Annotated in this window: 34 protein-coding genes and 2 pseudogenes (1 of these 36 running past the window's edge); 28 read left to right on the top strand and 8 right to left on the bottom strand. The window is 70.5% G+C overall.

Annotation, left to right across the window (positions count from 1 at the left end; all coding sequences use genetic code 11):
- The 9 genes from CHC02_RS25495 to CHC02_RS25455 form a co-directional block, all read left to right on the top strand.
- A protein-coding gene (locus CHC02_RS25495; protein ID WP_089394187.1) for a VCBS domain-containing protein crosses the window boundary here: on the top strand, positions 1–7,619 show its 3' portion. The gene continues 3,727 nt to the left of window position 1, outside the view; only the last 7,619 of its 11,346 coding nucleotides appear in the window; its start codon lies beyond the left edge, outside the window; its stop codon occupies positions 7,617–7,619.
- Positions 7,620–7,663: 44 nt separating this feature from the next.
- Positions 7,664–9,235, top strand: a complete 1,572-nt coding sequence (locus tag CHC02_RS25490) for a TolC family protein (protein WP_089394186.1) — start codon at positions 7,664–7,666, stop codon at positions 9,233–9,235.
- Positions 9,219–10,004: an efflux RND transporter periplasmic adaptor subunit gene (locus CHC02_RS25485; RefSeq protein ID WP_089394185.1), complete on the top strand. Its 786-nt coding sequence runs from the start codon at positions 9,219–9,221 to the stop codon at positions 10,002–10,004. The genes CHC02_RS25490 and CHC02_RS25485 overlap by 17 nt, the downstream gene beginning before the upstream one ends.
- A 6-nt stretch (positions 10,005–10,010) precedes the next feature.
- On the top strand, positions 10,011–11,351 hold the full coding sequence (locus CHC02_RS25480) for an efflux RND transporter periplasmic adaptor subunit (RefSeq protein WP_089394184.1): 1,341 nt from the start codon (positions 10,011–10,013) through the stop codon (positions 11,349–11,351).
- Positions 11,351–13,450 carry a site-2 protease family protein gene (locus CHC02_RS25475; RefSeq protein ID WP_244160994.1) on the top strand — a complete coding sequence of 700 codons (2,100 nt, stop codon included), beginning with the start codon at positions 11,351–11,353 and terminating at the stop codon, positions 13,448–13,450. Before CHC02_RS25480 ends, CHC02_RS25475 begins: the two co-directional genes overlap by 1 nt.
- A gap of 795 nt (positions 13,451–14,245) precedes the next feature.
- Positions 14,246–14,779 carry a cytochrome b gene (locus CHC02_RS25470; protein ID WP_089394189.1) on the top strand — a complete coding sequence of 178 codons (534 nt, stop codon included), beginning with the start codon at positions 14,246–14,248 and terminating at the stop codon, positions 14,777–14,779.
- A 195-nt stretch (positions 14,780–14,974) separates the two neighbouring features.
- Positions 14,975–15,742 (top strand): SDR family oxidoreductase, encoded by a 768-nt coding sequence (locus tag CHC02_RS25465; RefSeq protein ID WP_089394182.1) that lies wholly within the window; start codon positions 14,975–14,977, stop codon positions 15,740–15,742.
- Positions 15,743–16,019: 277 nt separating this feature from the next.
- The gene (locus CHC02_RS25460) at positions 16,020–17,837 is read left to right on the top strand and encodes a DUF1302 domain-containing protein (RefSeq protein ID WP_089394181.1); all 1,818 of its coding nucleotides are present in this window, start codon (positions 16,020–16,022) and stop codon (positions 17,835–17,837) included.
- Positions 17,838–17,854: 17 nt separating this feature from the next.
- On the top strand, positions 17,855–19,219 hold the full coding sequence (locus CHC02_RS25455) for a DUF1329 domain-containing protein (RefSeq protein ID WP_089394180.1): 1,365 nt from the start codon (positions 17,855–17,857) through the stop codon (positions 19,217–19,219).
- Between the two features lie 772 nt (positions 19,220–19,991).
- On the opposite strand, the gene CHC02_RS25450 is transcribed toward CHC02_RS25455, so the two are convergent.
- The 7 genes from CHC02_RS25450 to CHC02_RS25420 form a co-directional block, all read right to left on the bottom strand.
- On the bottom strand, positions 19,992–21,419 hold the full coding sequence (locus CHC02_RS25450) for a DUF1254 domain-containing protein (RefSeq protein WP_089394179.1): 1,428 nt from the start codon (positions 21,417–21,419) through the stop codon (positions 19,992–19,994).
- 59 nt (positions 21,420–21,478) lie between these two features.
- On the bottom strand, positions 21,479–22,429 hold the full coding sequence (locus CHC02_RS25445) for a SphA family protein (RefSeq protein WP_089394178.1): 951 nt from the start codon (positions 22,427–22,429) through the stop codon (positions 21,479–21,481).
- Entirely contained in the window at positions 22,426–23,958 is a 1,533-nt protein-coding gene (locus CHC02_RS25440) for a DUF1254 domain-containing protein (protein WP_089394177.1), read from the bottom strand. The genes CHC02_RS25445 and CHC02_RS25440 overlap by 4 nt, the downstream gene beginning before the upstream one ends.
- A 65-nt stretch (positions 23,959–24,023) precedes the next feature.
- Positions 24,024–24,848: an SDR family NAD(P)-dependent oxidoreductase gene (locus CHC02_RS25435; RefSeq protein WP_089394176.1), complete on the bottom strand. Its 825-nt coding sequence runs from the start codon at positions 24,846–24,848 to the stop codon at positions 24,024–24,026.
- The gene (locus tag CHC02_RS25430) at positions 24,845–25,885 is read right to left on the bottom strand and encodes an NAD-dependent epimerase/dehydratase family protein (RefSeq protein ID WP_089394175.1); all 1,041 of its coding nucleotides are present in this window, start codon (positions 25,883–25,885) and stop codon (positions 24,845–24,847) included. The genes CHC02_RS25435 and CHC02_RS25430 overlap by 4 nt, the downstream gene beginning before the upstream one ends.
- 1 nt (position 25,886) lies before the next feature.
- Positions 25,887–26,420, bottom strand: a complete 534-nt coding sequence (locus tag CHC02_RS25425; protein ID WP_089394174.1) for a 2,4'-dihydroxyacetophenone dioxygenase family protein — start codon at positions 26,418–26,420, stop codon at positions 25,887–25,889.
- Positions 26,421–26,500: 80 nt separating this feature from the next.
- The gene (locus tag CHC02_RS25420; RefSeq protein WP_244160995.1) at positions 26,501–28,144 is read right to left on the bottom strand and encodes an arylsulfatase; all 1,644 of its coding nucleotides are present in this window, start codon (positions 28,142–28,144) and stop codon (positions 26,501–26,503) included.
- A gap of 126 nt (positions 28,145–28,270) precedes the next feature.
- Here CHC02_RS25420 and CHC02_RS30810 point away from each other — a divergent pair, with 126 nt between their 5' ends.
- From CHC02_RS30810 to CHC02_RS25390, 6 genes are all read left to right on the top strand, one after another.
- The gene (locus CHC02_RS30810) at positions 28,271–29,203 is read left to right on the top strand and encodes an AraC family transcriptional regulator ligand-binding domain-containing protein (protein ID WP_167364845.1); all 933 of its coding nucleotides are present in this window, start codon (positions 28,271–28,273) and stop codon (positions 29,201–29,203) included.
- A 291-nt stretch (positions 29,204–29,494) separates the two neighbouring features.
- Positions 29,495–33,004: an indolepyruvate ferredoxin oxidoreductase family protein gene (locus CHC02_RS25410; protein WP_089394172.1), complete on the top strand. Its 3,510-nt coding sequence runs from the start codon at positions 29,495–29,497 to the stop codon at positions 33,002–33,004.
- Positions 33,005–33,017: 13 nt separating this feature from the next.
- Positions 33,018–34,412: an FAD-binding oxidoreductase gene (locus CHC02_RS25405; RefSeq protein ID WP_176450347.1), complete on the top strand. Its 1,395-nt coding sequence runs from the start codon at positions 33,018–33,020 to the stop codon at positions 34,410–34,412.
- Positions 34,409–35,632, top strand: coding sequence for an alpha-hydroxy acid oxidase (locus tag CHC02_RS25400; protein ID WP_089394170.1), 1,224 nt, complete (start codon positions 34,409–34,411; stop codon positions 35,630–35,632). Before CHC02_RS25405 ends, CHC02_RS25400 begins: the two co-directional genes overlap by 4 nt.
- Positions 35,629–37,077 carry an aldehyde dehydrogenase family protein gene (locus CHC02_RS25395; protein ID WP_089394169.1) on the top strand — a complete coding sequence of 483 codons (1,449 nt, stop codon included), beginning with the start codon at positions 35,629–35,631 and terminating at the stop codon, positions 37,075–37,077. Before CHC02_RS25400 ends, CHC02_RS25395 begins: the two co-directional genes overlap by 4 nt.
- Positions 37,078–37,198: 121 nt before the next feature.
- Positions 37,199–39,322, top strand: coding sequence for a PQQ-dependent dehydrogenase, methanol/ethanol family (locus tag CHC02_RS25390; RefSeq protein WP_089394168.1), 2,124 nt, complete (start codon positions 37,199–37,201; stop codon positions 39,320–39,322).
- Positions 39,323–39,332: 10 nt separating this feature from the next.
- On the opposite strand, the gene CHC02_RS25385 is transcribed toward CHC02_RS25390, so the two are convergent.
- Complete coding sequence (locus tag CHC02_RS25385; protein WP_089394167.1) at positions 39,333–40,052, bottom strand: Crp/Fnr family transcriptional regulator; 720 nt, start codon at positions 40,050–40,052, stop codon at positions 39,333–39,335.
- 206 nt (positions 40,053–40,258) lie between these two features.
- Here CHC02_RS25385 and CHC02_RS25380 point away from each other — a divergent pair, with 206 nt between their 5' ends.
- The 13 genes and pseudogenes from CHC02_RS25380 (at position 40,259) to CHC02_RS31040 (ending at position 56,970) form a co-directional block, all read left to right on the top strand.
- Positions 40,259–41,026: a class II aldolase/adducin family protein gene (locus tag CHC02_RS25380; RefSeq protein WP_089394166.1), complete on the top strand. Its 768-nt coding sequence runs from the start codon at positions 40,259–40,261 to the stop codon at positions 41,024–41,026.
- Between the two features lie 11 nt (positions 41,027–41,037).
- The gene (locus tag CHC02_RS25375; RefSeq protein WP_089394165.1) at positions 41,038–42,015 is read left to right on the top strand and encodes an NAD(P)-dependent oxidoreductase; all 978 of its coding nucleotides are present in this window, start codon (positions 41,038–41,040) and stop codon (positions 42,013–42,015) included.
- Positions 42,012–42,314: a Dabb family protein gene (locus CHC02_RS25370; protein ID WP_089394164.1), complete on the top strand. Its 303-nt coding sequence runs from the start codon at positions 42,012–42,014 to the stop codon at positions 42,312–42,314. Before CHC02_RS25375 ends, CHC02_RS25370 begins: the two co-directional genes overlap by 4 nt.
- Positions 42,315–42,868: 554 nt before the next feature.
- Positions 42,869–44,569 carry a long-chain-fatty-acid--CoA ligase gene (locus CHC02_RS25365; RefSeq protein ID WP_208604365.1) on the top strand — a complete coding sequence of 567 codons (1,701 nt, stop codon included), beginning with the start codon at positions 42,869–42,871 and terminating at the stop codon, positions 44,567–44,569.
- Between the two features lie 27 nt (positions 44,570–44,596).
- Positions 44,597–45,400: a lipase family alpha/beta hydrolase gene (locus CHC02_RS25360; protein WP_089394162.1), complete on the top strand. Its 804-nt coding sequence runs from the start codon at positions 44,597–44,599 to the stop codon at positions 45,398–45,400.
- Between the two features lie 128 nt (positions 45,401–45,528).
- On the top strand, positions 45,529–47,145 hold the full coding sequence (locus CHC02_RS25355) for a wax ester/triacylglycerol synthase family O-acyltransferase (protein WP_244160996.1): 1,617 nt from the start codon (positions 45,529–45,531) through the stop codon (positions 47,143–47,145).
- Positions 47,146–47,233: 88 nt separating this feature from the next.
- A complete protein-coding gene (locus CHC02_RS25350) occupies positions 47,234–48,589 on the top strand; it encodes an MFS transporter (protein ID WP_089394160.1) in 1,356 nt (451 codons plus the stop codon).
- Positions 48,590–48,606: 17 nt separating this feature from the next.
- Positions 48,607–49,710, top strand: a complete 1,104-nt coding sequence (locus CHC02_RS25345; RefSeq protein WP_089394159.1) for a M14 family metallopeptidase — start codon at positions 48,607–48,609, stop codon at positions 49,708–49,710.
- Positions 49,707–51,143 carry an amidase gene (locus CHC02_RS25340; protein ID WP_089394158.1) on the top strand — a complete coding sequence of 479 codons (1,437 nt, stop codon included), beginning with the start codon at positions 49,707–49,709 and terminating at the stop codon, positions 51,141–51,143. The genes CHC02_RS25345 and CHC02_RS25340 overlap by 4 nt, the downstream gene beginning before the upstream one ends.
- A gap of 58 nt (positions 51,144–51,201) precedes the next feature.
- A pseudogene (locus CHC02_RS30805) lies at positions 51,202–53,433 on the top strand (winged helix-turn-helix domain-containing protein); the annotation flags it as partial.
- Between the two features lie 165 nt (positions 53,434–53,598).
- Positions 53,599–53,793 (top strand): annotated as a pseudogene (locus tag CHC02_RS31005) (response regulator transcription factor); the annotation flags it as partial.
- A 410-nt stretch (positions 53,794–54,203) separates the two neighbouring features.
- Entirely contained in the window at positions 54,204–55,151 is a 948-nt protein-coding gene (locus tag CHC02_RS25330; RefSeq protein WP_089394156.1) for an alpha/beta hydrolase family protein, read from the top strand.
- Positions 55,152–55,302: 151 nt separating this feature from the next.
- Positions 55,303–56,970, top strand: a complete 1,668-nt coding sequence (locus CHC02_RS31040; RefSeq protein WP_089394155.1) for a methyl-accepting chemotaxis protein — start codon at positions 55,303–55,305, stop codon at positions 56,968–56,970.
- Positions 56,971–57,671 lie beyond the last annotated feature (701 nt).

Raw genomic sequence — 57,671 nt, 5'->3', positions numbered from 1 at the left:
TCGCCGGCGTCGGCGGCACCCTGGGCGCCGACGGCGTCGACGCGCGCTTCAGCTTCAGCGCCTTCGCCACCAGCGCGGACAACAACACCGGCAACAACACTTTCGTCATCCGCGTGCAACTGGTGGCCAGCAACGTCATCGGCAACCAGGCCAACAAGTCGCTGCAGAACAGCGCCAACCTGCACTACCAGGACCCCGACGGCGACACGCCCAACGGCACCACGCCGCTGGACCGCCAGGTCGACCTCAGCGGCGGCGCGCCGACCGTCACCCTGCGCGAGCCCACCCTGCAGGTCACCCAGACCGTCGACACCACGCCCGACTTCGGCGGCTTCGACGAAGGCGACGTGGTGGACTTCACCATCACCATCCGCAACGGCAGTGGCGCCAACGACTATGCCGCCTTCGACATCAGCCTGCTGGACACCCTGCCCGGCGAGCTGGACGGCGTGACCATCACCGGTGTCATTTACTCGGGCGCCACCAACAACGGCGGCGTCGACTTCGTCATCCAGGGTGGCCAGCTGGTCACCGCCAGCGGCGCCAACATCGACATCGCCAAGGGCGGCAGCATCGTCCTGCACCTGCGCGGCACGGTGAACGCCAGCGCCGCCGGCCAGGCGGTGTTCAACAACGTCGCCCAGGTGCAGTGGACCAGCCTCGACGGCGCCAACGCCGGCGAACGCACCGGCGCCGACGGCCTGCTCGATGGCGGCAGCCTGAACGACTACCGGCTGAACTCCATCCTGCCCTTCCCGGTCAGCAACGGCATCCGCATCTCCCACGTCGGCGGCATGCAGGACACCCCGCCGCCCACCAACGGCAGCGGCGCCACCGACACCTCCGGGATCACCGAGACGGTGGCCGTGGGCGAGGTGATCCGCTACCGCGTGGCGGTGCTGGTGCCCACCGGCGACAACCCCAACTACCAGATCCGCATCGAACTGGCCGCCGGGCTGGAGTTCATCCCGGCCGACCTGAACAACATCCTCATCGCCCTGGTGTCGAGCAACCTCAACGGGCTGTCCAGCGACGCCACCCTGGTCACCGGCGGCAGCATCTGGATGCAGGGCAACCAGAACAGCGCCGTGGCCCAGCCGCTCAACGCCGACCTCAGCGGCGTGGTGCCCAGCGGCCTGTTCGACGGCAGCCGCGTGACCATCGTGACCAACCCCGACGGCAGCCAGACGGCGACCTTCAACCTGGGCAACCTGACCAACACCGAGACCAACGACGCCGACATCGAAGGCGTGGTGCTGGAGTTCAACGTGCGCGTCACCAACGTGGCCAGCAACCGGAGCACCGCCAGCCTCGGGGTGCAGGCCTTCGAGCACGTCGGCCTGCCCGGCGAGGACGTCGACCGCGGCAAGAGCGACATCCTCTTCGAGCGCGTGGTGGAGCCGGGCTTCACCGGCCTGGAAAAGCAGGTCATCGACATCCTGCCGGGCGTCGGCACCACGACCACCACGGTCTCGGTGAGCTTCACCCAGAACGGCGAGATACCGGCCTACAACGTGCACCTGCAGGACCAGTTCCCCAACGGCAGCAACTACCAGGTGCAGAGCATCCTGATCAACGGCACGGCGCTGAACCTGGCCAACCTGCCGGCGGGGGTCAGCGTCAGCGCCAACGGCGCCATCGCCATCGACTTCGACCGCCTGGCGGTGGGCGACAAGGTGCAGCTGATCTACACCGTCACCGTGCCCAACACCGTGGTCCCGGACAACGCGGCCAGCGCCGCGGTGCTGACCTGGACCAGCCTGCCGACCGCCTTCGAGACCGGCGGCTGGGGCGGCTCGCTGCCCGGCACCGGCGGCAGCGCCGACGGCGAGCGCACCGGCCAGGACGGCACCGCCGGGCTGAACAACTACGTGCTCAGCGAAGGCGCCGGCCTGGGCCTGGTGCAGGGCACCCTGTGGGACGACACCCCGTCGGCGGACAACAGCACCACGCCCGACGGCACCGGCTTCGCCGGGCTGACCGTGCAGCTGACCTGGGCCGGCGCCGACGGCGTCTTCGGCAATGGCGACGACCGCGTGTTCAGCACCCTCACCGACGCCAACGGCCACTACGAGTTCGCCCTGCTGCCGGCCGGCAACTACCTGATCGTGGTGCCGCAGAACTTCCAGCTCAGCGCCAGCAACCGCTTCCACGTGCGCATCGATACCGACACCGGCACCAGCGCCAGCGGCCTGGGCAGCGTCAACGTCGCCCTGGGCGAAGGCGCCAGCGGCACCGCCGACGCCGGCTACGTGCACATCAACGAGGCACCGGTCAATACCATCGCCGGGCAGCACGGCCAGGAAGACACGGTGCTGCACCTGGGCGGCCTGGCCGTGGCCGACTCCGACGCCGGCAGCGGCATCCTCAGCATCACCCTCAGCGTGCAGCACGGCGTGCTCTGGCAGAGCGCCACGGCGCCGGCGCCGAACGCCACGCCGCCCGGGGGCGCCAGCAACACCCTGGTGCTCACCGGCACCCTGCAGCAGCTGAACGTGCTGCTGTCGCAGGTCTATTACAAGGGCAACCAGGACTTCAACACCTTCCGCGACGGCGAAACCCTGACCATGGTCACCAACGACCAGGGCAACTTCGGCGACGCGGACAACGACGGCATCCCCGGGCAGAACCCGCAGGACGCCCTGATCGACACCGACCAGGTGCAGATCATCGTCGACCCGGTCAACGACGCCCCCGTCGCCAACCCCGACACGGCCGACGCCGTCGAGGCCGGCGGCACCAACAACGGCACCCCCGGCAGCAACCCCAGCGGCAACGTGCTGACCAACGACACCGACGTCGACATCGCCACCAACAACGACGTGCTGCGGGTGATCAGCGCCGGGCCCCAGGGCGGCACCCAGCAGAGCGTGCCGGCCGACGCCTTCACCCTGGTCGGCGGCACCTACGGGACGCTGGTCATTTCCGCCGCCGGCGGCACCACCTACATCGTCGACAACAACAACCCGGCGGTGCAGGCGCTCAGGCTGTCCGGGCAGACGCTGACGGAAACCTTCACCTACACCATCAGCGACATCGCCGGCGCCACGGCCACCTCGACCATCACCGTCACCATCCACGGCGCCAACGACACCCCGGTGGGCGTCAACGACGAAGCCACCGCGGTGGAGGCCGGCGGGGTGAACAATGGCACCGCGGGCGTGAACCCCAGCGGCAACGTGCTGACCAACGACACCGACGTCGACAGCCTGGCCAACGGCGAGACCAAGGCCGTCACCGGCATCCGCAACCTGCGCGAATCGGCCTCCGGCGGCATCACCGACGTCGTCGACGGCACCCCGGCGGTCATCGCCGGCACCTACGGCACCCTGACCATCAACGCCGACGGCAGCTACACCTACGTGGTGGACAACGACAACACCGAGGTGCAGCGCCTGGTGCCAGGCGACCAGCTGTTCGAATACTTCACCTACCGCGTCACCGACGCCGGCGGCCTGAGCGACCTGGCCGAGCTGCGCATCACCCTCGACGGCGCCCACGACAACCCGGTGGCCAGCGACGACCAGGCCTCGGCCCAGGCCGCCGCCACCAACGACCCCACGCTGGAAAGCAACCCCAGCGGCAACGTCATCCTCTTCCCCAGCCGCCCGGGACCGGTCACCCAGCCCGGCGGCAACGGCGTGGACAATGACGTCGATCGCGTCGACCGGCCCAACACCAACCTGCACGTCACCGGCATCAGCTCGGCCACCGAGCTGTCCAACCCCGGCATGACACTGGTGGCGGCGGGCAGCACCTCCACCAGCAACGGCACCGTGATCCAGGCCACCTACGCCGAGCAGAACGGCGCCCAGGTCACCGACCCGGACTCCTTCGGCGCCCTCACCATAGGCGCCGACGGCTCCTTCACCTTCGACGTCAACAGCGACAACATCACCATCCGAAACCTGCCCGCCGGGCAGACCATCCAGGTCATCTACACCTACGAGATCACCGACACCGAGGGCCTCACCGACCGCGCCCAGCTGGTCATCACCATCCGCGGGGTGAACGACCCGCCGGTGGCCCAGGTGGTGGTGGCCACCGCGGTGGAAAAAGGCGGGGTGAACAACAGCTCCCCCGGCAGCGACCCCAGCGGCGACATCACCCTCAACGCCACCGACCCGGACGGCGAACCGATCAGCGTGGCCACGGTGAACGGCACGCCGCTGTCGAGCACCGGCCCCACCGTCATCGTCGGCACCTACGGCACCCTGACCATCAACGTCGACGGCACCTACAGCTACGCCCTGAACAACGCCAACCCCGATGTCGAGGCGCTGCGGCTGGACACCGACCGCCTGTTCGAGGGCTTCACCTACACCCTCACCGACGGTGTGGGCGGCGTCTCCGAGCCGTCCTTCCTGCTGATCGTCATCCACGGCCAGAACGACAACCCCGTGGCCCGCGACGACAGCGCCGCCGCGGTGGAGGCCGGCGGCATCAACAACAACCAGCCGGGCGTCGACCCCAGCGGCAACGTGCTGCTCACCGACCCGGCCGGGCCGGGCAACGACAGCGACGTCGACGCCCCGGCCAACGGCGAGACCACCAGCGTCAGCGCCGTGCGCACCGGCGCCGAGTCCGGCAGCGGCAGCGCCGGCAGCCTGGGCGTGGAGCTGCGCGGCCAGTACGGCTGGCTGACGCTCAACGCCGACGGCAGCTACCGCTACCGCCTGGACAACAGCGACCCGCGGGTGCAGGCCCTGCGCAGCAGCGCCGACCAGCTGGTCGACACCTTCACCTACACGGTGATCGACACCGCCCAGGCCACCGACCAGGCCACCCTCACCATCACCATCAGCGGCGCCAACGACACCCCGGTGGCGCAGAACGACAGCGCCACCGCCATCGAGGCCGGCGGCCTGAACAACGGCACGCCCGGCAGCAACCCCAGCGGCAACGTGCTGGGCAACGACAGCGACGTGGACGCCGGCGACGTGCTCAGCGTGGCCGGCTTCCGCCAGGGCGTCAGCATCGGCACCGTGGGCAGCGCCTTCGCCGCCACCTACGGCACCCTGACGCTCAACGCCGACGGCAGCTTCAGCTACGTGCTGAACAACGCCGACCCGCGGGTGCAGGCCCTGCGCACCGCCGGCGACACCCTGCAGGAAGTCTTCACCTACACCCTGCGCGACCTGGCCGGCGCCACCACCACCGCCACCCTGACCATCACCATCCAGGGTCGCGACGACAACCCCCTGGCGGTGGACGACAGCGCCGAGGCCGTCGAGGCCGGCGGGGTGAACAACGGCACCCCGGGCAGCAACCCCAGCGGCAACCTGCTGACCAACGACACCGACGTGGACGCCGGCGACAGCAAGACGGTCGACGGCATCCGCACCGGCACCGAGGCCTCCAACGGCACCTTCACCGCGGTCAACGGCAGCCAGGTGATCGCCGGCCAGTACGGCGTGCTGACCCTCGGCGCCAACGGCGCCTTCAGCTACGTGCTGAACAACCAGGACGCCCGGGTCCAGGCGCTCAAGGCCGGCGAGACGCTGGTGGAGACCTTCAGCTACCGCATGCGCGACACCGCCGGGGCCACCGACGTCGCCCAGCTCACCCTCACCATCCGCGGCGCCTACGACACCCCGGTGGCCAACGACGACCTGGACCTCGCCCTGGCCGCCAAGCCGGACATCAGCGACGGCGTCGACCCCAGCGGCAACGTGCTGGACAACGACACCGACGTGGACGCCGGCGACAGCAAGAACGTCAGCGGCATCCGCAGCGGCCAGGAAAGCGCCGGCGGCGCCCTGCAGGCGGTGAACGCCGGCACCAGCAACGCCAACGGCACCATCGTCGACGGCCTCTACGGGCAACTGATCATCGGCGCCGACGGCACCTACACCTACCACGTCGACAACAGCAACCCGGCCGTGCAGGAGCTGGGCCTGCTGGAAACCCTCAGCGACTACTTCACCTACGAAGTGCGCGACGGCGGCGGCCTGGTGGACCTGGCGCAACTGCACATCGTGGTGTTCGGCCTCAACTCGCCGCCGGTGGCCAACCCCGACAGCGGCGACGCCACCGAGGCCGGCGGCCTGAACAACAACGTCCCCGGCGTGGACCCCGGCGGCAACGTGCTGAGCAACGACACCGACCTGGAGAACGACCCGCTGACCGTCACCGAGGTACGCACCGGCGCCGACACCAGCACCCCGCCCGACGGCGTGGTGGGCGTGCCGCTGCAGGGCCGCTACGGCACCCTCACGCTCAATGCCGACGGCAGCTGGAGCTACCGGGTGGACAACGCCAACCCCGAGGTGCAGGCCCTGCGCATCGCCGGCCAGACATTGTCCGACGTGTTCACCTACACCATCGCCGACCGCTGGTTCACCACCAGCAGCACCCAGCTGGTGATCGTCATCCACGGCGCCAACGACACCCCCATCGCCCGGGACGACAGCGCCATCGCCGTGGAGGCCGGCGGGGTGGACAACGGCACCCCGGGGGTGAACCCCACCGGCAACGTGCTGGACAACGACCAGGACGTCGACGGCGTGGCCAACGGCGAGACGCGCCAGGTACTCACGGTGAGCAGCGAAACCGGCGCCGCGGCGAATGCCGGCAGCGTGCTGCAGGGCCGCTACGGCACCCTGCTGCTCAACGCCGACGGCAGCTACCGCTACGAGGTGAACAACGCCGACCCCGTGGTGCAGGCCCTGCGCACCGCAGGCCAGACGCTGCGCGAGGTCTTCACCTACCGCATGCGCGACACCGCCGGCGCCACTTCCGATGCGCGCCTGACCGTGGTCATCCAGGGCGCCGACGACAACCCGGTGGCGCGCGACGACGGCAACGTCGCCAGCGACCAGGTGGTGGCGCCCCAGGCCAGCGGCAACGTGCTGCCCAACGACAGCGACGTGGACGGCGGCGACGCCCTCACCGTGGTCGGCGTGCGCGCCGGCGCGGAAAACGGCAGCGGCAGCGCCGGCGCCATCGGCCAGGCGCTCGCCGGGCGCTACGGCGTCCTCACCCTCAACGCCGACGGCAGCTACACCTACAGCATCGACATGACCAACCCCGAGGTGCTCGCCGCCGCCGGCCTGGGCCAGGTGCTGCAGGACATCTTCACCTACACCGTCGCCGACCTCGCCGGCGCCACCGACCAGGCCCAGCTGGTCCTCACCCTGGACATCGCCTCGCCGTACATCGAACCCCCGGCCGGCCCCTACTTCGGCGCACGTGCCGGCGACCGCGCGCCGCCGCCGGTCAACCTCGACCTGCAGCCGGCGATCTTCGTGCTGCCGGAGGTCGAGCGCATCGAACAGCGCCTCATGCAGTCCATGTGGCACGTGGACGGCAACCGCGCCGACCTGTTCGTCACCCCCGAGGTCGAGTCGCAGTCGCTCGGCGCCGGCCTGGGCCTGGTGCCCGGCCAGTACGTATCCCAGGCGGTGGCCGAAAGCCGCCAGGCCAGCGAACGGGAAATGGCCTGGATCCTCGGCCGCCACGGCCGGGCCAACCTCAGCGCCGACGGCCTGCTCAGCGAGCCCTCGCTGTGGGCGCCGCGCGCCAGCGACCTGGTGCCGGCCGAGAAGCCCGCGCAGACCGCCCGCGGCTTCCGCGAGCAGCTGCGCCAGGCCGCGCAACGCCGGGGCAGCGCCAACTGAATCAGGACCGACAGAGAAAACCACGCATGGATCAAGGAACGCTTATGCCGGGACATCGCCTCAAGGCCTTGAGTGCCATCATCGCCGTCAGCACTGCGCTCGCCGCCTGCTCCTCGCTGATGGAGTCCAAACCTTACGACGAACAGGAAATGCGCCAGCGCGTCATCGACGACCAGGCGCGCATGTACCGCGAGCAGGAGCCGGTGTCCGCGCCCATCACCTTCTACGAGGCCGCCGCGCGGGCCCTGAAATACAACCTCGACTACCGCCTGAAGCTGCTGGAAAGCGCCCTGGCCGCCGACCTGCGCGACGTCACCGCCCACGAGATGCTGCCGCGCCTGGTGGCCTCGGCCGGCTACGCCGGGCGCAACAACGACTCCGGCGGCACCTCCATCGGCATCCAGGACCGCCAGGTCTCCCTGCGCCCGTCCACCTCCGAGGAGCGCTACCGCGACATCGACAGCCTGGGCCTGTCCTGGAGCCTGCTGGACTTCGGCGTGGCCTACTACCGCACCCAGCAGAAGGCCGACCAGATCCTCATGGCCGAGGAGCGCCGCGAGCGCGTCGCCCAGAACGTCCTGCAGGACGTGCGCAACGCCTACTGGCGGGCCCTGGGCGCCCAGCGTCTGCTGCCGGAGGTGGACAACCTGCTGATGCGCACCCACCGGGCCCTGACCGCCGCCCGCGAGGCCGAGAACCAGGGCCTGCTGCCGCGCCAGGACATCCTCGCCTACCAGCGCGCCCTGCTCGACTCGGTGTACATGCTCACCGTGCGCCGCCAGGACCTGGAGTTCGCCCGCGCCGAGCTGGCCGCGCTGATGTCGCTGCCGCCGAACTCGAAGATGGTCCTGGCCGACACCCGCGAGCAGCCGCTGCCCATGGTCACCGGCAACGTCGAGAAGCTGGAGCAGCTGTCGCTGCAGCACCGCCCGGAGATCATGGAGGAGTGGTACCGCAAGCGCGTCGACGAGAACGACCTGAAGATCGCCAAGGCCCAGCTGTGGCCCAACGTCAGCGTCAACTACGGCTACCAGTACGACTCCAACAAGTACCTGTACAACAACCACTGGAACGAGACCGGCGTGCAGGTCTCCATCAACCTGCTGCGCCTGCTGCAGTACCCGGCGCTGAATACCGCCCAGCAAACCCAGGCCAAGACCGACGACATGCGCCGCACCGCGCTGTCCATGGCCATCCTCACCCAGGTCCGCGTCGGCCTGCTGCGCTACCAGCTGGCGCGCCAGGAGGTGGAGTTCGCCGACGACAGCCTGCGCGTCGACAAGAGCCTGCTGGACTACGCCCAGAAGGCCCGCAGCGCCGCCCTGGGCACCGAGCTGGAACTGATCCGCGCCGAGGGCCGCTACCTGCTCTCGCGCTACCAGCGCGAGGCCGCCTACTCCGACGCCCAGGCCGCCTGGGGCCGGCTGTACAACTCGGTGGGCTTCTCGGTGCTGCCGGACAAGGTGGAGAACCACGACGTGAAGACCCTGGCCCGGGAAATCCAGCGCACCCTGGAGCAGGAGACCGGCAACAACCTGCTGACCGCCGGCAACGGCACGGGCAACAGCACCCTCTCCAGCAGCAACGAAGGAAGCGCCAATGCCGCACAGCCGTAAGCCGTACCTGCCGTTCCTGCCCTGCCTGTTCCTCGCCCTGCTGCCGTCGGCGTTCGCCGCCGACGGCGACCCCGCCCTCCCGCCGCCGGCCGCCGGCGACGAACCCAACGCCATCCGCGTGCTGCTGGTGTCGGACCTGGAGACCACCCTGTCCAGCCAGATGAACGGCACCCTCGGCGAGCTCAAGGCCAGCCTCGGCCAGAAGGTCGCCAGGCAGGCCCTGCTGGCCCAGCTCGAATGCGTCGAGGTGCAGGCCCGCGCCAAGGTCGCCAGCGCCGAGCTGGGCATGGCCCGGCAGAACCTGGCGGCCAAGCGCAACCTGCAGAAGCTCGACGCCGCCGGCGAACTGGAAGTGGCCATGGCCACTACCGAGGTGAGCAAGGCCGAGGGCGCCCTCACCCTGGCCCGCGCCCAGGCCGGCTACTGCCAGGTCCAGGCGCCCTTCGCCGGGCGCGTGGCCAAGGTCTACGTCAAGCCCTACCAGACCGTGCAGGCCGGCGCGCCGCTGTTCGACCTGGTCAGCGACGGCGCCCTCAAGGTGCGCCTGAACGTGCCCTCCACCCTGCTGCCGCGGCTGAAGCCGGGCATGCCCGTGGAGGTGGAGATCCACGAGACCGGCAAGCGCTACCCGGCCAAGGTCAGCGCCATCAACGCGCGGGTCGACGCCGTGGCCCAGACCGTCGAGCTGGAGGCGCGCCTGGATGCGGCCTATCCTGAACTGATCGCGGGCATGAGCGGTACCGCGCGCTTCCCCGATGCGCAAGAGTGAGCGGCCATGAGCGAGATGTTCCCGCCACCCCAGCTGCTGCTGAGCCTGGCCAACCTGCGCGACCGCGCCCTGGCCGCGGAGTCGCTGAACGCCCTGGCCTTCTCCATGGCCAACGACCTCTACGCCCTGCTGCGCTTCCACCAGGCGCTGGTGCTGGCCCAGCACGGCCAGCAGCTGGAGCTGCTGTGCATCTCCGGCCTGGCGCGGCCCACCGAGGACTCGCCCTACCTGGTCTGGCTGCGCCGCGCCGGGCGCTGGCTGAGCGGCCAGGTGCAGGACGCCGCGCCGCGCTGGCTGCCCCGCGAGGCCCTGGAGGTGCCCGAGGACATCGCCGAAGGCTGGGCCGAATGGTGGCCCGGCGGGCTCTGGGTCATCCCCCTGCATGACCGCCACGGCCAGCGCCTGGGGCTGCTGGTATTCCTCCTCGACGAAGCCCCGGCGCCCTCGGTGGAGAGCCTGCTGCAGGGCGTGTTCCAGACCTGGGCGCACTGCTGGGCCGCCTTCGGCAAGCCGCGCTCGCTGCGTTTCTGGCGGCCGAGCCGGCGCCAATTGCTGCTCGCTGCGGCGGTGCTGGCGGTGATGCTGCTGGTGCCGGTGCGGCAGACCGCGCTGGCCCCGGCCGAAGTGGTGTCGCGCAATGCCCAGGTGATCAGCTCGCCGATCGACGGGGTGATCGCCCGCATGCTGGTGCGGCCGAACCAGAGCGTCACGGTCGGCACCCCGCTGTTCGCCCTCGACGAGACCACCCTGCGCAGCCGTGCCGAAGTGCTGGCCAAGGAAGTCGCGGTGGCCGACGCCGAGCTGCTGGCCGCCAGCCAGCGGGCCTTCGACAACCCGCAGAGCAAGGGCGAGCTGGCGGTGCTCAACGGCACCGCGCGGCAGCGCCGCGCCGAGCTGGCCGCGGTGCAGGCGCAGCTGGCGCGCACCACGGTGCTCTCGCCGCGCGCGGGGGTGGCGGTGTACAGCGACCCCAACGACTGGCTGGGCAAGCCGGTGGTCACCGGCGAGCGCATCCTCCAGGTCGCCGACCCCAGCCAGCCGGGCATGCGCATCCAGCTGCCGGTGGCCGACGCCATCGCCCTGGACAGCGGCGCGCCGGTCACCCTGTTCCTCACCGCCTACCCGCTGTCGCCGCTGCACGGCGAAATCCTCGAGACCAGCTACGAGGCGCGCCCGGGCGAGGACGGCGTGGCCTCCTACCGCCTGCTGGCCAGCGTCGAGGGCGCCCCGCAGCACGCCCGCCTGGGCCTGCACGGCACCGCCAAGCTCTACGGCGAGCGCGTGCCGCTGGGCTACTACCTGCTGCGCCGGCCCCTGGCCGCCGCCCGCGCCTGGACGGGCTGGTGATGGACGCCGCCCTCGAAGACCTGCCCACGCCGCCGCTGCGCGACGACCTCGACATCGCCGAGGCCGGCACCAACAGCGACGGCGAGCCGGCCTGGGTGATCCACGACAACGTCACCAACCGCTTCTTCCGCATCGGCTGGCTGGAGTTCGAGTGCCTGCTGCGCTGGGAGCAGACGCCGCGGCGCATCGCCGAGGAAATCGCCGAGCAGACCGCGCTCAAGCCCGACGCCGAGCAGGTGCTGGGCTTTCGCGCGTTCCTCGAGCGCCACCAGTTGGTGCGCCCCGGCGCCCAGGCCCTGGAGCGCCTGCGCGAGGCCAGCGAAGGCAACCAGTGGCTGACCTGGAAGTGGTGGCTGCACCACTACCTGTTCTTCCGCATCCCGCTGCTGCACCCGCAGCGCCACCTGCGGCGCCTGGCCGGCGCCCTGGGCTGGCTGTTCCACCCCTTCACCGGCGTGCTGGTGGTGGGCCTGGGCCTGCTCGGCATCGTCCTGGTGGCGCACCAGTGGGACAGCTTCCGCCACGACGTGGTGGAATCCTTCTCCACCGAGGGCCTGCTCAGCTTCGCCCTGGCCCTGGTGGTGGCCAAGACCCTCCACGAGCTGGGCCACGCCCTGGTGGCCACGCGCCTGGGGCTGAAGGTGGCGCACATGGGCATCGCCTTCGTGGTGATGTGGCCGATGCTCTACACCGACACCGGCGAAAGCTGGAAGCTGCGCAGCTCGCGGCAGCGCCTGGCCATCGCCAGCGCCGGCATCCTCACCGAACTGGGCCTGGCCGGGCTGGCCACCCTGGGCTGGGCGCTGAGCGACCCGGGCCCGCTGCGCAACGCCCTGCTGTACCTGGCCACCACCAGCTGGGCGCTGTCCCTGGCGCTGAACGCCAGCCCCTTCATGCGCTTCGACGGCTACTTCATCCTCTCCGACCTGCTCGACTTCCCCAACCTGCACGAGCGCGCCACGGCCCTGGCCAAGGTCACCCTGCGGCGCAACCTGCTGGGGCTCGAGGAGGCCTGGCCGGAAGCCTTCCCGGCGCGCCAGCGGCGCCTGCTGGTGGCCTTCGCCATGGTCACCTGGGTGTACCGCCTGGTGCTGTTCCTCGGCATCGCGGTGACCGTCTACCTGTTCTTCTTCAAACTGCTCGGGATCTTTCTGTTCGCCGTGGAAATCTCCTGGTTCATCGTGCAGCCGATCTGGCGCGAACTGAAACACTGGTGGCAGCACCGCGGCGAAGTGCACCGCGGCCGCCGCCATCTCTTCCTGGTCCTGCTGGCGGCCATCCTGCTGCTGGTGGCCATCCCCTGGCGCAGCCAGATCCACGCCGTGGGCCTGGCCCGCGCCGAGCACCAGGTGCGCCTCTACGCGCCCTTCCCGGCCCTGCTGCAGGAAGTGCGCAAGGCCGGCCAGGTGCAGGCCGGGCAGACCCTGGTGGTGCTCGACCAGCCGGACATCACCCTGCGCCTGGCCGGCAACGAGGCCAGCATGCAGGGCTACCGCGCCCGCCTGGCTGGCCTGCTGGCCGACCCCGCGGGCCTGGCCGAGGAAGCCGCCACCCGCCAGCGCTACGGCGTGCAGTTCCAGGAAGCCCGCGCCGCCCGCTCGGAAATCGCCCGGCTGAACCTGCAGGCGCCCTTCGCCGGCCAGTGGCTGGACCTCAACCCGGACTGGCACGGCGGCCAGTGGATCGGCACCCGCGAGCCCCTGGGCGTGCTCATCGACCCACGCAGCTGGCAGGTGGACGCCTACGTCGGCCCCGACGAGATCCAGCGCCTGGGCGAAGGCAGCCCGGTGCGCTTCTACCCCGAAGGCGTGCCCCGGGCGATCCCCGGCAAGGTCCTGCAGATAGGCACCACGCGCATCGGCCAGCTCGGCCAGCCGGCCCTGGCCTCCCGCCACGGCGGCCCCCTGGCGGTGCAGCCCCACGGCGACCAGCTGGTGCCCAGCAGCCCGCTGTTCCACGTACTGGTGCAGCTCGACGAAGCCCCGCCGAACCTCCACGAGACCCGCGGCCACCTGCAGATCGAAGGCCAGCGCCGCAGCCTGCTGGCCGACGGCCTGATGCACCTGGCGGCGGTCTTCATGCGCGAAAGCGGATTCTGAGCCGATTTCGCTTCTCGCAGGAGCGAGGGGGACACTGTGCTCCTATCTCCCCATCGTCATTCCCGCGAACGCGGGAAACCAGTGGATTGGGGATTGGTGTAGCGCGCCGCTCCGAGTGCGTTGATGTTTCTCGTTTCGCCCCCTCGGGCGAGTCGCTTTGGCTAGCCCATCGGGGCTCTCGCGACATCCATGTCGCATGACCTCCTGAGCGCCGGTTTCGCTCGGCCTTCTGAAGGGGCGTTCCGGTGCGCGCGGAGCTTTCTCTGGAACCCGTAGGGCGCATAACGCCTACGGCGTTATCCGCCGTTTTCAACGACGGATGATCGCGGACAGAGTCCGCTCGGTTCCAGGAAGCACGGTCGTAGGAGCGGGCCCTGCCCGCGATTCGCGCGCAGGGCGCGCTCCTACAGGGGAATGGCATGGCTCGGCCAGCGTAGGAGCGGACTTCGTCCGCGATTGGATTCACCGGCCACGCCGAACGCCCCGGTAGCACGGCCACCGGCGGATAACCGCGAACGGTTATTCGCCCTACGGTGGAATGCGGGGTGTGAGGATGACGCCGGACTTTCCGTCTGCGCAGGACAGCCCCCTCTCCCGCTTGCGGGAGAGGGTTGGGGAGAGGGGCTCTTGAACCCGACGCCCACGGCCGCCGGCGGCCCCGCCACAACATATTGCAACGCCTTCGCTTCGGCGGCGGCCACTCCCTTCGGTTACCCTCCTCCATTCCCACGACGAAAAAGGATGCCGCTCGCCACCTTCCGCGAGCAGGACAACGCACGTAATGAGGAAAGCCCCGTGACCCAAGCCCGCTACACCCCCGCCCAGATCACCCTGCACTGGCTTAGCGCCCTGCTGGTGCTGGCTATCATCGCCCTGCCCTACGGCAAGGACCTGTTCGCCGGCCTGCTCGGCGGCGCCGGCGGGGTGTTCACCCTGCACAAGTCCCTGGGCCTTTCGGTCCTGCTGCTGACCGTCGCGCGGCTGCTGGTGCGCGCCCGCCATGGCGCGCCGCAGCTGCTGCCGGCCAGCGAGCGGCTCAACCTGCTGGCCGCCAAGGCCGGCCATGCCCTGCTGTATGCGCTGCTGATCCTGATGCCGCTCAGCGGCCTGCTGTTCGGCAAGCGCCCGGTGAGCCTGTTCTGGCTGGTGGAAATCCCGCCGCTGCCGCTTGCCGATGCCGTGCGCGAGGCGGCCAAGGCCTTCCACGTCACCGCCCAGTACCTGCTCTTCGTCCTGATCCTCGGCCATGCCGCCGCGGCCATCTGGCACCATCACGTGCGCCGCGACGACGTGCTGCGCGCCATGCTGCCGGCCCGCGATCAGGCCTGAGGCGCCACCCGGGGCCGGCTCGCCACGCGCCGCCCCCATCATCCCCATTCATCATCCTGATCGCACTTCCGGGCGATATCGCCCCGCCACCCCGCTGCCTATCCTCGCCTGGCCGGCCCCGCCCCTCGACGTGCCCCCTGACCCGACCTGGGGGCGGTGGCCGGCACCTCCCGACAGCATTCCCGGAGCAGCCCAATGTCCACATCCGCCCCCTTCGACCTCGGCGGCAAGGTCGCCTTCGTCTCCGGCGCCAGCCGCGGCATCGGCGAGGCCATCGCCCACCTGCTGGCCCGCCAGGGCGCCCTGGTCATCGTCTCCAGCCGCAGGCTGGAGGGCTGCCAGGCGGTGGCCGAGGCCATCCAGGCCGCCGGCGGCCAGGCCTGTGCCGTGGCCTGCCACATCGGCGAGCCGGAGCAGGTCCGGGCCACCTTCGACTGGATCCGCGAGCGCTTCGGGCGCCTCGACATCCTGGTCAACAACGCCGCCACCAACCCGCAGTACGGCAACGTGCTGGACACCGACGTCGCCGCCTTCCAGAAGACCGTGGACGTCAACATCCGCGGCTACTTCTACATGTCGGTGGAAGCCGGCAGGCTGATGCAGGAACAGGGCGGCGGCAGCATCGTCAACGTCGCCTCGGTGAACGGCGTCAGCCCCGGCGAGCTGCAGGGCATCTACTCGGTGACCAAGGCCGCGGTGATCAGCATGACCAAGGTCTTCGCCCGCGAGTGCGCGCCCTTCGGCGTGCGCTGCAACGCGCTGCTGCCGGGGCCCACCGACACCAGGTTCGCCGCCGCCCTGATGCAGGACCCCGCGGTGCTCGACGGCATCCTGCAGCGGGTGCCGCTCAAGCGCGTGGCCAACCCGGAGGAGATGGCCGGCGCCGTGCTCTACCTGGCCAGCGACGCCTCCAGCTACACCACCGGCATCAGCCTGGCGGTGGACGGCGGCTATCTCATCTGATCCGCGCGCCCGCGGCGCCCTCCTGACCTCCGAACGCACCGGGCCCTGGCCCGGTGCGCGCGTTGCCATGGGCGAATTCCTTCAGACAATTCCCACGCCTGACCGAGCCAGTGAATGAAGGACCATTCATCGCATTGCTGAACCCCGCTGAAACCCGCGCCACAGCACGACTCATACCTTCTTCCGACACGCCACTCGTACTTTCGCGCGCTTATCCGCGCCCGCCGCTCCACATAGCTTGTGCCTGCAGTCTTCCAACCGAGCACCGGAGCGCTACATGAAAACAATAACAAGACCTGGCTTCTTCCAACCGCAGCTGCTGGCCCTGGCGGTGGCCCTGGGCGTCGCGGCCCCGGCCAAGGCAGTCAACTTCAGCATCGGCGAGATCGAGGGGCAGTTCGACTCCTCCCTGTCTATCGGCGCCAGCTGGAGTACCCAGAGCCCTCACCAGGACTTCATCGGCTACAACAACGGCGGCAACATCACCACCCACACCACCGACGACGGCCGCCTGAACTTCAAGAAGGGCGAGACCTTCTCCAAGCTGTTCAAGGGCATCCACGACCTGGAGCTGAAGTACGGCGACACCGGCCTGTTCGTCCGTGGCAAGTACTGGTACGACTTCGAGCTCAAGGACGAGAGCCGGCCGTTCAAGGACATCAGCGACGAGGGCCGCGACAAGGGCGCCCGCTCCTCCGGCGTGCAACTGCTCGACGCCTTCGTCTACCACAACTACGACATCTCCAACCTGCCGGGCAGCGTGCGCCTGGGCAAGCAGGTGGTGAGCTGGGGCGAGAGCACCTTCATCCCCAACAGCATCAACAGCATCAACCCCATCGACGTTTCCGCCCTGCGCCGCCCCGGCGCCGAGATCAAGGAAGCGCTGCTGCCGGTGAACATGTTCTACCTGTCGCAGAGCATCACCGACAGCTTCTCCGCCGAGGGCTTCTACCAGCTGGGCTGGGACAAGACGGTGCTGGACAACTGCGGCACCTTCTTCGGCACCGACGTTGTGCCCCACGGCTGCAACCTGAACAACGCCAACAACGCCGCGCCCGGCTTCGGCGCGCTGATGGCGCAGTTCGAGCCCATCGCCGCGTCCAACGGCCAGGGCTTCATCGCCAACGACGAAGGGGTGATCCTGCCCCGCAGCGGCGACCGCGACCCGCGCGACAGCGGCCAGTGGGGCCTGGCCCTGCGCTGGATGACCGATGACGTGGAGTACGGCGCCTATGCGATGAACTACCACAGCCGCAACCCCTACTACAGCAGCCAGACCGCCGGCGCCGACACCCTGGCCTCGCTGGGGCGCATCCTGGCCGCCACCGGCGCCGCCTGCGGCGGCCGCCCGGGCTGCTCCTCGGTGGTCCAGGGCATGGCCCTGAGCACCGTGCTGGGCAACAGCAACTACTTCATCGAGTACCCCGAGGACATCCGCCTCTACGGCCTGAGCTTCGCCACCACGCTGCCCACCGGCACCGCCTGGCAGGGCGAGGTCAGCTACCGGCCGAACATGCCGCTGCAGATCAACACCCCGGACATCTCCCTGGCGGTGCTCAACCCCATCGCGCCGACCACCTCGCCGACCATGCCCACCGCCCCCGGCGCCGACAACCATGGTTACGAGCGCAAGCCGATGACCCAGTTGCAGACCACCTTCACCCACTTCTTCGAACAGGTGATGGGCGCCGACCGCCTGACCCTGGTGGGCGAACTGGGCCTGACCCACCTGAGCGACCTGGAACCCACCAGTTCCATGCGCTACGGCCGCACCCCCGAGTACGGCCAGTGGGCGCCGGGCAACACCCACGGCTTCTACACCAACACCTCCTGGGGCTACCGCACCCGCGCCATCCTCGACTACGGCAACGCCATCGCCGGCATCAACCTCAAGCCGAACATCGCCTGGTCCCACGACGTGGAAGGCTACGGCCCGACCTTCAACGAAGGCGCCAAGGCCATCAGCCTGGGCCTGGATGCCGACTACCGCAGCACTTACACCGCCAGCCTGTCGTACACCAACTTCTTCGGTGGCGACTACAACACCCTGATCGATCGCGATTTCCTCGCGTTCAGCGTCGGCGTGAACTTCTAATCCGCGAGGACTCAACGATGAACAAAGCACTACGAGTGATCGGCGTCTTCACCCTGTCCCTGCTGGCCGGCAGCGTACTGGCCGCGGTCTCCCCGGACGAGGCCGCCAGGCTGGGCGCCAGCCTCACCCCGCTGGGCGCCGAGAAGGCCGGCAACGCCGACGGCAGCATCCCCGCCTGGACCGGCGGCCTGGCCCAGAACGCCGCCCCGGTGGACGCCAAGGGCTTCCCCGGCAACCCCTTCGCCGGCGAGAAGCCGCTGTTCACCATCACCGCGCAGAACCTCGAGCAGTACAAGGCGAAGCTGTCCGAGGGCCAGGTGGCGCTGTTCAAGCGCTACCCGGACTACAAGATGAACGTCTACCCGAGCCACCGCACCACCGTGGTCCCGGAATTCATCAACCAGGCCGCCAAAACCAGCGCCCTGAAGACCAGCCTGGTGGAAGGCGGCAACGGCCTGCAGGGCTTCGCCGACAGCCGCTGGGTGGCCTTCCCGATCCCGAAGAACGGCCTGGAGGTGGTGTGGAACCACATCACCCGCTTCCGCGGCGTGAACATCCTGCGCTCCTCGGTCACCGCAGCGCCGCAGACCAACGGCGCCTTCACCGCCATCCGCTACGAGGAGGACCTGGCGGTGCCCAAGGGCATGGCCGACCTGGACGCCAAGGACGCGGAAAACCTCCTGTACTACTACAAGTCGCGGGTCACCGAGCCGGCACGCCTGGCCGGCAACGTGCTGCTGGTGCACGACTCCCTGGACCAGGTGAAGGAACCGCGCATGGCCTGGCAGTACAACGCCGGCCAGCGCCGCGTGCGCCGCGCCCCGCAGGTGGCCTATGACAGCCCGACCACGGAAGTCGACGGCCTGCGCACCTCCGACGGCCTGGACATGTACAACGGCGCGCCCAACCGCTACGACTGGAAGCTGGTGGGCAAGAAGGAAATCTACATCCCCTACAACAACTACGAGCTGGCCTCGCCGAAGCACAAGTACGAGGACCTCCTCAAGGCCGGCCACGTCAACCAGGACCTGGCGCGCTACGAGCTGCACCGCGTCTGGGTGGTGGAAGCGAGCCTGAAGCCGGGCGAGCGGCACATCTACGCCAAGCGCCGCTTCTACGTCGACGAGGACTCCTGGAGCATCGCCCTGTCCGACCAGTACGACGGCCGCGGCCAGCTGTGGCGCGTGGGCGAGGCCATGCTGACCCAGGACTACAGGCAGCAGGTGCCCTGGTACGCCCTGGAAAGCCTGTACGACCTGATCTCCGGCCGTTACGCGGTCAGCGGCATGATGAACGAGGAGAAGAGCTGGATCCGCTTCGGCGAGCCCTCCTCCGCCGCCAAATTCACCCCCGCGGCCTTGCGCAGCGACGGGGTGCGCTGAGCAGCAGCACCTGTGGTTTTGGGCGACCTTCGGGTCGCCATTTTTTTGCGCGCCGCACGCGAACGGTTATCCGCCCTACGAGTTTGCCGGCTGACGCTGCGTTATCCGCTTGCTCGGGACAGCCCCCTCTCCCTTCAGGGAGAGGGCTGGGGAGAGGGGACGGACTTCGCCCAGGCACCTCTGCCAAACCCTGACTCCGCCCCCCCTCCCTAACCCTCCCCCGCAAGCGGGAGAGGGGACCGTTCGGCGCGATGCGAAACCACGAAGCTCCCGGGCTCCCCGTAGGGCGCATAACGCCTACGGCGTTATCCGCCGTTTGCGTCGTGTATCGGCGCATCGGCCAACGGCGGATAACCGCGAACGGTTATCCGCCCTACGAGTTTGCCGGCTGACGCTGCGCTATCCGCTTGCTCGGGACAGCCCCCTCTCCCTTCAGGGAGAGGGTTGGGGAGAGGGTGACGGACTTCGCCCAGGCACCTCTGCCAAACCCTGACTCCGCCCCCTCCCTAACCCTCCCCCGCAAGCGGGAGAGGGGACCGTTCGGTGTGGTGCGGACCCACGAAGCTCCCGGGCTCCCCGTAGGGCGCATAACGCCTACGGCGTTATCCGCCAAATCGCGGACGGAGTCCGCTCCTACGACTCCGGGAAGCACCGACGTAGGAGACTCCGTCCGCGATTGGCATCCGCCACGCCGGACGCTCCGGTGGCACGACCAGCGGCGGATAACCGCGACCGGTTATCCGCCCTGCCCGATCGCCTGGTCCCTGCTCCGCTACTGGACGCGGCTCACCTGCGGCAGCGCGTAGCGGCCGTCGAGGATCGCGGCGTCCGGCTGGTACAGGCGCAGCAGCAGGTAGAACCCGCCCCTGGGCGCCGGCAGCCAGTTGGCCTTGTCTTCGCCCATGGGCTGGGCGTGCTGGATGGGGATGCTGATGGAGCCGTCGGCCGCCACCTGCAGGCCGGGGGTGTCCGAGCCGACCTTGTAGCGGCCGATGGGGTTGTCCACCAGCATCTTGTCGCCGGCGTTGTAGAGCGTCAGCGACCAGAAGGCCCCGACCGGCGGCGCCTTGGCGAAGGTCAGGCGGTACGGGTGCTGGCCGTCGAGCGGCTTGCCGCGGTCGTCCGTGAAGCGGATCGGGTAGACCGCCTCCTCCGCCAGGTTGCCGCCCAGGTAGGCGCCGGCCATGACCGAGCGCCCGGGGTAGTCGTAGCCGAACTCGTTGACCATGGCCACGTTCCAGCCGTTGCGCAGCACGGTGGAGGTCATGGTGGCCTTGCCGGCCACCAGCGGGCCGTCCGCCAGGGCGCGCTTGAGCCCGCGCAGCTGCTCGGCGGTGAGCCTGGAGCGGTCGAAGCCGTGTTCCGCGCTCAGCCCGATGCGCTGCAGTTGCCCCACCAGCGCCGCGTCCACGGTCTTGATGCGGTTGTGCTGCATGGCGTACCCCAGGTGCGTGAAGAAGCCCAGGTCGTCGCCCTCGATCGACGGCAGCGGCGGCAGTTCTTCCTTCGGCGCCTGGTAGCCGGCCTTGCCCAGCTGGCTCAGCGGGCGCAGGTCGAACCCTTCCTGCAGCGCCAGTACCGGCGCCAGGTCCTCGCCCTGGCGGATGTGCAGGCGCCCCCACAGCCAGAGCTTGTCGGTGCTCACCGGCAGGGCCTTGACGCCCTCCGGCAGGGTCCCCTGCCAGCCCGGCGGCACCAGGGCGAAGCGCCCCGCGCCGGTGCCGGTGGCGCGGCGGCCGATGTAGTGCTCCAGGTCGTGGTACATGTCGAAGACGTTGATCACGTAGTAGCGGTCGGCGGTGTCCGGCACGCTCAGCACGTAGGGCTCGCTCAACCTGACCACCGCGCTCATGTACAGGGTGTCGTTGTTGGCCGTGGGCATGTCCTTGTCCGCCGGGGTGGACAGCGCCGTGGCCCAGCCAATGCGGTTCAGCGGCGCGCGGTAGCTGGTCGGCGGCTTGTTCGCCGGCACCTGGGTGTAGGTGCGCAGGACGCGTTCCAGGCGCACCAGCGGGTAGCCCCAGGTGTAGGCCATCACCCCCAGGGTGTAGGCATCGATCTCCTGGGCCTGGGCGACTTTCTGCGGGTTCATCACCAGGCTGATCTGCGGGTCCGCGAAGGCTTCCGCCCCCTGGCTGGGGCCAGCGCCCAGGGCGACGGCCAGGGCCAGTGCGGAAAGGAACGGACGTGAACGGTTCATCGTGTACTCCTTGGTCTGGGTTGGAACGATGGATGACCGCCGGCCGGGCCGGACAGGTATCACAGGGAAGACAGGGGGACGGACAGGCTGAGGAACACCGAGTGGCCTTCCAGGCGGTTGTAGGCCGCCTGTTCCTTGAAGGCCTTCAGCCGCAGCGACCAGGGCCGCGCGCCGGGGAAGTTCCAGGCCAGGGTCGCGCCCAGGGCCCGCGTGCGCCCGCGGAACGGCCCGAGGCTGGCGCCGCGGCCGCTGTCATCGCTGACCTGGCGGTAGTGGTAGCCGAGCAGGCCGGCGGAAAAGCGCGGGCCGAAGTGCTGTTCGGCGCTCCATTCCAGGTGCGCCTCGTTGCCGCTGCGGTAGTCGGTGGCCGGGTTGGCGGCGTTGAAGGTCACGCCGGCGGCCACGGACAGGTCCAGGCCGATGGCCGGGTCGAACCAGGTCAGCGCGGCGAAGGGGTCGGCGCCCCAGCGGTGGAAGGCGATGTTCGCCAGGGCGTCCTCGTCGTAGTCGCCCGCCGGGACGTTCAGCGCCACCCCGCCCTGCCAGTGGAAGTTGCCGCGGTGCCAGCCGAGCATCGCCGCCAGCACCGGGTCGCCGTAGGTGTAGTTCGAGGCGTGCACGTCGGTGCCCAGGCGCTGGCCATGGGGCCCGGTCAGTTCGGCGTCGACGTCCAGGGCCGGGCCGCCCAGGGGCTGGCTCCAGGACAGCCCCAGGTTGCCGCCCGCCAGTTGCCAGGGCGTGGACCAGAGCAGGGTCGGCATCGCCAGCCGGGTTTCGAGCTGGATGCCGGCCACCACCCGGCCGCCGACGGGGAAGTCCTTCGCTGCCCCGGCACTGCCCGCATAGCGGTAGAGGTCGTTCTGCAGGTACAGCCCCGGCGGCGGCAGCGCGCCGGCCATGGGGCCGCGGGAGCCCAGCAGGTAGAAGCCTACGCCGTTCTCCGCGGCCTGCGCCTGGCTGGCCGCCAGCAACAGGCAGCCGGCCAGGAGCTTGCGCCCGCCGTGGCTCATGGCAGCAGGTGGCTACCCATGGCCAGGCCCGCCGGTATGACGCCCGGCTGGCCGAGGCTAGCCGCGGCGGGCTCGTCCAGCCGCTCGAAGTCGGGCATCTTGAAGCGCTTGTCGAACAGCGCGTCGGTGGCGCCGTAGAAGCGCAGGGCCGGCAGCGGGCGCTTGCCGCCGGTGGGAATCCAGTTGGCTTCCAGGCCCTTGGGCGCCTGCGGGCCGACGTAGAGGGTGACGCTGCCGTCGGCGTTCTTCTTCATCTTGTCCAGGCCGTAGGAGTCCAGCGTGGTGCGCCCCTCCCGGGTGTAGATGAAGGCCATGGTGGCGCGGTCGTAGAGGGTCAGCGACCAGAACTGCTTCACCGGCATGTCCGCCGGCACCACCAGCTTGTAGGTGGCTCCCGCCTCCAGCGGCCGCCCCTGGTTGTCCGCCATGGCCATCAGGTAGTAGGCCGCGGGCCGCTCGGGCACCTGCCGGGGCACCAGGGTGCACCAGAAGAACGCCAGGGCGCGGCCATCGATGTCGATGCGCCCGGGGTATTCGAAGCTGAAGCCGCGGTTGGCGTCGGGCAGCAGCAGCGGCACGTACTGGCGGTCGGGCCAGTAGTAGTAATCCCTGGGCAGTTGGTCGAAGCGCTGCTGCAGGTAGAACCAGACATCCACCACCGCCTGGCGCATGGCCCGGCGGGTCTTCTCGTCCGGCTGGTAGGGCTTGCCCTGCTCGATGCCCAGCGAAGCCAGCAGGCCGAGCATGTGCCTGTCCTGGGGGCGCGCCGGCTCGTAGGCGATGGTGTCGTGGAGCAGCCGGAAGTAGCGCTCGTCCTGGGGCAGCAGTGACGAAAAGCGCTGATCCACGGCGTCGACGAAGCGCTGCTGTGGTGGCTTGGCCGCCTGCGACAGGTAGTACATCTTCAGGCGCTTCGAGTAGGCATAGGCGTCCGCGGCGCTCTTGCCCGGCGCGCGCACCGAGCGGAAGGCGAAGACGATCCGCCGGGTCGGCGACACCACCTGGCGGTAGCCGGCCGGCACCGTGCCCTTGAAGTCGGGGCCGGTGAGCAGCAGCTTGCCGCCCTTGCCGGCGTCGATGCCCGAAGGCCCGATGTCGGCGATGGTCATCTGCCAGGCGTCCGTCACCTGGCCGTAGAGGCTGCCGTCGGGCCCTGCCGGCGGCACCTCCAGCACCACCGGCTCGCGCGCCAGGTCCGAGTAGGCGAAGACGTAGGGCGTGGAGCTGTTGGCGGTCCAGGTCTCGAACCTGGGCGTGGCCGGGCCGGACATGGCGACTATGTCGTTGTCCCTGGCGCCCAGGCCACCGAGGGTGGCCTCGCGGCCGCTCTGGGCCTGCACCGAGGGCAGCGACCAGAGCACCGCCTCGAAGGCGCGCTGGTACTTCACCTGGTAGTCGAAGTCGCTCACCGAGGGCCGCGCCCCCGCGGCGGGCTGCCCGCCGACCGGCTCCGCCGTGGCCGACTCCGCGGCCTGGCCCTGCAGCGCCATCGCCAGCAGCAACGGCATCATCAGTGTTCTACGTGGCATACGGGTCTCCCATGCAAATGCCTGTCGGTTTGCCGGCCGCGACTCCCGCCTCGGCCGGCGCGGGTTCAGCGGCGCTCGGCGCGCAGCGCCTTGGCGAGGGTCTGGTCGGTGATCCAGCGCAGCAGGCCGCTGGTCTTGCGCGCCATGGCCCGCAGCAGCCTGGCCCGCAGGCCCGGAGTGATCATGAACTGGCGCCGGCGCAGGCCATCGAGGATGCCGGCCACCGCCTCCTCCACCGTCAGCACCCCGGCGGTGGCATTGAGCGCCTCGGTGACCTTGCTGCCATGCTGGCGCTCGTAGGTCAGCAGGGGCGTGGCGATCTCCCCGGGGCACACCACCGACACGTCGATGCCGCGCGGCTTCTGCTCCAGGCGCAGGACCTCGGCCAGGCCCACCACGCCGAACTTGGAGGCGCTGTAGGCGGCCTGGGTGTAGCCGCCGATGATCCCGGCCAGCGAAGCCACCAGCACCAGGTGGCCGCCGCGGGGCATGTGCCGCAGCACGCCGGCGGCGAAGTTGCGGCTGCCGATCAGGTTGATGCGCACTACCAGCTCGAAGGTCTCCGCCGGCAGTTCGGTGAACAGCGCGGTGCGCAGGATGCCCGCCGAGTTGAAGGCGAAGTCCGGCACGCCCAGCCTGGCCACGGCGGCCTCCACCGCCGTGTCGACCTCCACGGCCTGGGTGATGTCGACGACGAACGCCTCCACCCGCTGCTGCGGCTGCCGGCACAGGGCGCGCAGCTCATCGAGCACCCGCGGCTCCAGGCGCAGGTCGAACAGCGCCAGGCTCGCGCCGTCAGCCGCCAGGGCCTTGGCGATCTGCAGGCCGATGCCGCTGCCGGCGCCGGAGACGAAGGCGACCCGCGGGGCGCCGTGGATCCACTGGCTCATGCTCGACTCTCCAGCCTTGCCGTTGCGCTTGCGGCGCCCGCCGGCGCCTGTTGCTGTGTGCGGAAGTGTTCGGCCAGCTCGGCCATGGCCGCCTCGAAGCTCACCGGCGGCCGGTAGCCCAGCAGGCGCCTGGCCTTGTCGGTGGCGAACTCGTTGGGCCCGCCCATCAGGCGGAAGGTCTGGCGCGTCAGGTGCGGGCGCTGCGCCTGCTTGCGCAGGTGCCCCCACCATTCCAGGGCGCTGGCCATGAAGCGCGCCAGCCAGTTCGGCAGGCTTTTCGGCGGCGGCGTGCCGGCGGCCCTGGCCAGGGCCTCCAGGTAGGTCTTCCAGGTCACGCCGAAGCCGTCGGCGGCGATGAACACCTCGCCGTGCACGTACTCCGAGCGCGCGCAAGCGAGCAGGATCTCCACCAGGTTGTCGACGTGCACCAGGCCGGCGTCCCACTTGCCGGAGCCCAGCAGGCAGGGCGCGCCTTCGCGCAGCACCTGCACCAGCGAATTCACCCAGGGCAGGCTGCCGACGCCGAAGACGTTGGCCGGCCGCACGATGGTGGCCTTGAGCCCGCGCCTGACGCCCTCGCGGGTGACGCGCTCCTGCTCCTGCTTGCAGAACTCGTAGGCCGACGAGGGCACGCCCACCGGGCTGTCCTCGTCCAGCCGGCCCCTGGCCAGGGCGCTGGCGAAGGCGCAGACGCTGGTGGTCACCACGAAGTGCGCGCCCCAGCCCAGGGCCAGCTCGATGGCATGCTCGGTGCCCTTGACGGTCACCTCCACGTGGGACTGGGTGCTACCCCAATCGCTGACCACCGCGGCCAGGTGGAAGACGGCATCCACCGGCCCGATCTGCTCGCGCAGCGCCAGCAGCCGGCGCACGTCGCCGACCACCACCCGCACCCTGTCGCCCCACTCCGCCGGCACCGGCTCGCCCGGCATCATCAGGGCGACCACGGCGACCTGCTCGGCCAGCAGCCGGCGCACCAGGTGGCGGCCGATGAAGCCGCCGGCGCCGGTCACGAACGCACTGTTCAGCGCTGCCATGTCACTCACCGAGGACGATCAGCTTGTCGCAGCTCTTGCCCTCGGCCGCGCACAGGGCGCGGTAGACGGTCAGGGCCGTCTTGGCGTCGAGGATGCGTACCACGTCGCCCTTCTCGTCGATGTCGACGTTGCTGCCGAAGATGGCGAACCAGACGTCGGCGACCTCGGTGGCGTCCTCGGCCACGCACAGGGTGTGCAGCGAGTGCGCCGGCTCGTAGAGGTAGGAGCCGGCCTTGTTCACCTTGTCCGGGTATTCCCGGTAGAACCATTCGCCCTGCAGGGTGACCGCGAACACCGGGCCGGTGTGGTAGTGGGTGTCGACGCCGAAGCCGGGGTTCATGCGGGTGCGGTTGATCCACAGGTTCTGGTTCAGGTCCACGTGCAGCAGCTGGATGGTGGAACCGTCGGGCAGGCTGACCCAGGGCAGGTCGTCCTCCAGCAGCAGGATCGCCTCGCGGGCATGGTCGCGGGACACCACGGGGGCGTTCTGCATGGCGGCGAAGACCTGCATCGCGGCGGGGCTGAGCTGACTCATCGGGAAACTCCAATCTTGTTGTTCTGGGCGCGGCGGGCGCGCGGGGGATGCGGCGGCCGGGCGTCCGGCCGCCGCAGGGTTCACTTCTCGGCCTGTCTGAGGATCTGTTCCTTGAGCTGGTCGAAGCTCAGCGACACGCCCTTCTGCGCCGGCGGGAAGTCCTTGAAGGTCCGCAGGTGCGCGACTATCGCGTCGGTCATCTGGTGGAACACGTAGCTCTTCTTCTGCATCAGGTTGGCGCGCGGGCCCGGCGCCTGTTCGTAGCTCTCGAAGGGGTCCTGGCGGATGTTGAACAGCCAGGGCATCTCCAGGGTGGTGGTGGCGCCGTAGTAGCCGTCGCGGGTGTAGAAGTGGGCCTTCCACTGGTTCAGGCGCACGGCCTGCAGGCGGCTCTCGGCGTAGTAGAAGATTTCGTGGCGCGCCGACTGCCCGGCCTTGCCTTCCCAGTAGGCCAGGTTGTCGACGCCGTCGATGTAGTTCTTCTTCACCACGCCGGTGCCGAAGTCGTCGCCCTTGGCCAGGCGCTCGCGCACGTCGGTGGCGCCGGCGGCCACCGCCAGGGTGGTGAACAGGTCCTCGTGGGACTGGATGCCGTTGAGCTCCTCGCCCGCCGGGATGTGCCCCGGCCAGCGGACCATCATCGGCACGCGCACGCCGCCTTCCCAGGTGGTCATCTTGGTGCTGCGGTACGGCGTGGTGGCGCCGAAGGGATAGGTCTCGTGCTCCGGGCCGTTGTCGGTGGTGTAGATGACGATGGTGTCGTCGGCGATGCCCAGGTCGTCGAGCTTCTTCAGCACGCTGCCGACGTCCTCGTCGTGCTGCAGCATGCCGGCGCAGTGCTCGTCCTCGCCGCTGGTGAACTGCTTGCACTGCTGCAGGTATTTATCGGGCGTGTGGGTGAACACGTGCATGCGCGTGGTGTTGATCCAGGCGAAGAATGGCTTCTTCTCGGCCACGGCCTTGTCCATGAACCTGAACGAGGCCTGGATCAGCTCCTGGTCGACGGTCTCCATGCGCTTGCGCGTCAGCGGGCCGGTGTCCTCGCAGCGCTGCCGGCCCCACTTGCCGAAGCGCGGGTCGTCGCCGGGCTGCTCGGCGCCGGTGGCGAAGCAGTGCAGCACGCCGCGCGGGCCATAGCGCTTCTTGAAGTCGGGGTCGGCGGGGTAGTCGATGTCCTCCGGCTCTTCCTCGGTGTTGAGGTGGTAGAGGTTGCCGAAGAACTCGTCGAAGCCGTGCACCGTCGGCAGGTGCTCGTTGCGGTCGCCCAGGTGGTTCTTGCCGAACTGGCCGCTGGTGTAGCCCTGGGGCTTGAGCACCTCGGCCAGGGTCACGGTCTGCGGCTTCAGGCCGAGCATGCCGCCGGGCTGGCCGACGGTGGTCATCCCCGAGCGGATCGGCAGCTGGCCGGTGATGAAGGCCGCGCGCCCGGCGGTGCAGCTGGGCTGGGCGTAGTGGTCGCTGAAGATGGCGCCGCCCTTGGCGATGCTGTCGATGTTCGGCGTGCGGTAGCCCATGGCGCCGCGGCTGTAGGCGCTGAGGTTCCACAGGCCGATGTCGTCGCCGAATATCACCACGATGTTCGGCTTGTCCGCCGCGGCCGCCGGCAGCGCGGGCAGCAGCGCGGACAGCGCCAGGCCCAGCAGCGCCCGCACCAGCGGGCGGCGGCGCCTGGCCGGGGACGAGGGCGCGGCCCCCTGTTGCGGGCGAGTAGGCATCTCGGTCATTGCGTGGTTCTCGTTATATGATCGGGCGATCGACGGCGCCGCGCCTTGGCACGGCTCTGTCGGGCACATGAAACGGCAACAGGGGCCAGACGAGACATGTCCGAAAGGGACAAAAATCAGACAAAAGTGGCCAGCGCTGCCGTCTGCAAACGCCACCGCGGCGCCATGGGCCGGGTGCTGGCGCGCTTTCTCGGCGAGCAATGCGACGTGCTGGAATTCGACCTGCCCGGGCTGGAACAGCTGTGGGAGCGCGCGGCCCGCATCGACCCGGCCATCGGCCTGCACCTGTTCGGCCAGTTCGCCCCCGGCGACCGCTTCGTGCTGGTCCACCTCGCCCTGTGCAGCGCCACCGTCGGCGAGGCCCTGCGCCACTGGCAGCGTTTCGCCCGGCTGGGCTCTGACCTGGACCGCCTGCACATCAGCGAGGAAGACGGCCAACTGATCCTCGAAGTGCGCATCGAGGGCTCCGAACGCCTGCGCCGGCCCTACTGCGAGCACGCCCTGGCGATGACCATGACGCAGCTGCGCGAAGGCTGCGTGGAGCCGGTGCTGCCGCTACGCGCCGAGTTCGACTACCCGCGGCCGCCCTACCACGCCGAGTACCGCGAGTGGTTCGGGCCCCACCTGCGCTTCGCCAGCGAGCACAGCCGCCTGGTGTTCGACAGGCGCGTGCTCGACATCCCCATGCGCGGCCACCACCCGGTGGTGGCGGAGCTGATCGTCAGCGGCCTGGAACAGCGCCTGGCGCGCCTGCAGCAGTTCAGCGGGCCCGCCGCCAGGGTCGCGCAGCACATCCGCCACGAGCTGGAAAGCGGCATACCGCCCAGCCTGGAAAGCGCCGCCGCGGCCCTGCACCTGACCCCGCGTACCCTGCGCCGGCACCTGCAGGAACAGGACCTGGGCTACCGCCAGGTGCTGGCCGCGGTGCGCCTGGAACAGGAGCAGTACCTGGAGTTGCAGGGCCTGGGCCGCGAGCAGATCGCCGAGCACCTGGGCTACGCCGACAGCGCCGCCTACCTGCGCGCGCGCAAGCGCTGGCAGGAACACAAGGGCAGCTGAGGCCCCGCCACCTCGCCCCTGCCCGCCGGGCGGCGGCGCACCGATCGCCCAGCGTCCAGGGGGTTGGCCAGCGGCCCCCTGGAGCGGCCTTCCCGATACCCCGAAAGGGGTAGCCACGCCTGCCTCTTCCGCACCTTCGCAGCGCAAATCCCGGACAGTCCCCCACGGCATCCCGCTCCACCATCTTCCGTGATCCTGACGTGAGCCGGCGCCGCGCGAACGCCTTCGCAGCGGCCACGGCAGCACCGAAACGAAAGGGAAGCGACAGAACAAGAATAAGCAGGAGTCCTGATGAACGCCCCTCGACCCCACCAGAGCGTCACGCTCGACGACAAGTTCGAAACCCGGGAAGGCTGGATCTACCTCACCGGCACCCAGGCCCTGGCCCGCCTGCCATTGCAGCAGCGCTGGCGCGACCAGGCCGCGGGCCTGAACACCGGCGGCTTCATCTCCGGCTACCGCGGCTCGCCGCTGGGCCGCTACGACATGGAGCTGTGGGCCCAGCAGGCACGCCTGGAAGCCAACGACATCCACTTCATGCCGGGGGTCAACGAGGACCTGGCGGCCACCGCGGTCTGGGGCTCGCAGTACGTGGGCCTGCTGCCCGGCTCGAAGGTGGACGGGGTGTTCGGCATCTGGTACGGCAAGGGCCCGGGCACCGACCGCAGCGCCGACGCCCTGCGCCACCTGGGCAGCGCGGGCACCAACAGGCACGGCGGCGTGCTGGCCATCGCCGGCGACGACCACGGCGTCAAGTCCTCGTCGGTGATCAACTTCTCCGACCCGATCTTCATCGCCGCCGGCCTGCCGATACTCTACCCGTGCAACACCCAGGAGCTGCTCGACCTGGGCCTGCATGGCTTCGCCATGAGCCGCTTCTGCGGCTGCGCCGTGGGTTTCAAGGTGCACAACGACGTGGTCGAGGGCGGCGGCTCGGTGCGCGTCGGCCCCGACTCGCCGCGCATCGTCCTGCCCGAGCTGCAGGTCGCCCCGCACCTGGGGCCCCAGGGCCTGAACATCCGCACCTTCGACATCCCGCTGATGGGCGAGGAACGCCTGGTCAACCACCGGTTGCCGGCGGCCGTGGCCTACGCCCGCGCCAACCGGCTCAACCACCTGCTGCAGGAGGTGCCCGGCGCCCGGCTCGGCGTGCTGTCGGCCGGCAAGTCGTACCAGGACGTGCTGCAGGCCCTGGCCGGGATGGGCCTGGACGAGGCGCGCCAGCGCGAACTGGGCCTGCGCATCGGCAAGGCCGGGCTGATCTGGCCGCTGGACCCGCAGTTCGTGCGCGAATTCGCCGACGGGCTGGACGCCATCCTGGTGGTCGAGGAAAAGCGCGGCATCCTCGAAGACCAGGTCAAGGGCATCCTCTACGACCTGGCGCTGCCCAACCACCCGCGCGTGGCCGGCAAGTACGAGGCGGCCCAGGCCTTCGCGCCCGGGCATGGCGAGGCGGTGCTGCAGGGCTGGGGCGAGCTGTCGCCGACGCAGATCATGCACGCCATCCACGCCCGGCTGCGCACGCTGCACCCCGACCTTCCCGAGATGGCGCTGCCGCCGGCCACCCACAAGCTGCCGGGCCTGCCCGACCCGGCCGCGCCCAACCGCAACCCCGGCTTCTGCTCGGGCTGCCCGCACAACCGCTCGACCCAGGTGCCCGACGGCTCGCGGGCCATGGTCGGCATCGGCTGCCACGCCATGGCCGTGCTGCACGACCCCATCAAGACGCCGCCGATGTTCACCCAGATGGGCGGCGAAGGCATGCACTGGCTCGGCCAGCACCGCTTCACCGGGGAACAGCACGTATTCGTCAACATCGGCGACGGCACCTACTTCCACTCGGGCTTCCTGGCCATCCGCCAGGCCATCGCGGCTAAGGCCAACATGACCTACAAGGTGCTGTTCAACGGCTTCGTCTCCATGACCGGCGGCCAGCCCATCGACGGCGAGCTGTCGGTGCCGCAGGTGGTCACCGAGCTGATGGCCGAGGGCGTCCGGCACATCTTCGTGCTGACCGACGACCTGGCCAAGCACCCCGCCGGCAGCCTGCCGGCCGGCGTGCCGCTGCTGCCGCGCACCGAGCTCGACGCGGTGATGCTGCGCTGCCGCGGCATCGAAGGGGTGTCGGTGATCGTCTACGACCAGCCCTGCGCCACCGAGCGCCGGCGCCTGCGCAAGCGCGGCAAGTGGGCCGACCCGGACCAGCGCAGCTTCATCAACGCGGCCGTGTGCGAGGGCTGCGGCGACTGCTCCCGGGCCTCCAACTGCCTGTCCATCGAACCGCTGGAAACCCCGTTCGGGCGCAAGCGCAGGATCAACCAGAGCTCGTGCAACAAGGACTACTCCTGCGTCGAGGGCTTCTGCCCGAGCTTCGTCACCGTGCGCGGCGGCAAGCTGCGCAAGGCCAGGACCTCGGGCGTGGGCGCGGCGGACTTCCCGGCCATCCCGGACCCGGCGCTGCCGGCGCTCACCGGTGATTTCTCGCTGCTGATCACCGGCGTCGGCGGCACCGGCGTGGTCACCATCGGCCAGGTGCTCGGCATGGCCGCGCACATCGAGGGACTGGCGGTCTCGGTGCTGGATGTCACGGGGCTGGCGCAGAAGTACGGCGCCGTGATGTCCCACGTGCGCATCGCCACCGATGCGCAGCGGCTGCATGCCACCCGCATCGCCACCGCCGAGGCCGACACCATAGTGGGCTGCGACCTGGTGGTGACCGCCGGCGACGAGGCGCTGCTGCGCATACGCCCGGGCCGCACGCGGGTGATAGTGGCGAGCGACCTGGTGCCCACCAGCGACTTCGCGCGCAACCCCGACTGGCAGATGGATGCCGGCGCGCTGCTCGAACGCATCCGCCAGCGCTGTGGCGACGGCCAACTGCTCGCCATGGAAGGCCTGCGCATCGCCGCGCAGCTGATGGGCGACAGCATCGCCGCCAACATGTTCATGCTCGGCGCGGCCTGGCAGCTGGGCAGCGTGCCGCTGTCCCACGCGGCCATCATGCGCGCGCTGGAACTCAACGCCGTGCAGGTCGACTTCAACAAGGCGAGCTTCCTCTGGGGCCGCCGCGCGGCGGTCGACCTGCAGGCGGTGGAAAAGGCCGCCTGCGCCGGCAGCCCGGTTGCGCCCGCGCCACGCATCGACATGTCGCTCGAAGCCATCGTCCAGCGCTCCATGGCCTACCTGGCCGACTACCAGAACCAGGCCTATGCCCGCCGCTACAAGGCACTGGTGGACCGGGCCCGCACCGCCGAGCGCGAGCGCAACCTGGGCGAGCGCTTCAGCACGGCGGTGGCGCGCTACTACTTCAAGCTGCTGGCGATCAAGGACGAATACGAGGTCGCGCGCCTGTACGCATCCGACAGCTTCAGGCAGGAACTCGATGCGGTGTTCGAAGGTGACTACAAGGTCCACTTCAACCTCGGCGCCTGGCCCTTCGGCGGCCTGGACAAGGACGGCAAGCCGTACAAGAAGGAAGTCGGGCCCTGGCTGCTGAAGGCCTTCGGCCTGCTCAAGCACTGCAAGGGCCTGCGCGGCACCCTCCTCGACCCCTTCCGCAACGGCGCCGAACGCCGGCTGGCGTTGCGCCTGCTGGCCGAGTACGAGCGGGAGATCGACGGGCTGATCGCCAGGCTCGACGCCGGCAACCTCGACGCCGCGGTCGCCCTGGCCTCGCTGCCGGAGAAGATCCGAGGCTATGGCCACGTGCGCCAGCGCCACGTCGAGCAGGTGGAAAAGGAACGCGCGCAGCTCGAGGCCTCGCTGCGCGACATCGCCCGAGCGCCAGCCGCTCCCCGCTAGCAGAGGATTGCATATGGACCCCATCGTCGAGGCGCTGCGCGCCATCGTCGGCGACAACGGCGTGCTCTGCGCGGCCGATCTCGCCAGCCGTTCAGCAGGCGCCTTGCGCGCCGACAACCTGCGGGCGCGGGCGCTGGTGCGCCCGGCCGGCACCGGGGAAGTCGCCGCCGTGCTGCGCTGGTGCCACCAGCGACGCCTGCCGGTGGTGCCCCAGGGTGGCCTGACCGGCCTGGTGCGCGGCGCCGATGCCGGGCCCGGCGAGATCATCCTGTCGCTGGAGCGCATGCGCGCCATCGAGGCCATCGACCCGCAACAGCGCACCGCCACCGTGCAGGCCGGCGTCACCCTGCAGGCCCTGCAGGAAGCCGTGGAGGCACAGGGCCTGGTCTATCCGCTGGACCTGGGCGCGCGCGGCAGCGCCACGCTGGGCGGCACCGCTGCCACCAACGCCGGCGGCACCCGCGTGCTGCGCTACGGCATGACCCGCGACATGGTGCTGGGGCTGGAGGCCGTGCTGGCCGACGGCACCGTGGTGTCCGCCCTGCACCCGCTGATCAAGAACAACACCGGCTACGACCTCAAGCAGCTGTTCATCGGCAGCGAAGGCACCCTGGGGGTGATCACCCGCCTGGTGCTGCGCCTGCGCGAGAAGCCGCTGGCCACTCACACCACGCTGCTGGCGGCGCCGGACTTCGACGCCGTGGCCGGCCTGCTGCGCCACCTGGACCGCGCGCTGGGCGGCGCGCTGTCGTCGTTCGAGGTGATGTGGCAGTCCTTCTACCGGCTGGTGACCACGCCGCCGGCCAGGAGCCTGCCGCCGCTGGGCCAGGAACATCCCTTCTACGTGCTGGTCGAGGCCCAGGGAGCCCACCGCGAAGCCGATGGCCAGCGCTTCGAGGCCGCGCTCGAGGCGGCCCTGGCGCAAGGGCTGCTGAGCGACGCGGTGCTCGCCCGCTCCGATGCCGACGCGCAGGCCTTCTGGGCGCTGCGCGACGACGTGGAGCAGGTGATGCGGCACGGCACGCCGCTGGGCTTCGACATCTCGCTGCCGATCGCCGCGATGGACGGCTACGTGCGCCAGGTGCAGCAGCTGTTGCTCGCGGAAACCCGGGCGCACCGGCTCTACGTGTTCGGCCACCTGGGCGACGGCAACCTGCACCTGGTCGTCACCCTGCCCCACGCCGACCTGGCGCGGCTCAAGCCGCGCATCGAGGCGCTGGTCTACGCGGAACTGCGGGCCCGCGGCGGCTCGGTGTCGGCCGAGCACGGCATAGGGCTGGAGAAGAAACCCTGGCTGTCGATCACCCGCAGCCCGCCGGAACGCGCGCTGATGGGCGCGATCAAGCGCACGCTGGACCCCGCCGGCATCCTCAACCCGGGCAAGCTGCTCGATGGCGGTGCGCCATGACCTGCATCACCTGCATCGAGGACCTGCGGGCCCTGGCGCAGCGCCGCGTGCCGCGCATGTTCTACGACTACGCCGACTCGGGCTCGTGGACCGAGAGCACCTACCGCGCCAACGAGGCCGACCTGCGGCAGTTGCTGCTGCGCCAGCGCGTGGCCATCGACATCGACCGGCGCAGCACCGCCACCACGCTGCTCGGCCAGCGCCTGTCCATGCCGGTCGCGCTCGCCCCGGTGGGCGCGCTGGGCATGCAGCATGCCGACGGCGAAATCCTCGCGGCCCGTGCGGCGCGGACCTTCGGCATCCCCTTCACGCTGTCCACCATGGCCATCTGCTCCATCGAGGACGTGGCCGAGCACGCCGGCCCCGGCTTCTGGTTCCAGCTCTACGTGATGCGCGACCGCGCCTTCGCCCGGCGCCTGGTCGAGCGCGCCAAGGCGGCCGGCTGCACGGCGCTGGTGCTGACCCTGGACCTGTCGCTGGTGGGCCAGCGCCACAAGGACCTGAAGAACGGCCTGACCGATCCCTCGCGCATGAACCTGCGCCAGTTGCTCGACGTGGCCAGGCACCCGCGCTGGGCGCTGGGCATGGCCGGCACGCCGCGGCGGGCGTTCGGCAACGTGGTCGGCCACGCCCCCGGCATCGACAGCATGGCCGACATGGCGCGCTGGCGCGGCGGCGAACTCGACCCGTCGCTGAACTGGGCCGACGTCGCCGAAATCCGCCGCTGGTGGGATGGCCCGCTGCTGCTCAAGGGCATCCAGGACGTGGACGACGCCCGCAGCGCCGTGGCCCACGGCGCCGACGCCATCGTGGTCAGCAACCACGGCGGACGCCAGCTCGACGGCACCCAGTCGAGCATCCGCGCGCTGCCGCCGATAGTCGACGCGGTCGGCGCCCAGACCGAAGTCTGGATGGACGGCGGCATCCGCAGCGGCCAGGACGTGCTCCGCGCCCGCGCCCTGGGCGCGCGCGGCTGCCTGCTGGGGCGCGCCTTCGTCTACGGCCTGGGGGCGCTCGGCGAGGCCGGCGTGAGCCGCGCGCTGGAGATCATCCACAACGAACTGAGCCTGAGCATGGCCTTCTGCGGCCATACCGACATCGAGGCCGTCGGCCCGAGCATCTTGCTGCCCCCGTGCCCCTGGCCGGGGGCCAGCGCCCTCCCGCACGGCCCGCTCCATCCAGGGCGGGACGCGCGGCTACCCACTGGAGACCCATCATGAACACGCAAACCCCCATCCAGCGCCTGGAGCGCCTGTTCGCGCTGCAGAAGGCGGCCTTCGCCCAGGACATGTTCCCCAGCGCCGAGACGCGCATCGAGCGCATGTCGCGCATCGTGCCGATGCTGTACCAGTACCGCGCCAGGATCCACGAGGCGCTGGCGGCGGACTTCGGCAGCCATCCGGGCGCGGCGGCGGACCTCACCGAAATCCTGCCGATGATCGAGCGCGTGCGCTTCGACTGCGCCCACGTCCATGAATGGATGAAGCCCATCGCCAAGCCCGTCGACCCCGCCACCCAGGGCGAGTCGCTGGCCTACGTGCAGTACAGCCCCAAGGGCGTGGTCTGCAACATGGCGGCATGGAACTTCCCGTTCGACGTCGGCATCGGCCCGCTCGTCGACATGCTGGGCGCCGGCAACCGGGTGATCCTCAAGCCCTCGGACCTCACGCCCCACAGCGGCGCCCTGCTGCAGGAAATGTTCGCGGCCTACTTCGCCGAGGACGAGGTCGCCGTGGTCAACGGCGACCTGGAACTGGCCCGGCACTGCGCCACGCTGCCCTGGGACCACCTGTTGTTCACCGGCGGCACGGCGGTGGGGCGCGAGATCATGAAGCGCTGCGCCGAGAACCTGGTGCCGGTCACCCTCGAACTGGGCGGGCGCAACCCCACCATCGTCGGCCGCGACAAGCTCGGCGACGCGCAGACGCTGGCGACCATCGCCGGCATCAAGGCCATCAAGCGCGGCCAGCTGTGCATCACCGTCGACCACCTGCTGGTGCCCGAGGACGGGCTGCAGGACTTCGTGAAGGCCCTAAGCGAAGTGATGCAGCACAGCTTCGGCCACGACAACGGCGCCAGCAGCGCCAGCGGCATCATCAGCCCGCGCCACGTCGAGCGCCTGCAACGCCTGCTGGAGGATGCGCAGGGCAAGAGCGACCGGGTGATCCGCATCGGCCGCGAGATGGATGTCGGCGCCCGCGACATGCCCTTCCACATCGTGGTCAACCCGCGCGACGACGCCCAGGTGGTGCGCGAGGAAATCTTCGGCCCGATCCTGCCGGTGCAGACCTACAGGGACACCGACGACCTGGTCGCGCGCATCAACCGGGGCGATGCGCCGCTGGGCATCTACCTGTTCAGCGACGACCCGGCGCTGCGCCAGGCGATCGCCACGCGCACCCGCTCCGGCGGCGTGTGCTTCAACATCGCCGTGATGCAGGGCGCGCTGGCCTCCATGGGCTTCGGCGGGGTGGGCGCCAGCGGCATGGGCCGGCACCACGGCGAGGAAGGCTTTCGCGAGTTCTCCAACCCGCGCGGTTTCTACGAGCGCCGCGCGGGCGGCAGCTTCGAGCTGATCACGCCACCCTACGGCGCCGCCACGCGCCAGCTGATCGACACGGTGGCCTACCCGCAGGTGGCGGCCGCGCTGGGGCTCGAACCCTGACCCGCGCTGCGCGTCACGCCTGACGGCCGGCCCCGGCGGCGGCCTGCCGCCGGGGCACCGTCCTGCACCCGAGCCTCGCCCGAAACGAGCCGCCGCTGGCGGCGCCATGAGGGAACGAATCATGAAAGCACCTTGGAATACCGGGGCGGCGCTCCTGCTGCTCGCGGCGCCGCTGGCCTGGTCGGCCGGCCCGGCGGCGGTCGACGCCCGGCGCCTGAACGCCGCCGACAGCGAGCCCGGCAACTGGATGAGCACCGGCCGCACCTACGGCGAGCAGCGCTATTCGCCGCTGGAGCAGGTCAACGAGGGGAACGTGGGGCGGCTCGGCCTGGCCTGGGACTACGGCTTCGGGCTGGACCGCGTCATCGAGGCCACGCCCCTGGTGGTGGACGGCGTGATGTACACCACCAGCGCCTACAGCATCGTCCACGCGCTGGACGCGCGCACCGGCGAGCTGCTGTGGAAGTACGACCCCGGGGTCTATCGCGGCATCCAGGGTTCGGGTTGCTGCGACGCGGCCAACCGCGGCGTGGCGGTGTGGAACGGCAAGGTCTACGTGGGCGTGTACGACGGCCGGCTGGAAGCCCTGGACGCCCGCGACGGGCAACGCCTGTGGTCGGTGGACACCGTGCTCGACCACGCTCGCAACTACACCATCACCGGCGCCCCGCGCATCATCAAGGGCAAGGTGGTGATCGGCAACGGCGGCGGCGAGTTCGGCGTGCGCGGCTACGTCACCGCCTACGATGCCGAGACCGGCGCGCAGGCCTGGCGCTTCTTCACCGTGCCGGGCGACCCGGCCAAGGGCGACGAGACCGACACCATCGGCATGATCCGCAAGACCTGGTTCGGCGACCAGTACTGGAAACAGGGCGGCGGCGGCACCGTGTGGGACTCGATGGCCTACGACGCCGAGCTCGACCTGCTCTACCTCGGCGTCGGCAACGGCGCCTTCTGGAACTACGGCCAGCGCTCCCAGGGCAAGGGCGACAACCTGTTCCTTTCCTCCATCGTCGCGGTCCGCCCCGACAGCGGGCGCTACGTCTGGCACTACCAGACCACGCCGGGCGACGCCTGGGACTACACCGCCACGCAGCACATCGTCGTCGCCACCCTGCCCATCGACGGCAAGCCGCGCAAGGTGGTGATGCAGGCGCCGAAGAACGGCTTCTTCTACGTGCTGGACGCGGCCACGGGCAAGCTGCTCTCGGCCGCCCAGTACGCCCCCAGGGTCAACTGGGCCAAGGGCGTGGACAAGGACAGCGGCCGGCCGATCATCGACCTGGAGGCGGCCGACTACTGGAGCAAGGGCGAGGCCAAGCTGGTGTTCCCCGGTTCCCAGGGCGGGCACAACTGGCAGCCGATGAGCTACAGCCCGAAGACCGGCCTGGTCTACATCCCCACGCAATCGACGGCCGACATCCATCACCCGAAGGCGAAGCTGGATACGCCCGCCAAGGGCCGGTGGAACACCGGCCTGGAGTTCCCGCCGATGCCCAGGGACAGCAGGAGCATCGACGAATTCGCACGGATCTACACCGGCAAGCTGCAGGCCTGGGACCCCGTGCGGCAGCGGGAAGCCTGGTCGGTGCCCTACGCGCAGATCGCCAACGGCGGCACCCTGGCCACCGCCGGCAACCTGGTGTTCCAGGGCACCCACGATGGCCGCCTGCTGGCCTACGCGGCCGACAGCGGCAAGCTGCTGTGGCAGCGCGAGGTCAGCAGCGGCGTGGTGGCCGCGCCTGTCACCTACAGCGTGGACGGCGAGCAGTACGTGACCTTCAGCAGCGGCTGGGGCGGCTCCTACCCGATCACCTTCGGCGCCCTGTCCGAACGCACGCGCACCGTGCCCGACGCCCGGGTGTTCACCTTCAGGCTCGGCGGCACCGCGCCCATGCCCCAGGTCAGGCGGCGCGCCATACGGCTGCCCGAGCCACCGCCGATGACCGCCGACGCGGCCACGGCGGCGGCCGGCGACCAGCTGTTCCGCGAGCACTGCGGGGTGTGCCACGGCCTGGGCGCCTTCAGCGCGAACGTCATTCCCGACCTGCGCTACATGACGGCGCAGACGCACGAGGACTTCCAGGGCATCGTCGCCGGCGCGCGGGCCGGCCGGGGCATGCCGCCGTTCGCCGGCCGGCTGACGCCGGAGCAGGTGGAGCAGATCCGCGCCTACCTGATCGAGCGCGCCCACGAGCGACGCGCCGAGCTGCAGGCCGCGGGCCAGCCGCCAGCGGGCCCCTAGGGCCGCCCGGCTAGCGGGCCGGCCGCTCCTGGGCCAGGGTCTGCAGCACATCCGGGCGCAGCAGCAGCAGTTGCCCGTAGCGCTGCCGGATCAGGCCCTGCTGCTCCCACTGCTTGAGCACCTGGTTGACACGCTGGCGGGTGGCGCCGATGAGCTGCGCCATGGACTCCTGGGATAGCCGCAGGTCCAGGCTCACCCCCTCCTCCTCCTTCGCCCCGAAGGATTCGCTCAGGCCCAGCAGGCGCCCGGCCAGGCGCTGCTCCAGCGACTGCGTGGAAAAGGCGGCGAAGGCCACCAGCATGGCGCGCAGGCGGGAAACCTCCAGGTCCAGCAGCATGCGCACCAGCGCCGGGTGGCGGTCGCACAGCTCGCCCAGGGCCAGCGGGCTGATGTGCAGCACCTGGGAGGGCTCGTGGGCATGGGCGTCGTGCAGGCGCGTGCTGTGGTCGAGCATCGACACCTCGCCCAGCCAGCTGCCCGGTTCGTAGAAGTTCAGCACCGCCTCCTGGCCGTCGCGGGTGGTGTTGCTGAGGCGGATGATGCCCTGCAGCACGATGTACAGGCCGTCCGGCGGCTCGCCGCAGCGGAACAGCTGTTGCCCGCTGTTCAGCGCGCGGACGCCGGCGCGGGCCAGCATGTCGTCGCGAACCGGCGCCGGCAGGCCGCCGAACCAGGGGCTGGCCATCAGCACGGCCAGATGCGACTCGGACAACATCGAGGGGAAGGTCACGCCTGCAAGCTCCATGAAAACGGGACGGTGCCGCCCATTATTCGGCCGCCCGGCAAGCCAGCACAAGGCATGCCGGCAGCTTCCCCCGTCGACGAGTGCCCGCGGGCGGGCGCCACCGTCCAGGCGTCAAATTCAGGACAGTTGCCGGGCCGCGCCAGGACGTAGCCTGCGGTGCTCCACCACAACACCTACAAGAAGGAAGCACCATGCCCCACGAACTCGCCCTCCCCCATGTGCGTGCCCAGGTGAGCGACGAAGAATGGCGACTGCGCGTCGACCTGGCCGCCTGCTACCGGCTGGTGGCGCTGTACGGCTGGACCGACCTGGTCTTCACCCACATCAGCGCGCGCATCCCCGGCCCCGAGCACCACTTCCTGATCAACCCCTACGGCCTGCTGTTCGACGAGATCACCGCCTCCAACCTGGTGAAGATCGACCAGAACGGCGACAAGGTCATCGACAGCCCCTACGACGCCAACCGCGCCGGCTTCGTCATCCATAGCGCCATCCACGCCGCGCGCCACGACATCCAGTGCGTGCTGCACACCCACACCAGGGCCGGTGTGGCGGTCAGCACCCAGGAATGCGGCATCCTGCCGATCAGCCAGCAGTCCACCTTCGTGCTCTCCTCGCTGGGCTACCACGACTACGAGGGCGTGGCCCTGCGCGACGACGAGAAGCCGCGCCTGCAGGCGGACCTGGGCGACAAGTTGTTCTTCATGCTGCGCAACCACGGCCTGCTCACCGTCGGCCACAGCATCGCCGACGCCTTCCTGCACATGTACACCTTCGAGACCACCTGCCAGATCCAGCTGGCGGCCCAGGCCGGCGGCAAGCTGATCGAGGTCGACCCGCGGATCATCGAGGGCGTGGCCGAGGTGGCGCACAAGCAGACCGGCGGCCAGGGCGGCGACTTCGTCTGGCCGGCGCTGCTGCGCAAGCTCGACCGCATCGACACCAGCTACCGCGACTGAAGGAACGAGCGATGAGCGAAAAACCCTGCATCGCCCTGTCGCGCCAGGTGCCCGATGCGCTGTTGGGCAACCTGCGCGCCCATGCCGACATCCGCATGCCGGACCAGGGCATCCCCGAGGACCTCGCCGGGCTGCTGGGCGAGGCCGACTACGCCCTGGTGGTGCCCGGCGACCGCATCGACGCCGCGCTGCTGGCGCGCTGCCCGCGGCTGAAGGTGCTGAGCACCGTCAGCGCCGGCTTCGACCACATCGACGTGGCCGCCTGCACCGCCCACGGCACCCGCGTCTGCAACACCCCCATGGCGGTGGCCGCGGCCACCGCCGACCTCGCCTTCGGCCTGCTGCTGGCCGCGGCCAGGCGCATCGTCGAGGCCGACGCCTTCGTCCGCGGCGGCGGCTGGCGCGCCGACTCCTCGCCGCTGTTCGGCCAGGACGTGCACCACAAGCAACTGGGCATCCTCGGCCTGGGCGGCATCGGCAGGGAACTGGCCAAGCGCGCCCGCGGCTTCGACATGGACGTCGCCTACTGCAACCGGCACCGCCTGCCGGAAGCGGAGGAGGCCCGGCTGGGCGTGCGCTACCTGGACTTCGAAAACCTGCTGGAACAGAGCGACGCGCTCATCCTGCAACTGCCCTACAACGCCGCCACCCACCACATCATCGACGCGAAAGCGCTGGCGCGGATGAAGCCCCAGGCCATCCTGATCAACACCGCCCGCGGCGGCCTGGTGGACGAGAACGCCCTGGCCACGGCCCTGCGCGAAGGCCGCCTGGCGGCAGCCGGGCTGGACGTCGCCGAGGACGAACCGGCGGTGAACCCGGCGCTGCTGCCCCTGAGCAACCTGGTGCTGTCGCCGCACAACGGCGCCTCCACCCGCGAGACCCACCGGCGCATGACCCTCGAGGCCTTCGACAACCTGCTCGACGCCCTGCGCGGCGAACCGCTGCGCAACTGCATCAACCCCCTGCCAGAGGAACATTGCGCATGAGCGTACAGAGCGTAGTCATCACCTGGCTGAAGGAGCCGGGCAACCTCGAACACATCGCCCGGCTGACCGCCGCCTGCGAAAGCCTGCGGCAGATCCCGGGGGTGCGCGAGGTCCGCTTCGGCCCCCGCGCCAGCCTGGGCCGCAACGGGCCGGACGAGAGCTTCGACTTCGGCACCATAGTCACCTTCGAGTCGCTGCAGGCGGCCCAGGACTACGGCCCCCATCCCCTGCACCTGCAGGCGGCGCAGCTCACCCTGCAACTGGCCGAGCGCTTCCAGAGCTTCTATTTCGAAACCTGAGTTGGGGCTAGAAAATCGCGGACGGAGTCCCACACCGCCACCGCTGTCCCACCTGTAGGAGCGCGCCCTGCGCGCGATTCGCGGGCAGGGCCCGCTTGTGTCTGCGCTCGACCGTAGGGCGAATAACCGTTCGCGGTTATCCGCCGCTCGCCGGCGCACCGGTACCCGGCGACGGCGGATAACGCCGTAGGCGTTATGCGCCCTACGGGTTGGAAAGAGGCGGCGCAGGCCGCGAGACAGTTGCTCCTATCCCACGCCCACCTCCTGCAGGTTGACGCTGAACGTCTCATTCATGCCGGGCAGCCCGCTCTTGCCTGCAGCCTGCCGCCTGCAATGACGTAGGCGTAGCGCCATCAGCCCCATGAATCCCCCACCCTCCATTCCGCTGATCACGCCACAAGGCCCGTTCCAGAGCCCTTTCGGCGCTCACCCATCAGCCTTTGGTACGAATCTCCCGCACCCTCGTCGGCAGTTTTTCCAAGCCGCAAATTCCGGACAGTTCATACACCAGCCCCAGCCTCACCATGCCGGCAAACAATAAGGAGACACTTGCAGTGCAAACCCCCTGGACCCGCTCTTACCCTGCCGGCGTACGCTGGGACAACGACCTCTCCGGCCTCAGCGTGCTGGACATGCTCGACGATTCCGTGCGCCGCTGGCCGGACCGCCCGGCCATCGACTTCATGGGGCGCAAGGTCGCCTACCGCGAGTTCGCCTCGCTGATCGACCGCGCCGCCAAGGGCCTGCAGGACCTGGGGGTCGGCCCCGGCGTCCACGTCGGCCTCTACCTGCCCAACGTGCCGCAGTACGCCATCGCCTTCTTCGCCATCCTGCGCGCCGGCGGCACCGTGGTGAACTACTCGCCGCTGGATGCCGGCGACGTGCTGGCGCACAAGATCGAGGACAGCCGCACCGACATCCTCGTCACCCTCGACCTGGACAGCCTCTACCCGCTGATGGAGCGCCTGCTCCAGAGCACCCGCCTGCACACCCTGGTGGTGGGCTCGCTGGGCGACTTCGGCGCGCAGCCGCGGGAGACCCGCGCCCGCCTGCAGCAGGAGGGCCAGCTCGCCCAGGTGCTCTACAGCGAACAGTGCCTGCCCTTCGAGCAACTGCTGGACAACGACGGCGACTGGCAGCCCCACCCGCTGCCGCCGCTGGACCAGGCCCTGGCCGTGCTGCAGTACACCGGCGGCACCACCGGCCTGCCCAAGGGCGCCATGCTGACCCACGCCAACCTCGGCGCCGCCGCGGCCCAGGTGGCGATGATCAACGTCGACAACGACCAGCGCCTGTACGAGGGCCGCGAAAGCATCCTGGTGGTGCTGCCGCTGTTCCACATCTATGCCCTGGTCGGCTGCCTGCTGTTCCCGGTGGCGGTCGGCGCCGAGATGCGCCTGCACGTGCGCTTCGACGCCGGCGCGGTGCTGCGCGACATCCACGACAACCGGGTGAGCTGCTTCCCCGGCGTGCCGACCATGTTCACCGCCCTGCTCAGCCACCCGCAGGTGGGCGAATACGACCTGCGCTGCCTGAAGATCTGCGCCTCGGGCGGCGCGCCGCTGCCGGTGGAGCTGATGCAGCAGTTCAAGGCCCTGACCGGTTGCCAGATCACCGAGGGCTGGGGCATGACCGAGACCTGCACCGGCGGCACCTTCACCCCGGCCGAGCGGCCCAGGGCCGGCTCCTGCGGCATCCCGCACATCGGCGTGGACATCTGCTTCCTCGACCTCGACGCCCCCGAGCGCAAGGTGCAGTTGGGGCAGAACGGCGAGCTGGCCATCCGCGGGCCGAACATCATGCGCGGCTACTGGAACGCCCCCCAGGCCAGCGCCGAGGCCTTCACCGCCGACGGCTACTTCCGCACCGGCGACGTCGGCTACATGGACGAGGACGGCTACATCCACATCGTCGACCGCACCAAGGACATGCTCCTGTGCGGCGGCTACAACGTCTACCCGCGGGTGATCGAGGAAGCCATCTACGCCCACCCGGCGGTGGAGGAAGTCATGGTCCTGGGCATTCCCGACGCCTACCGCGGCCAGTCGCCCAAGGCCTACGTCAAGCTGCGCGCCGGCCATGCCCCCTTCGACCTCGACGGGCTCAAGGCCTTCCTCAAGGACCGCCTGGGCAAGCACGAGATGGTGCAGGCCCTGGAAATCCGCGCCGAACTGCCCAAGACCGCCGTGGGCAAGCTCTCCAAGAAGCTGCTGAAGGACGAGATCGCAGCTGCCCAATCACCCAGCAACACCTGACCCGTACCCCCGTACAAGGACACCGTCATGCCCTCGATCTTCCCCGCCTCCATCACCGCGCCCTTCCGCCGGCACCCCGTGGAGCGCCGCCCGTCCCCCCTGCTCTGGGCGCTGGAATCGCGCGCCCTGCTGGAATGGGCCTCGATCCCGGCCGCCATGCCCTGGCTGCTGCTCAACGTGCCACGCGGCGATGGCCACAGCGTGCTGGTGCTGCCCGGGCTGATGGCCAACGACTACTCCACGCTGCCGCTGCGCCGCTTCCTCGCCAGCCGCGGCTACGACGCCCATGGCTGGGGCCAGGGCCTCAACCGCGGGCCCGGCGAAGGCGTGGTGGACAGGCTGCTGGCCCAGCTGCAGCAGTTGCACGAGGATTCGGGACGCAAGGTCAGCCTCGTCGGCTGGAGCCTGGGCGGCATCTTCGCCCGCGAGCTCGCCCGCGCCCTGCCGGGCAGCGTGCGCCAGGTGATCACCCTCGGCAGCCCGCTGTACGGCCCGCCGCAGAGCAGCACCAACGCCTGGGAGCTGTACCGCCTGGTGCGCAGCTTCAAGCGCGATGCCGAGGAACGCGGCGAGGAGGCGCCGCCGGTGCCCACCACCTCCATCTACAGCCGCGGCGACGGCATCGTCGGCTGGGGCGGCAGCGTGGAACGGCGCGGCCGCCTGACCGACAACATCGAGGTCAACTGCGCCAGCCACATCGGCCTGGGCGTGCACCCGCTGGTCTGGTACGCCATCGGCGACCGCCTGGCGCAACCGGAGGACCAGTGGCGGCAGTTCCGCCCGCGCGGCCTCAAGCGCGCCCTGTTCCCCTTCCGCGCGCCGAAACGATGAGGAACTGAACCGCCCGCCGCAACGGGCCTTGCGAGCAATTTCCCAGCAACGACAAGAACAAGGTTGGTGACGCGATGAAACATCTGAGCGGGATGGACGCCATATTCCTGCATATGGAATCGGCCGAGATGCCCACGCACATTGGTTCGCTCCATGTGCTGCAACTGCCTGAAGGCTACGAAGGCGACTTCTACGAAGAGGTCAAGCGGTACCTGGCCGGGCGCCTGCACCTGGCGACGGTCTTCACCCGCAAGCTGGCGTTCATGCCCTTCGACTTGTCGGACCCGGTCTGGGTCGAGGACGAACACCTGGACCTGGAGCACCACATCCGCCACATCACCCTGCCCAAGCCGGGCAGCAACCGCCAGTTGCAGCAGGTGGTCGCCCGCGCCCACTCGAGCCTGATGGACCGCAGCCGGCCGCTGTGGGAAATCACCATCATCGACGGCCTGCGCAGCGGCGAGGTGGCGCTGTACGCCAAGGTCCACCACGCCAACGTCGACGGCCAGGCCGGCATCGAGCTGGTCCGCGCGCTGTTCGACGACGTGCCCAGCGGCCGCGTCATCCCGCCGGCGCCGCCGCGGCTGCGGCGCAACCCGTACCAGCTCGGCGTCGCCGAACTGGCCGGGGCGGCCATCGGCAACGCCGGCCGCCAGTACGTCAAGCTGGCCCGGATGCTGCCGGACATGCTGCGCGCCGGCCGCAGCCTGCTGCCGGTGGTGGGCGACAGCAGCCTGCGCAACTGGCGCAACCTCGACCCGCGCAAGCTGCTGGCCCCGCGCACCCCGCTGAACGTGGCCATCACCAACCAGCGCAGCTTCGCCGGGCGCACCGTGCCCCTGGCGGAGATCAAGGAAATGGCGCGCCAGCTGGAGGTGAGCTTCAACGACGTGGTCATGGCCACCGTCTCCGGCGCCCTGCGCCGCTACCTCAAGGCCAGCGGCGAGCTGCCGGAGAAGCCCCTGACCGCCGCGGCGCCGGTGAGCCTGCGCGCCCCCGGCGACGACACCGCCAACAACCAGGTGAGCATGCTGGCCATCGACCTGGCCACCAACGAGGCCGACCCGCTGGAGCGCCTGCGCCGCATCAACGCCTCCTCGACGCAGCGCAAGGAGGCGATGAACCGCTTCCGCTCGGCCATCCCCATGGACTTCCCGATCTTCGCCGCGCCCTGGCTGCTCTCCGGCCTGGCCGCCATGTACGGCCGCTCGCGCCTGGCCAACTGGATGCCGCCGCCGGCCAACCTGGTGATCTCCAACGTCACCGGCATTCCCATGCAGCTGTATTTCGCCGGCGCCAAGGTGCTGTGCTACTACCCGGTGTCCATCCCCAGCCATGGCATGGCCCTGAACGTCACCGTGACCAGCTACCACGACCGCCTGGACTACGGCCTGATCGCCTGCCGCCGCGCCCTGCCCGACCTCAACGACCTGGGCGACCACCTGCTGGCCGAGCACCGCCGCCTGCTCGAACTGGCGCGCAGCAAGGCCGCCGTGGCGGCGCCCCAGGGCAAGGCAGGCGACACCCCCGCCGGGCCGAAACGCCCCCGCAGCGCCCCCAGGGCCGCCCCCGCCAAGCGGGACGACGCCCGGGGCAAGCCGGCCGCCAAGGCCGGCCACCCCGTCAAGGCGCTGCCCAAGGCCAGGCCGGCCACCCCGCCGCGGCGCAAGGTGAACGGCGCCGCGGCGCAACAGCCCAGCCCCGCGCCGCAGCCGGCAGCGGTCGAAACCACCCAGGTCCAGTAGTCCCGGCGCCGGTCCGCCGCGCGGCGGCCCCACAAGGGCCAGGCGCGGCGGCCGGCACCCCGTGGTCGCCCCTCCCCCGGAGCCTCGCATGTCCACACTCATCAGCGCGCCCGCGGCGGCGCAAAGCGGCCTGGCGCCCCACGGCAACGTCGAAGCCGTCTATGCCAGGATCACCCGCCGCCTCATCCCCTTCCTGTTCATCTGCTACCTGCTGAACTTCATCGACCGCGCGAACATCGGCTTCGCCCAGCTGCAGATGAAGACCTCGCTGGGCTTCAGCGATGCCGTCTACGGCCTGGGCGCGGCCATGTTCTTCGTCGGCTACGTGCTCTTCGAAGTGCCCAGCAACATGCTCCTGCAGCGTATCGGCGCGCGCCTGACCATCATGCGCATCATGCTGCTCTGGGGCCTGGCCTCCAGCGCCACGCTGCTGGTCACCACGCCCACCCAGTTCTACCTGGTGCGCTTCCTGCTCGGGGTGTTCGAGGCCGGCTTCTTCCCCGGCATCGTCCTCTACCTCACCTTCTGGTACCCGCCGCAGCGCCGCGCCCGGGTGCTGGCGCTGTTCTGCATGGCCCAGGTGGCCGCGGCCTTCATCACCAGCCCGGTGTCGGGCTGGATCCTGAAGAACATGCACGGGCTGCATGGCTGGGAAGGCTGGCAGTGGATGTTCTTCATCGAAGGCATGCCCACGGTGCTGCTCGGCCTGCTGGTGCTATGGCTGCTGCCCAACGGCCCGCAGGACGCCAAATGGCTGAGCGCGGACGAGCGCGAGCTGCTGCGCCAGGGCCTGCAGGGCGCGGCCAGCGACGGCGAGGCCAGCGGCGGCCACGGCAAGGGCGCGCTGGCCGCGGTGCTGCGCGACCCGCGCATCTACCTGCTGGCCTTCGGCGCCTTCGTCTCCGGCTGCGCCGGCTACTTCCTGGCCTTCTGGACGCCGACCATCATCCGCGAGCTGGGCGTGGCCGACCTGCAGCTGGTCGGCCTGTACGCGGTCGTCCCCAACGTCTTCGCGCTGTTCGCCATGTTCTGGTACGGCCGCCGCTCCGACCGCCGCAACGAACAGCGCCTGCACTGGACCGCGGCCTTCATGGCCGCCAGCGCCGGCTTCCTGCTGCTGGCCTGGGCCATCGGCAACGGCAGCCTGGCCTGGACGCTTGTCGCCATCACCGCCGGCGGCTCGGCCCTGGTGGCGGCCACCCCGGTGTTCTGGGCCATGGTCACCCGCTACCTGGAACGCGAGCGCGCCGCCGTCGGCATCGCCCTGGTCAACACTCTGGCCAGCGTCGCCGGCATCAGCCCGGCCGTGGTCGGCGCCATCAAGGCCCGCACCGGCAGCCTGGACGACGCCATCTACCTGCTCTGCGCGCTGTTCATGATCGCCGCCCTGGCCATGGCGCTGGGCATGCGCAAGGCCCTGGCGAACAGCGGACGGCCGGCCTGAACCCCGAGGAGACACCCGTGAGCAACCCTTCCGAATACTTCGCCCAGGACTATCGCCAGGCCCGCCGGCAGTTCCTCGCCCGCGCCCGCGCCGCCGGCCTTCAGGCCAGCAGCCACGTCCACCCCCTGCCCGGCCGCGACGACGAGCAACTGGCCGTGGACGTGGCGCGCTTCGGCGCCGCCGACGCCCAGGCCCTGCTCATCGTCAGCAGCGCCTGCCATGGCGTCGAGGGCTTCTGCGGCTCCGGCGTGCAGAACGCCCTGCTCGACGACCCGGGCTTCCACCAGCGGGCGAAGGCCGCCGGCGTGGCGGTGCTGTACATCCACGGCATCAACCCCTGGGGCTTCTCCTGGTGGCGCCGCTGGACCCACGAGAACGTCGACCTGAACCGCAACTTCCAGGACTTCGCCGGCCCCCTGCCCGCCAACCCGGGCTACGACGCGCTCGCCCGGGCCCTGGTGCCGGACACCTGGCCGGCCCCCGAGGCCGACGAAGCGCTCTACGCCTACCTCGCCGAACACGGCCCGCGGGCCATACAGCAGGCCATCAGCGGCGGCCAGTACCAGTACCCCGACGGCCTGTTCTACGGCGGCAACGCGCCGACCTGGAGCAACCTCGCCCTGCGCGCGATACTGGGTGAACACGCCAGCCGCTGCGCGCGCCTGGGCTGGATCGACCTGCACACCGCCCTGGGCCCCTGCGGCCACGGCGAGCGCATCGCCCACGCCCGCCCCGGCGACGCCGCCGGCCTGGCCCGGGCCCGCGCCTGGTGGGGCGCGGACGTGACCTCGCTGTACGAGGACGGCTGCGTGTCCGCCGAACTGGCCGGCAACATGTGGCACCTGGCCTACCAGGCATGCCCCCAGGCCGAATACACCGGCATCGGCCTGGAGTACGGCACCCTGCCGTCGGAGGACGTGCTGATGGCCCTGCGCGCCGACCAGTGGCTGAGCAACCACCCCGAAACCGACGCCGCCACCGCCGCGGCCATCAAGCAGCGCCTGCGCGACGCCTTCTACGTCGACACCGACCACTGGAAGCGGCGCGTCGTCGAACAGGCGCTGGACGCCGCCTTCCAGGCCCTGGACGGCCTGGCCGGCCAACCGGGAGCCCGCCCATGAACGATTCGCTGCATCTGCTCGACGCCACCGCCCAGGCGCAACTGGTCACCCGTGGCGAAGTCACCCCGCTGGAACTGGTGGACGCCGCCATCGCCCGCATCGAACGGCACGACCCCGCGCTCAACGCGGTGATCTGGCGCCAGTTCGAACAGGCCCGCGCACGGGCCCGCGGCCCGCTGCCCGGCGGCCCCTTCCGCGGCGTGCCCTTCCTGCTCAAGGACCTGGCCGGCGGCGCCGAGGCCGGCCAGCCGCTGTCCTACGGCAGCCGCCTGGGCGTGCACAACCGCGCCGACCACGACACCGAGCTGGTGCGCCGCTACCGCGCCGCCGGCCTGATCACCGTCGGCCGCAGCAACACCCCGGAATTCGGCATCACCCCGGCCACCGAGCCGGCGGCGTTCGGCCCCTGCCTCAACCCCTGGAACCTCGCGCTCTCCGCCGGCGGCTCCAGCGGCGGGGCCGCCGCCGCGGTGGCCGCGCGCCTGGTGCCCATGGCCCATGCCAGCGACATCGGCGGCTCCATCCGCATTCCCGCCTCGGCCTGCGGGGTGTTCGGCCTCAAGCCCAGCCGCGGGCGCAACCCGGTGGGGCCCAAGGTCGGCGAAGGCACCGGCGGCCTGCCCGCCGAGCACTGCTGCTCGATCTCGGTGCGCGACAGCGCCGCCCTGCTGGACGCCACCTCGGCGCCGGACCATGGCGCGCCCTACCTGGCCCCGCCCAGGAGCCGCCCCTACCTGCAGGAAATCGACGCACCGCACCGCCGCCTGCGCATCGGCCTGCTGCGCACGCCGTTCACCGGCGTCGCGGTGCACCCGGACTGCCAGGCCGCGCTGGAATCGGCCGCCCGGCTCTGCCGCGAACTGGGCCACGAGGTCAACGACGAGGCGCCGACGGTGTCCGACGTGCCCGCCCTCGGCCAGGCCTTCGTCCGCCTCTTCGTGGTCTCCGCGGCGCTGCACCTGCGCAGCCTGGAGCAGCAGGTAGGCCACTCGGCCGGGGCCACCGACATCGAGCCGCTGACCCGCGTGCTGGTCGGGCTCGCCGGCCAGGTCAGCGCCACCGACTACGTCCTGGCCCAGCGCACCCTGCAACGCATGGCGCGGGAAATCGCCGCCTTCCACGAGCACTACGACCTGATCCTCAGCCCGACCCTGGCCTGCCCGCCGGGCGCCATCGGCGAGCTGGCCTACCGGGAGGGCGAGCCCATCGACAGCTACTTCGGCCGTTCCGCGCCCCTTGCGGCCTTCACCTCGATCTACAACGCCACCGGCCAGCCGGCCATGAGCGTGCCGCTGTACTGGACCGAGGGCGGCACGCCCATCGGCGTGCAGTTCGCCGCGCGCCTGGGCGACGAAGGCACCCTGTTCCGCCTCGCCGCGGAACTCGAACGGGCCCGCCCCTGGGCCTCCCGCCTGCCGCCGCTGCGCGGCTGAGCCGGCCACCGTACCCGCAACGCCGCCCCGGCCAGGTCCGGGGCCAGGAGCCTCGCAGATGAACCCGCACCCCAGCGTCCACGCCATCGCCAGCCGCACCGCCCCCCGCCCCCTGAGCGGGGCGCTGCCGCTGCTGCCGGCCCGCCACCTGGCGCGGCCGCGCCTGTTGCAGCGCCTGCTCGGCGGACGCCAGCGGGTGAACCTGCTGCACGCCCCCGCCGGCTTCGGCAAGAGCGTGCTGCTCAACGAATGCGCGCGCCAGGCCGGCCCCCGCGGGCGCGTCGCCTGGCTCGACCTGCGCGGCCGGGCGCTGAGCGCGGACGCCTTGCTCAGCCGCCTGGCCATAGTGCTGGACCTCGACCCCGCCGCGCGGAACTGGCAGGACGACCTGCAGCGCCTGCTGGAAGGCGGCCCGCAGCCGCTCTGGATAGTGCTGGACGACTACCCGCGCCAGGCCGACGCCGAACTGGACGCCTGCGTGGCCGGGCTGCTGGAGAACAGCGCCGCCGACATCCGCTGGTGGATCGGCGCCCGCCGCCGCCCGGACTGGAACCTGCCGCGCCTGCTGCTGCAGGGCGAGTTGCTGGAACTGGGCGCCGCCGACCTGGCGCTGGACCGCGACGAACTGGAACAGCTGCTGCGCAAGCAGCCGGCCGAAGCGGCCGAGGACGAGGCCGACGAGCTGCTCGGCCGCAGCGCCGGCTGGCCGGCCCTGCTCGGCCTGCTCGCCCTGCAGGGCCGCCTGCGCTGGCCCGAGGCCGGCGGCGGCCTGCTGCACGACTACCTGCGCCGCGAAGTGCTCGCCCCGCTGCCGGCGCCGCTGCGCGAGGCCCTGCGGGTGCTGGCCCACCTGCCCCGCTTCAAGGCCGGGCTGTGCCGGCACCTGGCGCCGGTGGGCGAAGCGGCCTTCGCGCAGCTGGAGCAGATGCAGCTGCTCCGGCGCCTGGACGAAGGCAGCGGCTGGTTCGCGCTCTGGCCGCCGCTCGCCGAGCTGCTGCGCCAGGCCCGCGACGAAGCGCCGCCCGCCGACGCCCTGCTGGCCGCCAGCCAGTGGTTCGCCGAGCACGGCGACCTGCGCCAGGCCACCCAGCTGGCCCTGGCCGCCGGCTCCATCGAACGGGCCGTGGCGCTGCTGCAGGACGCCAACAGCGACCAGATGATGGTCGAGCACAGCGCCGTGCAACTGCTGCGCTGGCGCGACGAGCTGCCCGAGGGCCTGCTGCAGTCCAGCCCCAAGCTGATCCTCCTGGAGACCTGGGCGCTGATCCTCTGCGCCCGCCTGGACGAGGCCATGGCCTGCCTGCAGGGATTGTCGCGCTTCCTGCCGCGGCCGGACGCCCACCGCCAGCGGCTCTGCCTGGCGCACTACCAGGCCACCCTCGGCGTGCTGCAACGCCAGTTCGCCCTGCCCGACGCGCGGCGCAACTGCAGCGACGCCCTGCAGCACCTGGAGGAACGCTTCTGGGGCCAGCACATCCTCTGCCACCAGGCCCTGGCCCAGCAGGCCATGGTCGAAGGCGACCTGACCGTCGCCCGCCAGCACTGCCAGGCCGGCCTGCGCCTGTCGCGGCGCCACGCCAACCTGTGCTTCGAGGCCCTGCTCAGCGTCGAGCACATCCACCTGCTGGCCCTTTCCGGCGAACACCGCCACGCCCTGGACTACGCCGAGCAGATGCTCGCCGAGTTGCGCAAGCACGCCCACGGCGGCCCCATGAGCGCCCGCCTGCACGTGCTGCGCGGCGAGCTGCTGGCCCTGCGTGGCGACGACGCCGGCGCCGAGGCCGGGCTCCAGCGCGGCCTGCGCGAAGCCGAGGAAAGCCAGGACGCCTACCTGCTGTACGCCTACCACGCGCTGATCAGCCTGGCCTGCGAGCGCGGCGAGGTAGAGCGCGCCCACCAGCTGCTGCTGGCCGCCGAGCGGCGCATGCAGCGCCTGTGCATCCCCGAGATCCGCTACCGCGAAGTGCTGCGCCTGGCCCGCGCCCGGCTGTGCCTGGCCAGCGGCGAACCGGCCAGGGCCCGCGACGAACTGTTCGGCGTGCTCGCCGAGCTGGGGCTCAACCCGCTGCTGGCCCCCACCGGCTTCTACGACCTGCAGTACCGCGTACGCCTGCTGCTGGCCCAGGCCCACGACGAGCTGGGCGAAACCACCCGCGCCAGCCACGAACTGCAGGCCCTGCAGCGCGACTGCCAGCGCCTGGGCCTGCGCAGCCTGGCCTGCGAGACCCAGCTGCGCCTGGCCGAGACCCTCCACGCCCTGGACCAGGCGGCCGCCGAGGAACACCTGCGCGAAGCCCTGCAGGACTGCCGCAGGCTGTCCCTGCTGCGGCCCCTGGCCCGGCTGCAGCGCAACGACGCCAGCTGGTCGCGGCAACTGCTGGCGCAACTCCCCGCCCTCGCCCCGGCCAACCGCGCGCCGGGCACCGCCGAAGCCCAGCCGGCGCCGGCGCCGGCGGAAATGCTCAGCCAGCGCGAACTGGAAGTGCTGGAACTGATCGCCCAGGGCTGCTCCAACCAGGAAATCGCCGAGCAACTGGAAATCTCGCTGCACACGGTGAAGACCCACGCCCGGCGCATCAACATCAAGCTCGAAGTGGAAAGACGCACCCAGGCCGTGGCCCGGGCCAAGGCGAGTGGGTTGTTGGCTTGATGGGGGGTCTTGGTGGGTGTTCTTCCTGTGGTATCGGTGTACTGGGGCGAGTCCGCTCCCTCTCCCCAGCCCTCGGCTGCGCGCCCCGCCCTGAAGGGAGAGGGGGCTTGTCCGTGCCGAGAGAAGGAATGGTTTCAGCCGGTAATCTCTGTGCTAGCCGGCTAACGCCGAAACACCCCTCTGCACCGCTTTTTCCCACCCCACCTGAACCTACCCCCCAACCCCACTCCAGCGCACACTATCAACCGGATCAGCGAGGCCAACCGCCCCGCTGCCGATCTGCAGCCTCCGCCGCCCCAACCCCGGTCGCACCCGGGATGGGTGCGGCGGTTTTTTTCCCGCAACTGTACTGGTAGCGCCCCATCGCCCAGCGCTAGAGTCCGTCCTGCACAATGGAAAAAGAGAACGCCATGGGCCTGCCACTGACCTTCGACGCCGCCGACGGCTACCCGCTCCAGGGCCGCCTCTGGCGCCATGCCGACGCGGCCGCGCAGCCGCGCCCGCTGGTGATCGTCAACCCGGCCACCTCGGTGCGCGGCGACTACTACGCGCGCTTCGCCGACTACCTGCACGGCCAGGGCTTCGACGTGCTCTGCTACGACTACCGCGGCATCGGCGGCTCGCGCCCGGCCTCGCTGCGCGGCTTCTCCGCCAGTTGGCTGGACTGGGGCCGCCTGGACTTCGAGGGCGCCCTGCGCTGGGCCGCGGCCAACGCCCCGCGGCAGCCGATCCTGGTGGTGGCCCACAGCGTCGGCGGCTTCCTGGTGGGCCTGGCCCCCTCCAACCACCTCGTCCAGCGCGTGTTCAGCATGGGCGCGCAGTTCGCCCACTGGCGCGACTACGCCCCGCGGCGGCGCCTGCGCATGCTGCTCAAGTGGCACCTGGCGATGCCGGTGCTCAGCGGCCTGTTCGGCTACTTCCCGGCCAAGCGCCTGGGCTGGATGGAAGACACGCCCCACGGCGTGGTGCGCGACTGGACGCACCCCGGCCCGCGCTTCGAAGACGCCTACCGGCGCGGCCCGCAGGCCATGAGCGCGGAAGAACGCTCGCGCCTGGCCGAGGGCTTCGCCGGCCTGCGCGGCGCCACCCTGGCCCTGAGCGTGACCGACGACGAGTTCGGCACCGGCCCGGCCATCCAGCGCCTGCTGGCCTACTACCGCAACAGCCGCTGCCTGCACCTGCGCCTGCCGCCCCAGGCGCTGGGCCTGGAGGGCATCGGCCACTTCGCCTTCTTCCACAGCCGCTTCCAGGACAGCCTCTGGCCCATCGCCCTGCGCTGGCTGCGCGACGGCGAGCTGGACGACAGCCTCGCCGCCTACCTGGTGGACTCCGCGCGGCAGCAGCCCGCCCCGGCCTGAACGGCGTTTTTCCCAGGTGAATCAATGATCTGCCCGGCCGCAGGCAGTGATATCCCCTGGCCATTACACAAGACTGTCACACGGCTTTCATATGCTCTGCGCGTCCGAAACCCGCTCGCCAGAGCATCACAGCAGCCCGTGGTAGCCCGTGATGAAGAAACCCCAAGCCCTCCTCGGCCGATTCGCCCGCTGGGAGCCCCTGCGGCGCCTGCGCATCGGCCAGCGCACCCTGCTCTGCTTCCTGTTCAGCGCCGCGCTGCTGGGCGGCGTCGGCGCCTATTGCCTGTACCAGATGGCGGCCATCCGCGCCCAGGGCGAGGCCATCGACGGCGACCAGCTGCCGAGCATCGCCCTGGCCGACAGCATCGCCCTCAACCTCGCCCAGCTGCGCGTGCGCTCCATGCAGCAGGTGGCCAACCCCGAGACCATGGTGCGCAGCGGCAACAAGGTGATCATCGAGCAGTTGGCCCTGGACATCGAACAGGAATTCCGCGCCTACCAGGCGCTGATCAGCGACGACACCGAGCGTGGCGCCATCGAGGCGCTGCACCAGGCCTTCGGCCAGTTCATCCAGACCATCCGCGAGGAACAGCAGTTGCTGGAGCAGCAGAAGCTGGACGAGGCGCGCACCCTGCTGGTCGCCAACATCGACCAGCAGGGCGAGGCCATCGACACCCAGGTGCAGCTGCTGCGCGAGCTCAACCGCCAGGCCGCGGACAGCGCCACCCGCGCGGCCGCCAGCGCCTACGCCCGGGCCCTGCGCATCGTCTGGGCGGCCCTGGGCGGCGCCCTGCTGGTCACCCTGCTGCTGGCCTGGCGGCTGACGCGCAGCCTGGTGCGGCCGCTGGCCGAGGCGCTGCAGGTAGCCGAGCGCATCGCCGCCGGCGACCTCAGCCAGGGCGTGCACAGCCAGGGCCGCGACGAGGCTGCGATGCTGCTGGAGCGCCTGGGGCGCATGCGCGACAACCTGCAGGGCACCATCCGCCAGATCGGCGAGGCCGCCGAGCAACTGGCCACCTCCAGCGAGCAGATGAGCGCGGTGATGGACGAAGGCAGCCGCGGCCTGCACCAGCAGCACGGCGAGATCGACGACGTCAGCCGCGCCATGAGCCAGATGAGCGCGGCGGTGGGCGACGTCGCCGAGCACGCGCAAAGCACCGCCGAGGTGGCCCGGCGCTCCAACGACGAGGCCCTGGACGGCCAGCGCCAGCTGGCCACCACCCTGGGCTCGCTGCGCGAGCTGGGCGAAGGCGTGCGCCACGCGGCGCAGCAGGCCCGCGGCCTGGCCGAGCAGACGCTGGATATCAGCAAGGTGCTGGACGTGATCCGCAACGTCGCCGAGCAGACCAACCTGCTGGCGCTCAACGCCGCCATCGAGGCGGCCCGCGCCGGCGAGGCCGGGCGCGGCTTCTCGGTGGTGGCCGACGAGGTGCGCGCGCTGGCCAAGCGCACCGGCGATTCCACCCGCGAGATCGAACAGCTGATCGGCGCCATCCAGCAGGGCACCGGGCGCACCGTCGAGGCGCTGCAGCACAGCGCCGAGCAGGCCGACCACACCCAGGGCCAGGCCAGTGCCGCCGACCGCGCCCTGGCACAGATAATCGAGGCCGCCCGCAGCATCGACGAACGCAACCGGCGCATCGCCGAGTCGGTGGAACACCAGGCCGCCATGGCCCGCGACATCGAGACCAACCTGGGCAACATCCGCGACCTGTCCAACCAGAGCGCCGCCGGCTCGCAGCAGACCAGCACCGCCAGCCACGAACTGTCGCGCCTGGCCGTGGACCTCAGCGGCCTGGTGCAGCGGTTCCGCCTGTAGGACCGGGGCGGAGCCCTACAGTTGCAGGAAAAGCGCCGGCGTAGGGCGCATAACCGTTCGCGGTTATCCGCCGTTGGCCGCGCCACCGGGGCGTCCGGCGCGGCCGGTGAACCCAATCGGGGAACCGGGAGCTTCATGGTTCCGCATCGCGCCGAACGGTCCCCTCTCCCGCTTGCGGGGGAGGGTTAGGGAGGGGGAGCGGCGTCAGGGTTGGCAGAGGTGCGCGAGCGAAGTCCGTCCCCTCTCCCCAACCCTCTCCCTGAAGGGAGAGGGGGCCATTCGGCGTGCACGGATAACGCAGCGTCAGCCGGCAAACTCGTAGGGCGAATAACCGTTCGCGGTTATCCGCCGTTGACCAATGCACCGAGGTTCGACGCAAACGGCGCATAACGCCGTAGGCGTTATGCGCCCTACGGGTTTCCAGAGAAACCTCCGAGCGCACCGGAACGCCCCTTCAGAAGGCCGAGCGAAACCGGCGCTCAGGAGGTCATGCGACATGGATGTCGCTAGAGCCCCGATCAGCACAGGGACGTGCTGTCGGGGCGGGCCTCCGTGGCGGGGGAATTCGTGAGGGTAGCCCGGCTCCATCGGGCCCGTATGCGGGGCATGTAGAGGACAAGCACATGGGTAACAAATGAGTTCAGTCACATGGGTGACACTCGCATCGTCAGGTATCGATCATTTCGCTCGTGTTCGTCCAG

This window comes from Pseudomonas delhiensis, assembly GCF_900187975.1.
GTDB lineage: Bacteria > Pseudomonadota > Gammaproteobacteria > Pseudomonadales > Pseudomonadaceae > Pseudomonas > Pseudomonas delhiensis.
This window is presented reverse-complemented; position numbering and strand designations above follow the sequence as displayed.

Bases quoted from the DNA above. Each gene is read 5' to 3' on its own strand.
- CHC02_RS25490 (WP_089394186.1), top strand. From the start codon at position 7,664: ATGCCGGGACATCGCCTCAAGGCCTTGAGTGCCATCATCGCCGTCAGC.
- CHC02_RS25485 (WP_089394185.1), top strand. From the start codon at position 9,219: ATGCCGCACAGCCGTAAGCCGTACCTGCCGTTCCTGCCCTGCCTGTTC.
- CHC02_RS25480 (WP_089394184.1), top strand. From the start codon at position 10,011: ATGAGCGAGATGTTCCCGCCACCCCAGCTGCTGCTGAGCCTGGCCAAC.
- CHC02_RS25475 (WP_244160994.1), top strand. From the start codon at position 11,351: ATGGACGCCGCCCTCGAAGACCTGCCCACGCCGCCGCTGCGCGACGAC.
- CHC02_RS25465 (WP_089394182.1), top strand. From the start codon at position 14,975: ATGTCCACATCCGCCCCCTTCGACCTCGGCGGCAAGGTCGCCTTCGTC.
- CHC02_RS25460 (WP_089394181.1), top strand. From the start codon at position 16,020: ATGAAAACAATAACAAGACCTGGCTTCTTCCAACCGCAGCTGCTGGCC.
- CHC02_RS25455 (WP_089394180.1), top strand. From the start codon at position 17,855: ATGAACAAAGCACTACGAGTGATCGGCGTCTTCACCCTGTCCCTGCTG.
- CHC02_RS25450 (WP_089394179.1), bottom strand. From the start codon at position 21,419: ATGAACCGTTCACGTCCGTTCCTTTCCGCACTGGCCCTGGCCGTCGCC.
- CHC02_RS25445 (WP_089394178.1), bottom strand. From the start codon at position 22,429: ATGAGCCACGGCGGGCGCAAGCTCCTGGCCGGCTGCCTGTTGCTGGCG.
- CHC02_RS25440 (WP_089394177.1), bottom strand. From the start codon at position 23,958: ATGCCACGTAGAACACTGATGATGCCGTTGCTGCTGGCGATGGCGCTG.
- CHC02_RS25435 (WP_089394176.1), bottom strand. From the start codon at position 24,848: ATGAGCCAGTGGATCCACGGCGCCCCGCGGGTCGCCTTCGTCTCCGGC.
- CHC02_RS25430 (WP_089394175.1), bottom strand. From the start codon at position 25,885: ATGGCAGCGCTGAACAGTGCGTTCGTGACCGGCGCCGGCGGCTTCATC.
- CHC02_RS25425 (WP_089394174.1), bottom strand. From the start codon at position 26,420: ATGAGTCAGCTCAGCCCCGCCGCGATGCAGGTCTTCGCCGCCATGCAG.
- CHC02_RS25420 (WP_244160995.1), bottom strand. From the start codon at position 28,144: ATGACCGAGATGCCTACTCGCCCGCAACAGGGGGCCGCGCCCTCGTCC.
- CHC02_RS25410 (WP_089394172.1), top strand. From the start codon at position 29,495: ATGAACGCCCCTCGACCCCACCAGAGCGTCACGCTCGACGACAAGTTC.
- CHC02_RS25405 (WP_176450347.1), top strand. From the start codon at position 33,018: ATGGACCCCATCGTCGAGGCGCTGCGCGCCATCGTCGGCGACAACGGC.
- CHC02_RS25400 (WP_089394170.1), top strand. From the start codon at position 34,409: ATGACCTGCATCACCTGCATCGAGGACCTGCGGGCCCTGGCGCAGCGC.
- CHC02_RS25395 (WP_089394169.1), top strand. From the start codon at position 35,629: ATGAACACGCAAACCCCCATCCAGCGCCTGGAGCGCCTGTTCGCGCTG.
- CHC02_RS25390 (WP_089394168.1), top strand. From the start codon at position 37,199: ATGAAAGCACCTTGGAATACCGGGGCGGCGCTCCTGCTGCTCGCGGCG.
- CHC02_RS25380 (WP_089394166.1), top strand. From the start codon at position 40,259: ATGCCCCACGAACTCGCCCTCCCCCATGTGCGTGCCCAGGTGAGCGAC.
- CHC02_RS25375 (WP_089394165.1), top strand. From the start codon at position 41,038: ATGAGCGAAAAACCCTGCATCGCCCTGTCGCGCCAGGTGCCCGATGCG.
- CHC02_RS25370 (WP_089394164.1), top strand. From the start codon at position 42,012: ATGAGCGTACAGAGCGTAGTCATCACCTGGCTGAAGGAGCCGGGCAAC.
- CHC02_RS25360 (WP_089394162.1), top strand. From the start codon at position 44,597: ATGCCCTCGATCTTCCCCGCCTCCATCACCGCGCCCTTCCGCCGGCAC.
- CHC02_RS25355 (WP_244160996.1), top strand. From the start codon at position 45,529: ATGCCCACGCACATTGGTTCGCTCCATGTGCTGCAACTGCCTGAAGGC.
- CHC02_RS25350 (WP_089394160.1), top strand. From the start codon at position 47,234: ATGTCCACACTCATCAGCGCGCCCGCGGCGGCGCAAAGCGGCCTGGCG.
- CHC02_RS25340 (WP_089394158.1), top strand. From the start codon at position 49,707: ATGAACGATTCGCTGCATCTGCTCGACGCCACCGCCCAGGCGCAACTG.
- CHC02_RS25330 (WP_089394156.1), top strand. From the start codon at position 54,204: ATGGGCCTGCCACTGACCTTCGACGCCGCCGACGGCTACCCGCTCCAG.
- CHC02_RS31040 (WP_089394155.1), top strand. From the start codon at position 55,303: ATGAAGAAACCCCAAGCCCTCCTCGGCCGATTCGCCCGCTGGGAGCCC.